The organism is Lysinibacillus sp. ZYM-1, from assembly GCF_001308875.1.
Lineage (GTDB): Bacteria > Bacillota > Bacilli > Bacillales_A > Planococcaceae > Lysinibacillus.
In genome coordinates, this window is the sequence record NZ_KQ465109.1 from 171,687 (window position 1) to 229,357 (window position 57,671).

Here is a 57,671-nt window from a genome sequence, read left to right on the forward strand (position 1 = left end):
GTGTGTCAACATCTGGATCTACAGAAAAGGCGACGATGTTATAATCCTCTACTCCTTTTTTCTGAAGCTTTTCTTGTACTTGTGCCATGTTTAAGGACATTGGTGGGCAAATCGATACACAATTCGTAAAAATATACATGCCGATCCACGGCTTACCTTTTAAACTTTCAAGCGAAACAGTCTCTCCTCGTTGATTCACATGTTCAAAATCGGGTATTTCCAAACTATAATCTGCTTTAAATTTTGAATTCCCACATGCACCTAGCACAGTTGCACAGGCTAAAAGTAATACTAGCCCAATTAGTTTATGTTTCATGTCAACACTCTCCCTAACCTACACTACCCTCATCCTAACTTAGGCTGTAAGCGTTGACAAGAACTTCTAAGTGACAGCTTTCGTACATATTTGTGAAATAAATTTCATTTTAAGGAAACAAGTGCCGCATGAATCGCATCTAGCTTCACTTCGACGCGGTGCAATAAATAAAAGGACACTAAAATCGGAAAACTGATATCCGATATCATGTTTAACCACTGTTCCATTACTTACCCTCCTCTCACTACATAAAAATGGCCTTTGCAGTACTCTTTGCAAAGACCATTTTTGCATTATGCTGTTGCTACATCGAATTCTGTTACTTGTCTGTCTACAATACGTGCTCCTTTAATAGCTGATATTGCTCCAGCTGGTCCAGAAAATACATTTTTAGCCACAATAGTTTCCATGACCTGTTGAATTTCAGCTGCTGTTAAATTTGGCTTTGGTGCATCAATCGTAAGTGTTGATGTTTTACCTTCTGTTGTAACAAATTGTAACTCTAAAACTTGTGTCATCTGATGATCCCTCCTTAAGATAAATCGCTTGTTTCTTGCTTTTCGATACTGGCCAGTGTTTGTGATGAAAGACTAGCCATCGCATGCGCAACAGCTACTAAATCGTCCACGTTCGGTGTCTGATTGACATTACGATACGATTTTGTTGTGTATTTAGGTTCATTTTGTTCATTGTAGCCTTCCACATAATTGAGACGCAGTGTAGCCTGTAAAAAATTAACCTTCGCCATCAGCTTCACCTCCCTTCATACACTATATAAAGATGAATTACTAAAAAAGGGACATTATAGGATGAATTTTTTTTCAGAAGCTTTTATAATAGAGTCAGAGAAGGCAAAGAGGTGAACGATTTGTTACAAGGTTGGTTTTTATGGTTTATTTTATTTTGGGTGGTCGTCCTCATTTCATTGATGGCGATTGGTGGCTTTTTCATGTTCCGCAAGTTTTTAAAAGCACTCCCAAAGCAGGATGGAAAGTCTGATTTAGATTGGCAGGAATTTTATTTAGATAAAACAATTCATTTATGGGGACAAGCTGAAAAAGAGTTACTCTATGAGCTTGTGAGCCCTGTCCCAGAGCTCTTTAGACAAGTAGCAAAGGAGAAAATTGCAGGGAAAATTGGCGAGCTTGCTCTAGAGGAAAAAGCACCTGCCATTAACAATGACCTCATTATTCGTGGCTATATCCAAGCAACACCAAAACGCGATCACAAATTTTTACGCAAAAAATTAGAGCAAATGCATATTGACATCGCCCCCTATGAACATTTATTTGAATAAAGAAAGCAACGCTGCACAAGTTTCTGTGTGGCGTTTTTTTAGGTTATTGTGAGGAGTAATATTTTCGAGGTGCTATCCACATTCGGAGCAGCTCTATCCACCACTTTTGCGATTTTATCCGTCACTTTGTGGGTTTTATCCACCACTTTTGTATTTCTATCCTGAACTACCCCATAAAAAAACTACACTAGTATCAACACTAGTGTAGTTGTGGAATTGTTTTTTTGATTTTTTTAAACTGGATCAGCATGGCGATTCGCCAAGGTACTAACATGGCAAAGGCTAAGATCCAGAACATGCCTGCTAATTCACCGACATCGATAGAACTACTTAAAATCATTTTGGCAATCACTCGGAATACTAATAAACCAATTAATATAAAAACGAATGCTTTTGAACGTTTTAAATAAATATCTCGACCCTTCACTTCAAACTTGGAAGTGGCAATTAAAATTGTCGAGAACACCATTCCTACAGCCACTGCTTCTAATATTTGCATTGGCGGCACTCGAAATTGTTCAAATAAAAACATAAGTGCACCAGAAGACATCGCGATTGGCGGAATAATAATTTTCTTCTCATTTGTTGGCATTTTGGAAGCTCTCATACGTATAACCATGACAAAGCTACCCATTAGAATGGCCATGATGGTCGAACCAATAACATAATAGTGAGAAGGGATATTGCTCAACATTAAAAATCCTCCTCTAATATCAAATCAGCAATTTTGTCCAAGTAATTGATCGGCTACAGCTCTTAATCGCTCTGGCTCAAAGGGCTTGGTAATAAAATCTTTTGCCCCACTTTCAATCGCTTCTACGATTAATTTTTGTTGGCCTAATGCTGTTACCATAATAATTTTTGCATTTGGAAACTCTGGGATAATTTTTTTTACTGCTGCAATACCAGTCATAACGGGCATTGTTACATCCATTGTTACTAAGTCTGGTTGTAACTCTCGATACATCGCCACAGCTTCTTTACCATTTGCTGCCTTACCGACTACCTCATAACCCCATTCTGAAAACATATTACTGATTGCAACACGCATAAATAGCGTATCATCCACTACTAAAACTGTAGGCACATGTTCATCTCCCTCCACGTTAAAGTACGGTATGCCTTTATAGTTTAACAAATTAAAAGCCTGTAAATCCACCGAAAATAGGCTGTAAAATACGTGTAATATACGTTAATCCATCAAAGAATAACAAGATACCCACGGCAATCATTACATAACCGCCGATTTTTACAATTTTTTGGCTGTGTGTACGAATCCAAGACATACGTGAAATAAAGAACGATAACACAAAGAATGGAATCGCGAACCCTAAATAATATGCGAACATATAGCTAAAGCCCGCACCAGGATTAGTACTAGCCAACATTATAATAGACGCTAAAATTGGCCCTGTACACGGTGTCCATCCTGCCGCAAAGGCAATACCAATTAAGACAGACCCCAAATAGCCAGATGGTCGATTTTTAAATTGAAACTTTCGATCCTTCATTAGGAAATCAACTTGTAGTAATCCTACAATCATTAAACCAAATACGACGATTAAAATGGCACCAATCTGACGTAGTAAAGTTTGATAATTAAGGAAAAATTCTGCCGCAAATGAAGCACTTAGTCCAATAATGATAAAGATAATAGAAAACCCTAGTAAAAAGAATAGTGTGTGGAAAATGGCACGCTTTTGAAGCATCCCTTTTTCTGATTTTAGCTCATCTAATGTCATACCAGTTATGTACGATAAAAATGCTGGATACAATGGGAGGGTACATGGCGAAATAAAACTTAAAAACCCTGCACCAAAAGCTAAAAATACGTTAATGTCTGTCCCCATATTTTTTGATCGCTCCTTACAGTTACTGCATCCATCGTACCAAAAAACAGGATAAATTGCGCCCTTCTTGATTGTGAACGTTTCATGGCAAAATGATGAGATTTCTGAAAAGTCCTTCCAATCATTCAAAACATGGTATAAGCTACTTCTGCATTATGCCCTCCTGTTGATTTTCTGTCAACAAAATTCGCCATTATTCTACATTTGAATGGAATGGCCAAAGTTATCGTCAGAAATTATTTTTTCTCATAACAGTTTAAACAAAGGCACACTACATCATGTAGGATGACAGAATCTTTACTATTTTAATTCCGAGTATTTGTGAGTAAATATCGAATCTTCATGTATAATATTCATAACAAATGAGCATTTGATTGAAAAAAGAGGTGTAGTTCCTTGGAATTAAGAAAAATTAAACCCAAAAAAATCTATGAAGAAGTGTCCGAAATTTTGCATGAAAAAATAAGATCGGGTGTCCTAAAACCCGGTGATCGACTAGACTCGGTAGAACAGCTTGCTGAACAATTGCAAGTTAGCCGTTCTGCTGTGCGAGAGGCTCTTTCTGCTTTAAATGCAATGGGACTGATTGAAATTAAACAAGGCTCTGGAACCTTTGTAAAAAGTGTTCCATCCAACCGACTTGATTTTCCATTATCTACAGCCATGTTATCGAATAAGCATGGTATTGCCCATTTATTAGAAGTGCGCAAAATCATTGAGGTAGGAGCAGCTGCAAGCGCCGCTGTCCACCGAACAGAACGGGATATTCAAGCAATGTTACAAATTTTAGAGGACATGCAGCAAGCACATGGAGATGGTGAACTTGGTGAAAAAGTAGATTATCAATTTCATGTGGCCATTGCAACTGCCTCCCAAAACCCCCTACTTACTACAATCCTAGATCAAATTTCTGGTCTGATGATTGACACGATGAAAGAAACACGCCGCATTTGGTTGTATTCCAAAAAAACAACAAGCGAACAACTCTATGATGAACATATGCAAATCTTCCTAGCTATTCAACAACAAAATGAAGAATTAGCCAAACATGCGATGGCCGCTCATTTAAATAATGTTGAAAAAGTGCTATTGCAGTATTTTGAAACAACAGAATCCAACCCACAATAAAATAGCCTAGTTCTCTACTAGGTTGTTTGTTTTTTTCTGAAAATTCCATCAAAAAACTTTCATTCTTTGAAAATATTGTAGTATGATAAAGGCAAAGATAAGTCATCAGATGACCAGTTGTTTAAAAAGGAGCGATGAACATGAAAGTAACACTCTTTGCCACTTGCTTAGTGGATATGTTTCAGGGAGATGTAGGAAAAGCAGTTGTCGAAGTGTTAGAAAGGCTTGGCTGTGAAATTGATTTTCCTGAGCAACAAATTTGCTGTGGGCAGCCTGCCTACAATAGTGGCTATGTAAAAGAATCAAAAAATGCGATGAAAAAAATGATCACTGCCTTTGAACATGCTGAATACATCGTTTCTCCCTCTGGTTCTTGTGCCTATATGTTTAAGGAATACCCAGAGGTTTTTAAGGGGGATTCTCTATGGGAGCCAAAAGCAATTGCATTGGCAGCAAAAACCTATGAATTCACAGAATTTATTGTCAATGTATTAAAGATTGAGGATGTTGGCGCACAATTGGAGGGCAAAGCTACTTACCATACATCCTGCCATATGACACGCCTACTTGGTGTGACAGAGGCTCCATATAAATTATTACAGAACGTCAAAGGTTTGCAGTATGTGGACCTCCCTGGAAAAGATCGATGCTGCGGGTTTGGCGGTACATTCTCTGTCAAAATGGGCAATATATCTAGAGAAATGGTCAATGAAAAGGTACACAATGTAGAGGATACAGGGGCGGATATTTTAATTGGAGCAGATGCTGGCTGTTTAATCAATATTGGTGGTCGCATTCATCGCCAAGGTAAGCCGATTAAAGTGATGCATATTGCAGAGGTCTTAAACTGCCAATAAGAGGGGGAACAATAATGTCTATGAAAACTAGCAACGATCGCTTTCATGATCGTGTCACAAAAGAGCTAGAAAATCAATTTATGCGTGGTGCTGTTTCTAGTGCCCAGGATCGCTTTCAAACACGTCGTCTACAACAAGCACAGGAACTTGGACATTGGGAAGAATGGCGTTCACATGGCGAGGAAATACGTAAGCATGTTTTAGAAAACCTAGATTATTACCTATACCAATTAAGTGAAAATGTTGCCAAGAGAGGCGGGCATGTTTTTTTTGCTCAAACGGCACAAGAAGCAACAGCTTACATTCAAGGTATTGCGAAAAAGAAAAATGCGGCTAAAATTGTGAAGTCAAAATCGATGGTGACCGAAGAGATTAACCTCAATGCTGCTTTAGAGGAACTTGGCTGTGAAGTGATAGAAACCGATTTAGGTGAATACATTTTGCAAGTCGCAGATCACGAACCTCCATCACATATTGTGGCACCTGCGCTGCATAAAAATAAAGAGCAAATTCGAGATGTTTTTAAAGATAAACAAGGCTACACCCAAACAGAAAAACCCGAGGAGCTTGCCCTTTATGTGCGTGAAAAACTGCGCCATGAATATTTAACTGCCGATATCGGTATAACAGGCTGTAATTTTGCGATCGCTGAAAGTGGGTCCATTACACTTGTCACAAATGAAGGGAATGCTGATTTAGTTACTGCCCTACCAAAAACACAAGTCACTGTTATGGGTATGGAAAGAATTGTTCCTACTTTTGAAGAAATGGAGGTTCTTGTTAGCCTCTTAACACGCAGTGCTGTGGGTCAAAAGCTGACAAGCTACATTACCACACTTACAGGAATTAAAGACGAGGGTGATACAGATGGGCCTGAGGAATTCCATTTAGTCATTGTGGATAATGGCCGCTCTTCCATTCTTGGTGGTGAATTCCAACCTATTTTACAATGCATTCGCTGTGCGGCCTGTGTCAATGCCTGCCCTGTGTATCGTCATGTGGGGGGGCATACGTATGGCTCTATTTACTCAGGTCCTGTTGGTGTTGTGCTCTCTCCATTACTAGGAGGCTATGATGATTTTAAAGAGCTTCCCTATGCCTCAACATTATGCGGTGCCTGCACAGATGCTTGCCCAGTAAAAATTCCTTTACACCAGCTTATTCATCGACACCGTCAAGTCATTGTTGAACAGGAAGGGAAAGCACCCGTTTCAGAAAAGCTATTAATGAAGGCATTTGGCTTAGGGGCTTCTTCCCCTACTTTGTATAAAATGGCAACAAAGATGGCAGCTCCTGCTATGTCTCCATTTACGAAAAATCATACAATTTCTAATGGTCCTGGCCCTTTAAAAGCATGGACAGAAGCGCGAGATTTTCCTGCACCCAATAAAAACAGTTTTAGAGATTGGATGAAGAACCGAACAAAAGGAGATGAGCAAACATGACAGGTACCATTCAACATCGCGATACTTTTTTAGAAAACATTGCACAACAATTAGGACGTTCACCTATTACAGAACTTCCGCACCCGACTTGGCAGTATCAACCACAAAATCGTGTACTGAAAGATGCTACAAAGGATGAATTACTAGAAGTTTTCATTAAGCAATGTGCCAATATCCATACGAATATCGTTATTTCTGATCGTACCAAGCTTGCTCATGATCTACAATCTGTTGTCGATCATTATGGTGGAAAGTCCGTTATCACGTGGAAAGATGATCGATTTCAAGTTTATGGTCTATCTGAATTAATGACAGAAAAATGGCCACAAGCCAATATTCAACTTTATGAATGGAATACACAGCAACCAGAGGAAAATATTCGACAAGCTGAAAAAGCAAATATTGGTATAACCATTAGTGAGATGACTCTAGCTGAATCAGGGACGGCTGTGCTTTTTAGCAGTAAAAATCAAGGAAGGAGTGTTAGCTTCTTACCCGAAAAATCGATTATTTTAATTCCTAAAAGTACGATTGTTCCGCGTATGACCCAAGCAGCACGTTGGATTCGTGAAAAAATCCGGAATGGTGAGAAAATCCCTTCTTGTATTAATTTCATTACGGGACCAAGTAATTCAGCAGATATCGAGATGATTTTAATCGTTGGCGTACATGGTCCTATTCAAGCGACCTATATAGTCATTGAGGATTGCTAAACTTCCACTACGGGCGAATGCTTTCCGCGCTGGGGTTGAGCTGCTTTCCTCGCTTCGTTGCTGCCGCTTCGCTTTCGCACAGAAAGCAGAAATGATAGAGAAAGAAAATGAACAAAAGTCATCGAGAGTCAACTTCTCGGCTTTTGTCTATAGTCTTAGGCATACACTTGAATGCATGCCTTTTGTTTATGTTGTTGAATGAGGTACACTTTCTGTCATGTCTTTTTTTTCATAATACTCTGGATGCGCTTCTTTTAGGATGGATGAACGTAACATCACGAGTGCAATGGTAATAATAATCACGCTTGTTACAGGTAAAATAATCGTGGCTGGTATTGCATCATATAATATGCCATAAACTACCATACCAATGGGCATCATGGACATTGCCATTGTTTCCATCAGTCCAAAGACGCGTCCGCGGAATTCTTCTGAGATGATTTTTTGCATATACACCCCAATTGGCATATTAATACCTATTTCAAAAATGGCGAAAATAAAGTAAATGATTAGATAAAAACTAACAATTGCAATATAAGAAAAATTCGTGACTAGTGGAATGACCGCCAAGGCCAAACTACCTGCCAATAGCAATAAGCTTATTTTTGAGAAACGTAATGGCACTTTGACTTCTGGTCTTGTCGCAAAATAAATGGAAGCCACAAGCATACCCGCTGCTCCTGATGCCTGAATAAAACCAAAATGCGTAGATTTTACTTGCAGCAATTCAATGATAATGTACGTCCCACCAACAGCGATGGCAGAAAAGAATAGATTAATCCATAATGCCACCCACATGATTGTTTTTATGACTTTACGCTGTTTTATATAATAGAAGCCACTTTTAAGCCCTTCCCACACCTTTTCCTTCTTCACATCTTCGCCTCTTGTACTATATAGTTTAAAATCCATCGTTGCCTCTAAACAAAATGCAATGGCATACGCCACGATATTAACCATTAAAAATACGTCCATATTGAAGAATCCATACATCATGCCGCCAATGACTGGTCCCCCAATGGCAGCCACCGACATCGATAATTGATTAAATGACATCGCGCGCTGTAAACGTTCTGGATTAACAAGCGTAGCAATTGCAGATGAAAACGTGACCCCGGAAAATGCGGAACATATCGTATTAAAAACTGTAGCTATGTAAATAGCATAAACGGATATCCCTACTGTTTCTGTATATAACAGTAATCCCCCTACGGTCAAAATGGTTCCTGCTTGCGCAAGTAAAATCGTCCGTTTTTTTGAAAAATTATCTGCTACATAACCTGCCAAAGGTGCTACGAGAGCACGAGGTAACACAGAACAAATCATATTGGTCGCAAAGCTCATGGCGGACCCTGTCATGGCTAATATATACAAGCTGAATCCAAATGCCATCACATTCGCCCCTAACATGGCAATCATTTTACTCGCTGTAAAAGTCCATAAATGATAGGTCGCCTTTTTTAATTTCTCCACTTCATTCATCCCAAAACCCCTCCATTTTTAACTAGATTAAAAAGTTTAATATTATTAAACAAAATATACCATGACTCCCTCTTTTCATGCAAGAAAAAGTTTAATATAATTAAACAAAAGGAGGCGAGGCAGTGGACTCTTTAGGCGCACGAATTCGCAAATTAAGGAAAGAACGAAAATTAACATTAGAGGCACTTGCTGGTGATCGTCTAACAAAGGGAATGTTAAGTCAAATTGAAAATGAAAAGGCCAAGCCATCAATGGATAGCCTTGACTATATTGCTGAACGGTTAGGTGTAAAGGCTAGTGAATTATTGGAAGAAGTAACACCGTCATCCATTCGTTCACTTTTAGAGCAGGTAGAAATTTTATTTGCAGAGGTAAAATGGGGAGACATAGTTCGTCACCAAGAAATTGTTGATTTAATAAAGCCATCTGTAGAGAGCCTTCCTGATAGTTATGAAGCTGGTCGCTTGTTGTATATTTACGCTGTCACGCAGTATGAAGCGGGAATAAGCTCATGGGAATCTCCCCTCCTGCAAGCGCGCACTGTCTTTAAAGAAATTAATTTACTCACCCATTGGTTCAAAACATACATCCTGCAAATTTCCATATTAGCGGGAAAACGTCACTATGACTTGGCCTATGCCTGTATTTTGCAAGCACAAGAAATTGTTGAACAAGAGGACTATCAGCTCGATTCGCGTGAAGCTTTATCAATGACTTATTATACGAGCATTTTACAGCTTGCCATTGGAGAACATGAAGATGGGAAAAAATTAATAAACGAGACGATTACCAATGCTCATAAAAACCAACTGTTCTATCAAATTGATGATATGTATCGTATTGGGGCCTATTGTGCCATGATTGACCATGACTTTGAACAAGCTGAGCATATGTTTATGAAGCTAGAGCAATATCAGGCATTTGCTGAACGCGTTCAAGTAGATGCTTTCATTTTTATTTTACGAGCACATTATTATAACAATTACAAGCTTAATTATGAACAGGCTCTGATAGAAATAGAGAGATATTATGAGCTCATACATGAAGATTTAGAAATTTTGGATCCAAACTATTATTATGCTGAAAAAGGAAAATCCTTATATTTGCTCGGGCGTTATGAGGAGGCGAAGGCTACATTTGAACATTTTACAAAAATACCAATTTTTATCAGCCATCCGTACGATATCTTAGGCTTAAATGAATGTTTTTCCTATAAAGCTCTTTGCTTTGCACATTTCGGGGAACTTACAACCGCTTATGACATTGCGAAAATGGCATACAACGATTCACTGGATTTAGTTGATTTACCTTATAAACGCAAAATCGAGGAAGTCTATTTGACGATTAAGGCACAAATTGATTCTAACTCCTAATATCAAAGGGATTGCACAAAGTTGTGCAATCCCTTGTTTTTACTTCTGATGATCTTGTTTAATTTGCTTATGAATTTTTCGCAACGCCTTTTTGGATCCACGTTCAATATCATGCTGAAGCTTTCGGTCTTGATAGTCAACAAACAATGTCTCAAGATCATATCCTTCAGGGTATAACTCTGTTGCTGGTAATTCTAATATTATTCGTTTGGCATTGATCTCTAGCATTTGCCCCTTATAAAACACTGTCACATTATAGAACTGATTCATTTCTTTATAAACAAGCCCGACATCATCATAATCCAATAATTTCACTCTGTCCCCTTTAGCAAAATCATTTGTCCCTGACTTGCTAGTTTTCTCAACTTTAGGTTTACGAATTTTACTTTCCTGAACACGTATCATTTGATAATCCTTGTACTTCATATAATCTTTCGCTCGTTGTAAAACCTCTTCACGGACATTCATTTTTTTAGAAATCCATAGAGCATTACTCTCTCCGGATGTGCCAATCATTAATTGATATAAAGGCTCTAATGTTTCACTATTAAATCGCATAGCCGCATTCATAAAATCTGGATGCATCTCTGAAAATCGTTTAATTTCTCCGTAATGTGTTGTCGCTACTGTGATACAGCCCATTTGATAGAACTCTTCCAGAATTGCAATAGCCAGTGCAGCGCCCTCATTCGGCTCGGTACCACTGCCGATTTCATCAAATAATAATAGTGTATGGTTATTGGATGCTCTCATAATGTCGGAGAGATTTTTCATATGGGATGAAAACGTACTTAGCGCATTTTCCATACTTTGATTGTCACCTATATCGACAAAGATATGATCGAATATAGCCAATTCAGTGCCCTCATCTGCCACGATATGAAAGCCTGACATTGTCGCCAATGTTAATAAGCCAATTGTTTTCAGCACAACCGTTTTCCCGCCAGCATTTGGTCCAGTAATAATTAAACTCCTGTAATCTTTCCCAATCGTAAATTGAAGTGGCACAGCATTTCCTGGTAATAAAGGATGTCTACCATTGATTACTTGGATGTAGCCATAATCATTTAGGCGTGGCTCCATGCCGCCAATTTGTCTACTAAATTTTGCTTTAGCAAAGACCATATCATACTGGCTAATCAACTCCATGTTAATATTGATGGCCTGAAGATGTTCCATTAAGAGCCCTGATAAAGATGCTAAAATTTGATACTCCTCCACCGCTTCTTCAGCCTTTAAGGTAGCTAATTCTACATTTAATTTAGCAACAACACTTGGCTCCATAAAAACGGTTGCACCCCTTGAGGAAATTTCTACTACCGTTCCCTGTATATGATTTTTATAGGAAGCCTTAATGGGAATTGTATAGCGATCATCCTTTTGACTAATAAAGAATTCCTGAATGTAGGCTTTGTTGGCACTGTTGTTCAAAAATTTTGTTAAACGTTCTTTTATTTTCTCTTCTGTCGTTTCCATATGATGACGAATACGCTTTAATTCGCGACTAGCAGCCGAGTCGACACGATTGGCCTTTATTGCAAAGTTAATTTCCTCTTCCACGCCTTTAAATTCTGCCATTGAATTAGCGTAAGATGAAAGCACTGGTGCAAAAAATTCCTTATTTAACATGAACTTTTTGATGTTACGACAACCTCTTAAAAAGTCTGACATACTAATTAGCTCACTAGGATCTAAGATCATGCCTTTTGTAAGTTTAGTCATAATATGCTCAATATTGGATACACCTAAAAACGGTACATGCCCCTCTGCATCTAATATCGCACGTGCCTCTGTCGTTTCATTCAGGCGAGTTTTCACAACTGCTAAGCTTGAGCTTGGCATTAATTTATCTAATAGCTGTTTCCCCAATCCACTAACACAATAGGATTTAACAATTTCTTTTAATTCTTGGTATTGTAATTTTTCTAGAGTAGTAAAATTCATTTGTTCATGCTCCTCATTCTGATATTTATCATGCATGAAGATACCTACCCAATATTAGATAGCAATGATGTTTTAAACAAAATAAAAAAGCTGTGAGGAATCCCCACAGCTCTATCTTCAAAAGGCGAGTGTCAAAAGTATTACAAATAAAACCTCATTTTCTGAAGTTTCATCCATAGATGCACCGCTTGATAAAGTATTGTAGGTATCTACATAGGTTTTTGAAATAAATCCATGACAAAATAAGGGGTGTGTTGATAACATAAGTCCCCTGTCGCCATATCATTTATTTCATTTAATTTTTACCTAGTTAGAACCTACCGCACTCACAAAAAGCACCTCGCATTAGTTTTCATTGTTATCTAATTATTGACATCATCTTACTATATGCTGACTAAATTGTAAAGGTGCCAAATATGATCGATACCTTTACGCCCCCATGTCATATTATTTTTATGCAAAATAACAAGCTATCCAGCAGCTAATTCCTATTAGCAAGAATAGCATTTTAGTTTATCTAAAGGGCATTTTATCAAATACTAATGCGATTAAACCCCAAAAGATGGAGCCACTTGAACCCACTCCCTTTCCTCATGTACCTTCGCGTTGTCCCTAATACTAATGGCAATAAAGCCAAGTCCTAAAATAAATAGTACAACTCGCTCCAAAATTAAGCCCCTCTTTTTCCTAATTTACCGGCATATCTTACAAAATCAGCATAAATCTTCAACAAAAAAACCTGTAGAAAAATCTACAAGTCTTTTAAGAAACTGATTTATGATGGGCTTTTCTTGTTTCAATGATTTTGGAACCCGAGAATAGTAGTAAAGCCGCCCAAATAATGCTGAATGCTAAAAGCTCTATCTGACTAAATGGTTCCTTATACAGTACGATACCTAAAATCAACACAATAGTTGGTGAAACATATTGAATAAAGCCTAATAAATACAATGGAATATTTTGTGCACCTTTTGCAAATAAGATTAGTGGCACAGCTGTTACTAAACCACTGAAAATCATCAAAATATCTGTTTTTACGTCAACATGTAAGAACGAGGCTTGATGGGTTGCAAATAAATAAACATAATAGCCTAAAGCAAATGGTAAGATCAATAATGTTTCAATGGCTAATCCTCTTGTGGCATCCAATTTAATTTTCTTTTTCAATACGCCGTAAATAGCAAATGATATTGCAATCAACAGTGCTACCCATGGCACAGATCCATAGTTAATCGTTAAAATAATAACGGCCACAAAAGCAATTCCTGTCGCGACCCATTGTGCACGACTCAGTGATTCCTTAAAGAAAATCACGCCGAAGATAACAGACAATAGCGGATTTATATAGTAGCCTAAGCTTGTTTCAATTAAATGGTTATGCGTTACTGCCCATATATACAAGTACCAGTTCATTGAAATGACGAAGGATGCACCCGCAAGCTGCCAGAAGTGCTTTTGATGTGACCATAAATATTTCAAATCTGCAATGAGATCCTTCCGCATTCTAAATACGATGACAGCCAGTACAGTAAAGACAAATGACCAAATCACTCGGGATAATAAAATCTCCATACTTGGTACATGTTCAAGTAGTTTCCAATATAGAGGAAAGGCACCCCAAAAGGCATAGGCAAAAAATGCCGCCAAAACCCCTTTTTTCTCATTTGACATTGCTATTAACGCTCCTACTCTTAGTGAAATCAATTGCGATCTCACATAATCTTAAACTAGTTAAAGAATAGACTCATTATAGGGCTTTGAGTGGCAGCTGTAAATGCCAAATTTCTAGACATCTTGTTCACCGTCCATCTTTCTGCTCAGATTCTAGCTCAGAGATATATTTACGCACTGTACTATAGCTAATATCTGGATTGATTTGCCGTTTGATGCGGATATGGATTTCCTTTATACCAACCCCTTGCTCACGCATATTTCTGATCATCGACTTCAGAGGACCTGTAAGTGATTCCCTCGACAATGCCGTGTATTTACTTAGTTCAATAAGTAGCTCCGTATTTTGTTGGCGGAGTACCTTCATTTCCTCTACCACACAATTATATTCCGTCACTTTTTTTAGAAGGACTGTGTTTTGTTGCTTTAATTTTTGCATGTCTTCTGTAAGCACTACATTTTGTTTTTTTAACATTTTTCGTTCTTGTTCAATACCATTTTTCTTGTTATCTAAATCTGTATGCCGAACTTTGTACATCTTTTCCTTATGCAATAACTCTAAATAGCGGCTTTGTGGAATAAGCATTAAAGTTTCAGTCGTGTTTAGAGCAAGCGTCCCATCTTCGAAAGACTCATACGAAAATGTAGAGGATTTTATTTTATTTGTCATTACTTCACTCCTCCACGAATCATTTCATGTAATCGTATTGCTTTGTATAACATCTATCCTCTTCCTTTTTCATTTGATAATCATTCTCATTTGTATTTATCATAATCAGTATTTCACTTTTTGTCAAAGATCATTTGTCTCATACAATATAAAAAAGCTTCTTGCAAAAATTACTGCAAGAAGCTTTTAGACTTACATTTTTTTCAATTTCTCATATTCCAATTGCAAACGTTCGATACGTTTACGACCTTCTTCACGATTTCTAGCTGTCTCAGCTTGAATTTGCTTCGTTTCTTGAATACCAGTCATAATCGTTTGCCATGTTGTTTCAATTGTTTCAATTTTAATGCTTGGGCTGCCAGCTTGACGTGCAATATTCACACTGTTTTTACTAATATTTTCAGCATTACGCACAAGCATTTCGTTTGTACGACGGTCCAGCTCAACCATAGAATCGGAAATCAGCTTTTGGCGTTTCAATGTGACTGCATGAATCAACCCTTGTTTAAAAATTGGAATCGTTGTTACAAAGGCAGAGTTAATCTTTCCAATTAAATGGTTATTCCCCTGCTGCATTAAGCGAATTTGAGGTGCTGATTGGAATGATACTTGCTGCGCCATTTCTAAATCATAGCGGCGTTGCTCTAATAATTCCACTGCTCGTAGCATTGTTTCATATTCCATTGCCGCTAATTGATCGCCTGTTTGAGCTTTTTGTTCAAGAGCTGGTAATGATGAGCGAACATCTTCTATCTTTACTTCAATCGCAGCAACAAATTTGCTTAAAGACTGGAAGTAATTTAAGTTTTGGTCATATAGATTTTCAAGGTCGATGGTATTACGCTTCATTTCACCTTCATATTTTTGAATTTCGCGGTAAATGACATCGACTTCCTTGTTCATGCTGTCATATTTAGATAAGAATCTTTCCAATTGCTCTTTTCCTTTATTAAAGAGCTTGGAGATGAAACCACCTTTTTTCTCCTCCGAGAAATCTTGCGGATCAAATTTATCCATAATTTTATTCAGATTATTTAATAGGACACTTGATTCTTCTAGCTTACTGGCTTTCATAGTGGCTAGCATTTTATCTGAAAACATGGAGATGCCACTTGCTGTTTCTTTACCAAGCTCTAGCATGGCAATTTGATCTTTGACATCAATTCGTTGTGCAAGTGCATGAACCTCTGGATCTTTCTTTAACATCAGCTGATTTTGTGCAATTTGTGATAACTCTTGCTCCGACACAAGTACGGGCTTTTGTTCAGGTTCTTGTTGCGAAAGTGGATTCGGCTGTAATAAAGGATTTTCGGTAGCGAATGGATCCTTGGATTTTAAAAGATCATTGTTGAATTCAGACATACGTATTACCCCCTGCGATTTATCTCTACTATTTTACTTACGTTTACCCTGTAAAAAAGTTTCATTCTGTTAGAAAGACAAATTCAATTTCGTGTTCTCTTTTTAAATTATAGCTTTTTTCTAAACAAAATTCGACTAATTCCGTAAATTCCTTTACATTGTTTGCTAGCATTGGCATTAAACAACAAAAAAAGCAGCTACATGATGGATGTAGCTGCTCATACCTTAAGTTGTTACCTTTAATACTGTTTTAATTTTTTGAATCACACCGCCTGAGCTATATGTCAGCACACTGCGTTTATAGAACGATAAACTAAATAGATACACGACAACAATCGTTGCTATTAAAATACCTAATGAAAGTAGTGGCACAATGCCTCCGATATCTGTAGCACCAATACGCATTGGCATGATCATACCTGACGTTAGTGGGATATAAGAGAATATTTTAATGATAATCGTATCTGGATTACCCATCCCTGTTAGCATTACGTAGAAACCAATAATCGTAATAATCATGGCAGGCATTAATACTTGACCCGCTTCTTCTACTTTTGATACTAATGAGCCGAATAATGCTCCAATGATAAGATAAAGGATAACCGTTAACAATAAGAAAACTATGGCATAGATGACATAACTAACTGATAGTTCCTTAACAATGTCAGCCGCCATATCCCATACAATTCCGCCTTTGATAAATTTCGCATAGAACAAGAATACTGCACCTAAAATGCCCATCTGTGTTAACGCCAATAATAATACGCCTGCGATTTTTGCTTTAAAATGAGTAGTTGGTTTGACACTTACTAAAAGCATTTCCATTGCTCTTGAACCTTTTTCAGAGGCAATTTCAGTCGTAATCATCGATAGGAATGTAGAGATAAAGAAATAAATTAAAATCCCAACTGCATAGGAAACAACTAACCCTGATTGCTTTTCTTCTTCACTCTTTCCACCTGTTGATTCCTCGTTTAAGTTTTTAGTCGAAATCGTCGTTTGAGCAGCCATAATATGTGCAGCCTGTTCAGGTGATAACGATAATTGCTGTACCGCATAATGCTGACCAGCATACTGTAATAAGGATGATAATGTCGATTGATCGTTTAATTTCAGTGGCGTAAACGTTGCAATTTCCGCTTGTAGCTGACCATCCTGATCATTAATTGTCACAATGGCTTCTAATTTACCGTCTTTTACTTTTTTTTCAAGTGCCGATTTATCTTTTTCATCTTGGATAAATGCCATATCCCCATTGGATACAAAAATACCACTTAAATCAGCAGACGTTTCATTGACAATGGCAATTTGCTGCGCTTCATCATCACCCGTAAAAAGCTCTTTAATTTCAGACCAGAAAACAGCCACAGACATGACCAGAACATATAAACATGTCATTAAAATAAAGGATTTTGATTTAATTTTTGATTTATATAATTGTTTCATTAATAAATTAAACTTCGACAACATTGCCACCTACCTTATCTTTAAAGATTTCATCTAATGATAAATAATCCAAGCTGAATTTCTCAATATACTTCCCATTGGAAAGTTGCTCAAAAATACTTTGCGCAAAGCTTTCATCTGCTAACGTAAGAACCGTTTGCTCCTTCTCTACACGTACATCTTTGACGCCTTCTAACCCCAATAGCTGTGTTGTTGACCAATCTGTCCGAACTGCCAGCTTTGTTTTGCCATATTGTTTCTTTAAATCTAGTAAGCTACCAGAAAATAAAGAAACACCTCTTTTTAATAAGCATAAATGATCACAAAGCTCCTCAACATTATCCATTTGATGGCTAGAGAACAGAATTGTTGTGCCCTGTTCCTTTAAAAGTAGAATGGCATCCTTCAGTAAGTCCTTATTAACGGGGTCCAATCCACTGAATGGTTCATCCAAAATCAAAAATGCAGGTTGATGGATAAAGCTTGCAATCAGCTGTACCTTTTGTTGATTCCCTTTTGACAACGTTTCGGCCTTGTCTTTCCGCTTTTCTTCCAGCTCAAAACGTTGAATCCAAAAATCAATTTCTTTTTTCAGCTCCGCTCTTTTCATACCACGTAACTCACCAAAAAAGTACAGTTGTTCCTCTACCTTCATCGTTGGGAAAATACCACGTTCCTCTGGTAAATAACCTAGAACATCTCGGTTAATAGCATTAACCGGCTGACCATTCCATGTAATTGTACCTGCCGTTGTCTCCTGTAAATCTAAAATCATTCGGAAAGTGGTAGTTTTCCCCGCACCATTTTGACCAATAAGACCAAAAATTTCACCCTTTTCAATCGTAAAATTCAAATCATCCACAGCCGTAAAATCTTTGTACTTCTTCGTGACATGCTGTAACTGTAAAGTCATATTGTTATCCTCCTTATCCTTCGAATATATGTAAATTTTCTTTCAATCTTTTTTTACGGTTTTCATTTTTAATAATAGAGATACAAGCCATTATGGATACAATAAAATTCATACATCCTACACTGGCGTTTAATAATCTTACAGATGGTCCCCAAGTTCCTATCGAAAGATTATAAAGACCAGCCATTATATTTAATAGCAACAACAGTATAAAAATACGATTCATCGATTTTAAATAGCTAATTTTAGATGTAGTATCCGAAAATAATTCAAATGGTCCTTCTGATTTTGGTTTTCGGTAATACGCCCAGCCACCAAATCTGTAAACACATTCTATATTCATCGTATCTAGAAACTCAAAATAATCCTTTGATTTCCTTTTCACAAATTCATTTCGATAAATATATTGACCAGGTGTCCCTTTTTCAAACACAAAATAACCTACTACATTCTTTTTTAAATTCCACCCCCGATCCGCCATTTCATTGACCCACCGTTCTTCTTTTTCATAATCAATAAAAAAACGATACACTCTTTTTTTCATTTGATCTCACTCCTAAAATGAAGTTAAGCTTCCTTTTTCATTATTTTCTGATTTCCCGGAAAATAATGACCGCTCCATTAATCCGAAAATACATTTAATTCTCTCTTTAATCGATTGCGGACACGCATAAGCTTATATAATGGGAGAGAGAATAATATAACAACAACTAGGTTCAACATATTCAGTGTGAAACCTACCCAGTCCGTCGTTTGTTCGGAAAAGTCTCCAATCAAACCGATTATGCCGATGAATAAATTAAGTAGAATAAGAGAAAGCAAGAAAGTCATCTTTTTTGACAGGTTTCCAATTTTTGTTTTTTTATCAGTATACAGCTCAAATGGCCCTTCTTTTGCTGCTTTTCTAAAAAAAACAAAATTACCAGAGCGGTCAACTTGTTCAATGCCAGAAGATTTGAGAAATTCGAGATAATCCTCTTCATAGTGCTTATCAAATCGCTCCATTTCATCATGGCGATAAATATAGCTTGCCGGTTCACCACGTTCAAACGTAAATCGAATCCAAGTGAATTTTTTCAAATGCCAGCCCTGACAAGCCATGTCATTAACCCAATTCTCAATTGCATACGGATTAATCATCAATCGATATCTATGCATATTATTCAACTCCCTTCGTTATACGGATGCCATTGTCAAAAAGTTCCCTTAATCTCAAAATTTCAAATTCAACGACAGATTTTCCAGTTTCGGTAATAATATATTCTTTTTTTCTGCCATCGTCATCAAGAGCCTCAATCCATCCTCGTTCTAGCAAAGTCTTAATGGCACCATAAATGGTTCCTGCGCCTAAGCGTACTCGCCCATTGCTCATTTCATCTACTAATTGCATGATGCCATAACCATGTCTAGCCTCATACAAAGCTAATAAAATATAATAAACGCCTTCTGTTAACGGCGGATGCTCCTGTGTCATACAATCCCCCTTTATATCGTCCATCAATATATCGTCAGCCGATACATTTAAAATATATCAGCAGTCGATATAGTTGTCAATGCTCTTGTTACCTATTATTCCCTTTAATCGAATGATTATGTTGCAGAGAATCATGCACTATGCTAGCATGTAAGTAATTACTTGCATGAAAGGAAGTTTATTTTTGACAACAAAGGGAACCGCAGAACGAATCATCGAAGCTGCTCTACAATTGATTAGTGAAAAGGGCTATACTGCTGCCACAACGAAAACTATTGCTGAATTAGCCGGCGTCAATGAAGTTACCCTTTTCCGCCATTTTGGCAACAAGCGTGGCCTCTTGAAAGCCATAGTTGAACAATTTTCGTACTATCCCGTTTTACAACAGGAGATCAATCAAAATGTGACGTGGGACTTAGAAAAAGATTTATATAACTTCTCTTTAAAGCATTTTGAATTTTTAATGTCGATTAAAGACTTGGTGATGATTGGCTTTAAGGAGTCCATTCAGTTTCCTGAAATAAGTGAGGAAATTGCGAATATTCCTCTTCTGATCAAAAAGGAACTCTGCCAGTACTTTCAAGAAATGCAACACCGAGGGAAAATTAGAGAGGTTAATGTTGAAGCTACAGCGTTATCGCTTATTGCCCTTAATTTTGGTCATTTTATGTCACGTGCACGCCTTGGTACCATGGTGTCTGACATACCAACCGAAGAACTATTACAGACAAGTGTTGCTATTTTTTCTAGGGGACTCGTTTCCTAGAAAAAATTTCTCCTTTCAATGCAAGTAAGTACTTACTTTATTAAAGAGGTGATTAGAAATGAGAGGTTTACAAACTTTATTGCGAGTTCGTGAAACATATATTGGCATTGTTGCTGCCATTGCCTTTCAATTAATTTTCTTTACAATCTGGATGACAGCCTATGACGGTGTCAATGAACGAGCAGATCAATTATCTATCGGCTTTATTTCGGAAGACACGGGAATGGGGCAACAAATTGCGAAGGATATGAAGGACAACATTCCATTTACGTTAAAAGAATATTCGTCTATGAAGCAAGCAGAACAAGCACTCAATGAACGTCAAATTAATATGATTATGCAAATACCAGCTAATTTTACTAATCAACTTCAGACTGGAAAAGAAGCTGAAATCATTTACGCGATTAATCAGGCCAATGCAAGTGTTGCGAAAAACATGATGGAAGGTGTAGCAAAGCAATTAACAGAAGAAATAAATCAAATGCTCTACCCATTACAACAAAATCAGGCGATTGAGGTTTTTTCCCAGCAATTTGCCCAGCTTCCATTTGAGCAAAATACCTCACAGCAAATAAACGCTTCTGTCAAAACAACCGTGATGACAGTTAAAGATCACGCAGTCGATGCTACCATTATTAAAACGAATGATGTGAAGGGATTTGCGGCAAATTTTGTCCCACTTATGGTCATCATCTCCTCCTTTGTAGGTGCGATGGTGATGATTATGCAACACCATCAAGCCGCCCAAATGGTGCAAAGTAGTCTTTCCAAGTGGCAATTGTTTTTAGCACGACAGCTGCTCAATGTTGGAGTCGCCCTTACTCTACCATTTCTTACAATCGGTTTAATGCATCTATTTAATATTTCAAGCAATGAAAGCTTTCTATCTATCTATTTCTTCCAATCCGTGATGTTCCTAGCTTTCCTTTGCCTTGCACAAGTTTTCGTTATTCTCTTTGGAAATACGGGCATGGTCTTCAACATTTGTGCCCTATCGCTCCAATTAGTAACCTCAGGTGTGCTCGTTCCCAAAACCATGCTATCTGAAGGTTACAAGCAAGTAGCTGCCATGCTACCCGCTACTTACGGTGCTGATGGCTATTACACCATTATTTTTGGAGGAAGTGCCGATAATTTACTACAAAATAGTAGCTCCTTAGGCATCATTATCCTTGTCACTATGGCAATCGCTACAGTGGTCATGGCAATGAAGCCCACACCCGCTCTATCATCTAGTTAGTGGTAATTATATAGCCCCTCGCTCTGTTCTTTTGGTAGATGGACGGGGTGGGGGCTATCCAGCAGTTTGAGCGTTTTATCCATCGATTTCTGCTCTATCCGTCACTTAAGGCGTTTTATCCGTCACTTTCACCTCTCTATCCGTCACTTTTGCCGCTCCATCCGCCACTTCAAACGTTCTATCCATCACCTCGAACATTTTTCAAAATCGCAGCTAATTGCTGATTTAAAATACTCACGCTGTCGCTAAAATCACCTCGATACCATTGGATGATGAGCCCGATAATCGCGTTTGCTTGATAGGCACTATAATAATCAATCGAAATCTGTTCAGCCATTTGATGTTCGTGATGCGTTGTGATATCCCGCTTTAACAATGCGTAAATCCCATCAAACAGCATGTAGTAATACGTCAATGGGACGTTTTTAGAAAATACAATACGATAAAACATTTTAAAGCGTTCAATATGGTGGAAAATACGAATAGTGTTCGGATCTAGTTGATGAGTATCCAACGTTGTCACAGCACGATAAGGCTCTTCATAGGACTGATATAAATCCTCCATAATCTCTTGAAAGTATTCTTCAAAGAGCCCCTCTTTTTGCTCGTAATGCAAATAAAAAGTTCCCCTATTCACCTTAGCCTCTCTACATATTTCAGCAATGGATATTTGCTCCAATGGCTTTTGACTAAGCAGCGTCAATAAGGCTGCATGCAAGGCTTGCTTTGTTTTAATAATTCGTAAGTCTGTCGTGCGCAATTTTTTCAGCTCCTTATAAACAGTTTTTCCAAAAGTGTTGATTACTCAACACATCCAGATATTTTGCATATTGAAATCGCTTTCAAATTTATTATATGATTTTAATGAACAGATGTTCAATATCTAACTAAAATAGTATGAGGAGGTCTTTGAGATGAGATTAGAAGGTAAAGTAGCTATTGTGACAGGTGCAGCTTCAGGCATGGGGAAAGCTATTGCAGAAGGTTATGCAAAAGAAGGTGCTAAGGTTGTCGTTTCAGACTTAAATTTAGAGGGTGCCCAAGCTGTTGTAGAAGGCATTCAAGCGGCTGGAGGTACAGCGTTTGCTATTCAAACAAATGTCGCATCAACAGAAGACTTGCAACGTTTATTTGATGAAACAAAAAGTAACTATGGACAATTAGATATTTTAGTCAATAATGCAGGTATCATGGATGGCATGGAACCAGTTGGTGAAATTTCCGATGAACGTTGGGATAAAGTATTTGCAGTTAATACTACAGCAGTAATGCGTTCAATGCGTATGGCAACAGAAATTTTCCTGGCACAAGGGCATGGTGTCTTTGTTAATAATATTTCTGCTGGTGGCTTATATGGTGCACGAGCTGGAGCTGCGTATACAGCTTCGAAACATGCTGTTGTTGGGTTAACAAAGAATACAGCCTTTATGTATGCCGATAAAAATATTCGCTGTAATGGTATTGCACCAGGGGCAGTTATGACGAATATTGCCTCCTCCATGACAAATATGAGCCAAACAGGTGCAGCACGACAAGCACTTGGTTTATCGATTAATCCACGTGCTGGTCAACCAGAAGAAATCGCTCAATTAGCTATTTTCCTTGGCTCTGACGAAGCAAGTTTTGTGAACGGGCAAGTCATTGCTGTGGATGGTGGCTGGACAGCTTATTAAAATAGAAATAGCACGCACTGTGATTAATATCTGTGCGTGCTATCTTTTAATTACAGTACTTTTTTAGATGGAAGTAGGGTGCCAAGAAATGCTCCAAGAACCGCTGGCAATATCCATCCTAACCCTATATCATAAAAAGGCAAAATTGTTGAATAAAGCTTCTCCAAAGCATCTAACACACTTAACTTCGCTTCAGGTACACTTTCAACTAAGGCTTTATAGCCGTCTATCAAGCTAATGAAAAATGTGAAAATCATCGCGATGGCATACACCGTTTGCTTATTGCGAAAGAACGATGAGCAAAGGGCTAGTAAAATTAATACAATCGCCAGTGGATATAAGAACATAAGAACAGGGATGGCAAATTGTATGATATTGTTTAATCCGAAGTTAGCAATCACAAAGGACACAACACACATTAAGAACACAAACCATTTATAGCTAACCTTTGGAAACACTTCGTGGAAAAATTCACTACATGAAGTGATTAAGCCGATACTTGTCTTTAAACAAGCGAGAACAATAATAACGGCCAATAAAATGGCGCCAAATGAACCAAAATAGTGGTCTGCCACTGCGGCAAAAATTAAACCACCATTATCAAAAGTGCCAACAGCTGTAGTACTGGAAGCTCCCATATACGTAATCAGACCATAGATAAGCATCATTAGTGCCATTGCAAAAATGCCTGATGTCCATGTCGCCTTTGCTATTTCCTTCCGATCTGATATGCCTGCACTTTTAATGGCATGAATGACAACGATCCCGAAGGCAAGTGAAGCTAACGCATCCATCGTATTATAGCCCTCTTTAAAGCCTGTTATGAAGGCCGCATCTATATAATCGCCCATTGGTTGCTGGAAATCCCCCATCGGCTTTACGATACTTGTAATAATTAAAATGAATAACATCATTAAAAAGGCTGGTGTTAAATATTTACCAATGTAATCCATAATTTTCGCTGGATTTAAGGAGAAATAAAAAACGATAGCGAAAAAAACAAAGCTAAAAACGGCAAGTAGTAAGGTAACATGTTGTGCTTGGATATATGGTTCAAAGCCCACTACAAATGGTACGGTTGCTGTACGTGGAATGGCAAAAAATGGACCAATCGTTAAGTAAAGGACTAATGAAAAGACAATACCAAAGACAGGATGAACACGACTCGCTAAATCGCGTAAGCCGTTACTACCTGATAAACCAATCGCTAAAATCCCAAGGAATGGTAGTCCGATTGCTGTGACTAAAAATCCGATTAATCCAAACCAAAAATTGGTCCCTGCTAGTTGACCCATCTGGATTGGAAAGATAAGGTTCCCTGCTCCAAAATACAGCCCGAATAACATTGTGCCGATGACTGCATAGGTTGAGAAAGGTATTTTTTGTTGCATAATTGATGTGCTCCTTAGAAGTTTTTGACTATAGCAAATTATTTTAATCGAATGATTTTTCATTACAATTCAATCATGTTATCAAGCATTTATTATAATTACAATAGTTTTTTCAAATAACATTATGAATGCTACAAAGTAGAGCATAAAAAAAAGAGCTGTCCGCTGACAGCTCCTTCTTAGTTTGCAACTGACCACTCAATATGATCCAAAAATTTATACACATCTTCATATACTTTTTCACGTTCTTTATCTAACGTAATAATATGACCAGAATTTTCGTACCAAATGATTTCTTTGTCATCAGTTTCTACAGTATTTAAAATGAAAGGTGCGCTTTCTTGATAAAGCTCATCGTCTAATGAACCTTGTAATACTAATGTTGGAGCTTTAATTGTTGCTAATTCATCACGTGTTTCAGTCGTTAAACGTGTTACGCCATCTAAAGAATCTTTCGGAGTAATACGTAACTCATGTAATTCTGAAATAATTTGATCTTTTGATTTATTTTCAAAATGTTTATATAAACGAGCATAGTGGTACAAACGTGTAAATAAGCCTTTTGAGTTATCACGTGTAATCGGTGCACACATTGCTACACATGCCTTCACTGGGAACGTCTCTGCAACTTTTAGTGAGAAGACGCCACCTAATGAAATCCCGACAACAGCGATTTCTTCATAGCCTTTGCTTTGTAGGAAATTATATCCTTCTACAACATCGTTCCACCAGTCTTCTGGTTTTGTTTCTAATAATGCTTCTGGTTCTACTCCGTGCCCACTATAAATTGGTGCATGAACGGTATAACCTCGTTGAGATAAAAATTCTCCTAGCTTTTTCACATCTTTTGTGCTACCTGTGAATCCATGCAATAATAGTACGGCTTTTTTGCCTCCCTCAATTGTTAGAGGTTGTGGCTTTGTAAACTTCATTTTAGGATATCCCCTTCACGGAAATTATTAATTGTGTATTTTATGTGTCTATCTTAACACCCTTTATTCATAATGTACAATTTATAGTTTTTATCAAATCAATGTGTTTCATGCATGAATGATGTCAACTTAACACCTGTACTATCACACTTTCTGCTACTTAACTTTTCCATTCTTCTAATTAAAGGCAACGTCCTTTTAAAAATATTTTGCCACCTATACTTCCTGTCTGTTTCTCGTTATAATGCAGTTAACTTAAAAATAACGAGATTAGAGGTGAAAAAATGGAATGGCAACAATTAGAGTATTTTGTAACCGTTGCAAAGTTAGAACATATGACACGTGCTGCTGAAGCATTAGCAATTTCACAGCCAGCGCTGAGCCGTTCAATTTCAAAACTGGAAGAAGAATTAGGTGTACCTCTTTTTGATAGGCAGGGGCGTTCTATCATGCTCAATCGCTATGGTGAATTATTTTTATATCGTGTGCAACGAATGCGTAAAGAATATGAAAAAGCTGTCTTGGAATTACAAGAGCTTAATAATCCGGAGCTAGGGGATGTGTCACTCGGTTTTTTACATACTCTTGGGACTAGCATTGTACCAGACTTGATTCGTGCTTTTCGTCAGAAGCACCCTCATATCCGTTTACATTTCACACAAAATTACTCGCATTCACAGTTAAAACAATTGCTGGCTGGAGAGTTAGACCTGTGCCTACTAGCTGCGATTGATACAGAGCCTCCCGTTAGTTGGAAGGAACTATGGCGCGATGAGCTATTTATTATGGTACCAATTGACCATCCACTTGCCCACCGCAAGAGCATAAAGATGAAAGAATTGGAGCATGAAAACTTTGTGCTAATGAAAAAAGGATACGCGCTCCGTCGCTCTGCAGATCGCTTGTTAAATGCTGCGGGCATAAAGCCTAAAATTTCTTATGAAGGTGACGAGGTATCTACCATTGCAGGTTTTGTTGGTGCAGGACTTGGTGTGTCCTTGCTACCAGATGATGAGGATTTAAATCCGAAAAAAATCGTCAAAATCCATGTTGAGGATATGGTTTGTGAACGCATTATTGGTATGGCATGGATTGACAATCGCTATTTGTCACCATCAGCACGCCAATTCCAACAATTTGTCTTTGATTTTTATGAAAGAAAAATTTCTCCTCCCTCTCAAGAAAGCTAAAGCGGCAGGTTGCGTTATGCAGCCTACCGCTTTTATTATGCTTTGATACATTTCACACGACAGGAATGGATATCCGTTAAATCCCCTGCCATCTTAAAGGAACCTTGCTCAATCAAAGTCATTAAACGGTTGACAATGAATTCATTACTAATATAATCATCCAAGGCGCCACTTATGGTACTAATCATATGCATCAGTAAAAGCCATTCTTCATCGCGTTGTGCATGCATATCCTTTGCACAGTCGAGGATGAGAGAATCCAATGCATCTACCTCTTCATGCACAATGCCCTCTTTCCACAATCGAAGTTTACTTGTATGATCTTTGAGCTCTTCCCATTCTTTGGCAAGTTGCTGACATTCCTGAACAGAAAATCGTTTTGCATTAGAACGAAGCTTCATGAGCATCTCTGAGGAAAGTTCTCCTGTATGACGAATATCTATATGTGGTTGAATTTGCTTTAGACCATCTGTTGCATCAATCCCATATACCATACTACATTTATGAATAAACTCACTCATGACATAGCGCAGACCAATTTGTTCATGAGTGTTTTGACTATACCAAACCCAAACATCTACATCACATGGTAAATCGGCGATTTTCTTCTTCCAACTTTCATACATATCTACATACAATTGCTGATCTTCATTGTCCTTAAAAATATGCGTGTTTAACCATCCTTTGCGCTCTTCTAAGCTATTAAGAGGTCCAATAGAGAAATGATCATAGACACTTAAAGCAGACTCATTTCGCTGCAACTGATGTTGACGTATTGCAAGCTTCATGGAACCTTGGGTTGCTAAGCTAAAGGTAATATGTAAAATAGCCATGTGAATTCCTCCTACTGTTTGCTAATGGCAATTTGTATCCCGATAAATGTAAAGAGGATACCTTGAACCATATTTAATCGCTTAGCAATCGCAGGTTTACCGATAATAATGGATCTAACCTTCCCTGCAAATATACTAAATAATAAAAATAACATGAATGCTTGTACTAAGAATACTATACCCAAAATAAGCATTTGAAACGCAACATGTCCATGTGATGGATTGACGAACTGTGGTAACAACGCAAGGAAAAATAAAGATACTTTTGGATTTAAAATATTCATTAAAATTCCTTTTTTATATAATGTAAGATACGCTTGCATATTTTGCTGTTGCAATGTAAATGGATCTCCTTTAGCATGAAATGATTGCCATGCTAAATATAATAAATAGGCAGCTCCTGCAAATTTGACGATTGTAAATATAATGGTAGATTGATAGATAATTGCAGAGATACCTAACACTGCAGCGCTAATATGAACAAGTAATCCCGTACACAATCCAAGCGATGTGGCGATACCTGCCCTTTTATCTTGTGTAATGCTTTGTGCAAGCACAAACAAATTATCAGGCCCTGGCATAATGGTTAAAATAATCGCTGCTCCTAAAAAAGCGAATATCGTTGAAATCTCCAATAATGTCCCTTCCTTCACCTCTTTTAACAAACTATTTACATTATACTACATGACGTTGTTTTCTTTAGATGTAAGTTTATGACTTTATTAAAAATTTTTCATGAACATTCGTTTCACAATAAATGCTCGTTTAAACAATACTTTTCTCCCTTAATACATTACAATAGAAGAAACTCATGATAAAATAGACGATTTCAATAAGAGGTGATTGTTAGTGGCAGTTAGTGATATTGTTTCGCAGTATGAAGACGAGCACGGTCAGGTTTACTATAAAATGAAATCCCATGACATTCAGGTAAAAGCTTCACAAAATTCAGGCTTAGCACCTGTTATCACCTATTGGATGGATGACAAAGATATTACTGACTCTATTCGAAAGTTACGCTTTAGTCCACGTCCTCCATCTAGCTATATTCAGGATTATGAGGAGTTTCAAGCTATGCTTTATTCGAGGGAACAACGCGCCATTAACCAGCTTTATGAACAAATGAGCATCAAACCAAAAAACATGTCCGCTGTAAAACAAGTGATATGGAGTTTCTTTGTGATTATATTGGCAATGCTCCCTCTTTTCATCGCCATCTGGTGGTTTAAATAATATAATTTATTCCCTTACTATCTTTTTTTCTTAATTTATCAAAACTTTCAAGTAATTTTTCTAATCAGCTTGACAGGCTTTTAGAAGTAGTGCATTCTTTAGTGAATAGTTGAAAAACTTTATGATGAGAAAACGAACGAAGACCAGTAATTAGCAACTACTTGAGAAGAGAGCGATGTCCATCGGCTGCAAGGCATTGTGCAAGAAAGACTAATGAACCTACTTCGTCATTCGTCCTAGCTAAACTAGGCGCAGTCTCCAGCGTTATGAGGTAAGTGGAATGTCGCATGATATTCAATGTAGGTGGTACCACGGAAAGCAAACCTTTTCGTCCTAATTTTTTAGGATGAAAAGGTTTTTATTATGACAACTGGAGGTAGTGTGGTGGAGAAAAAAAGAATTGTCGTCAAGATTGGGAGTAGCTCTTTAACTAATTCAAAAGGCGAAATCGATAAAGTTCGCTTAATGGATCATGTTCAGGCAATCGCGGAGTTGAAGAAAAAAGGACATGAAGTATTACTTGTGTCATCAGGCGCAGTAGCAGCAGGTTTTAAACAACTTGGCTACCCAGCTCGTCCTGTTACGGTGAAGGGTAAGCAGGCTGCAGCAGCTGTCGGGCAAAGCTTACTTATTCAAACGTACAGTGCATTATTTAGTATCTATGATATTATGCCTGCTCAGATTTTACTGACTCGTACTGATTTTTCTAAAAAAGAGTGCTATAAAAATGCCTATGCTACATTTGAGGAATTACTTGAACGCTCGATGCTACCTATTATTAATGAAAATGATACCGTGTCCATAAGTGAGTTAACCTTTGGTGATAATGATATGCTATCCGCTCTTGTTAGTGGTCTTGTTCATGCAGACCAACTTATCATTTTAACGGATATTAATGGCTTATATAACGCTAATCCTAGCAAAAACCCTCACGCTGAGCGCATTGATCGTTTAACGTCCATCACTGATGACCTGTTAAGCTTTGCAGATGGTACAGGGTCAAAGGTTGGTACAGGTGGCATGGCATCGAAGCTATTGGCGGCACGTACAGCCATACATGCAGGTGTCAAAGTTTTTATCGGAACAGGCCATGGTGCTCAAAAGCTTGTCGATATTTTAGCAGGGCGTGGCGATGGAACCTATGTTGGAGATGATGAACTGGCGGTGTTAAAGCATCATAAACAGTGGATTGCACTTACGGAAGTATCTGGTAAAATTTTTATAGATAGTGGTGCTGAACAAGCACTTATGGTCAATGGTAAAAGCTTGTTACCTGCTGGTGTCTTTCAGGTTGAAGGTGATTTTAACAACGGTGATGTTGTAGAAGTCTATAGTGAACAAGGTTTACTAGGTCGTGGTGAAGTGCTGTACTCGTCACAAGAATTAGTTTCCGCTATGGGCAAGCGGACTGATACATTATCGAAATGCCCTATCGAGGTAATTCACAGGAATAAATGGTTGAAAATTCAAACTAATTAAGGAGGAATGAACATGACAAGTGAAATTCAAGAAAAGGGCAAACGTGCCAAGGCTGCTAGTTATATATTAAATATTAAAACGACTTGCGAGAAAAATGATGCTCTCACTAAAATTGCAGAACAGCTATTGATTGATCAACAAGACATCATGGTTGAAAACGCCAAAGACCTTGCAAATGGAGAACAACAAGGCATGACGGCCTCTACATTAGATCGTATCATGCTAAATGAGGAACGTATAGCAGCCATGGCTGATGCCATTCACTTACTTGTATCACTCAAGGACCCAGTTGGTACAGTCGTCGAACGTATAGATAAAGATAATGGCTTACTCATTGAAAAACGCATTGTACCACTTGGCGTCATTGGGATGATTTATGAGGCACGTCCAAATGTTACGATTGATGCCGCGACGCTCTCCCTAAAAACAGGCAATGCAGTGATTTTGCGAGGTAGCTCATCCGCTAAGTTTTCAAATATCGCCCTTGTAGCAAGTATTCATCGAGCACTGGCGAAATCATCCTTACCGACAGATGCTGTACAATTAATCGAGGATACGAGCCGTGAAACAGCTAAAGAATTATTTCATTTAAATGACTACTTGGATGTGTTAATACCTCGTGGTGGTAAGGCTCTTATTGACTTAGTCGTTCAAGAAGCATCTGTCCCTGTATTAGAAACGGGTGCAGGCAACTGTCATATTTATGTGGACCAAATGGCGGATTACATAAAAGCAGAAAAAATTTGTTTGAATGCCAAAACACAGCGTCCGTCTGTTTGTAATGCTGCAGAAAGCTTACTAATTCACCCTGTTTGGTTTAAAACATATGGCACTCAGCTGTTATCATCACTCCATAAAGCAGGTGTTACCATCATTGGTGACGAGCTTGTATGCCAAGCATTTCCGACAGCCTCTCTAGCGACAGAGGATGACTACGCAACAGAGTACCTCGATTTAAAAATAAGCGTTAAATTAGTAGAAAATGTTTATGAGGCAATCGATCATATTCATCATTTTGGGACAAATCATTCTGAAGCCATTATTACGGAAGATCGATTGGTGGCCGAAACGTTTCTAAACAGTGTCGATGCAGCTGCGGTTTATCATAATGCCTCTACCCGCTTCACGGATGGTTTTGAATTTGGCTATGGAGCAGAAATTGGCATTAGTACGCAAAAGCTACATGCGAGGGGTCCAATGGGCTTACCTGCATTAACATCAACAAAATTTTTCATTCATGGCAATGGACAAATTCGTGAATAGTGACAAGCAATGGCAAAAAGAAAGCTGGTGGGCATTATGCGCCTAGCTTTCTTTCCAGATTTTGCATACATGGCGGATTCAGTAAAAAATAGAAAGAAGGTTTCGCATGAACATTTCAGCCATTATTAAACTGACCGTATCGATGGCGCTTTTTGGTTCCATCGGCTTTTTTACCGTTCATACTGGTGTTCCTGCTACAGAGCTCGTCTTTATTAGATGTATTTGCGCAACCCTTTTTCTAGGAGGAATGTGGCTGATCACAGGTGGACATAAAACAGAGGTTTGGGAGAAGAAGGAGATTTTCCAAACAATTATTTGTGGCGTCTTCATCGTATTAAACTGGGTATTTTTATTTAAAGCCTTCGAAGAAATGTCGATCTCGATTGCAATTTCTATTTATAACTTAGCACCTATTTTTGTCCTAATTTTAGGTGCCCTCTTTTTAAAAGAAAAAATGACCATTCAGGCACTCGTGGCTACCATTACTTGCTTTATCGGTAGTATTTTTATCATAGGTCTCCAAAACTTTGTGTCTTTCTCAGAGTTTATGCAATCAGGATTTATTTGGGCCTTACTATCAGCAGTGTTTTATGCCCTTACTATGCTGACAAGCAAGACCATTACAAAGCTTAGTTCCTACGCTTTAACCTATATTCAAACAACAGTTGGCATCTTGATGCTATTGCCCTTCGTTGATTTCTCACTCTTTGAAGGTTTAACTACAACCAATTGGTTCTATATTTTAGGCACAGGTTTTATTCATACTGGATTTGTTTACTATTTATTTTTTGATAGTATTCGCAGTCTTTCTACGATTCTAGTGTCAGTATTAGTTTTCGTCGACCCTGTTGTCGCGATTTTACTTGATATGCTGCTGCTTGATTTTATGCCAAACTTTATGCAAACATTGGGTATTCTATTAATTTTCGGTGGTATTTTCTATACGATCTATACGCCGAAGAAAAAACGGCTTTCCCAGGAGGTATCATAATGGGCAAACTCTTTACAATAGGCGAACTTTTAATTGATTTTACGCCAACACAGCAGCATGGTGCCCTAGCCAATATTGAACACTTTACAAAACATGCTGGTGGCGCGCCTGCGAATGTCGCAGTAGTATGTGCCAAGCTTGGTCAACAAGCGGCAATCCTAACACAAGTAGGTCAGGATGCATTTGGTGATTTTCTCAAGAAAACTTTGCAGCAAGCAGGTGTAGATACACAATATATTCGTGAAACCACTGAGGGAGAAACAAGCCTTGCTTTTGTAGCGCTCTCTGAAACAGGAGAGCGTGATTTTCAATTTTATCGTCGTCATGCTGCAGACTTATTGTACAAACAAGAATATCTCCCCCCACAGCTATTAACCGACAAGGATATCATTCATTTTTGTTCTGTTAATCTTGTGGAAAGCCCGATGAAGTATGCCCATCTAGCTTTTATTGAGCAGGCACATCAAGCAGGGAGCATCGTCTCTTTTGATCCGAATGTGCGCATGCCTTTATGGCAGGATGAGTCCATATGTCGAGAAACGATTCTAGCCTTTTTACCAAAAGCTCATATTGTTAAGCTTTCTAAGGAGGAATTGTTATTTTTAACAGCCATTGAAGAAGAATTGACAGCCGTACAGACGTTATTCCAGGGACATATCGCGACGATTATCATTACACATGGAGCAGAAGGCGCTACATTATATACAAAGAAACATCATATCAAGGTAGCTGCTGACAAAGTACAAACAGTCGATACTACAGGGGCTGGGGATGCTTTTATTGGGGCCATTTTACGTCAATTCCTCCAACATCAACTAGCCGTTAACAACATAGTAACTTATTGTGAACAGCATGCGGTTTCCCTTTTAACATTCGCTAACCGCTACGCAGGCCTGTCGACGACGAAACATGGGGCAATCCCCTCCTATTTTGCACAAAATGAACTACCATAAATCTATCCAAACATTAAAAACTAGTATTGATAGAGGAGGACTACCATGGTATCAATCACAAAAAAACGGACAGCCGCTTTTTTAATGGATGCAGCTATTTCAACGGCCTTTACATTGGGTGTTGAATATTTCCTGCGAAAAAAAGTAAAAAACGAGGCTGTTCACGCACTGGTTACACCAACAGTTGTGTTATGGACATTAGAATATGCTCAGCTTCGAAAAAAAGGACAAACCCTTGGTTACAAAGCGATGGGGCTTACATTGGAAAATGAAGATGGACGTCCATTATCTGACGGCCAAATCGTAAAACGTATGGTGTATCGCGATACACTGAGTATGTTTGACTATCTTAAAAGTCGTCAAGCCTTTGTACAACAACATGGACAACGCCTTCCGCATGATAACTTTGCTGGCACCGTTGTCAAAGAAAAATAAGGCTGTCCAAACTACCCTGAACTTAGCCCCACATGAGATAGCCGTTCAACAATTAACAGCAGCCATTGGCAATGAAGTACCAAGGACCATATGCGCCATAATCATACTATCACTACATTATAGTCAAAAATGAAAAAGGCTCCTCCAAATTTAGGAGGAGCCTTTTAATCTTTAGGTGTACATCGCTGAATTTTCTTCGGTAAAATCGCTTGTTCCGAAGGGTCCCTACCAATATTTTTTCATTAAAATATGTGGAATGCCGCAATCCATAAATTCTTCGCCTTCACGCTTATAGCCTAATTTTTCATAAAAACCCTCTGCATACGATTGAGCATTTAATTTAGCTTTTGTGAGCCCATTGTTTCGGGCAATTTCTTCTAAGCCAATAATAATTTCTTTACCAAGTCCAAACTTACGGTACTCTTCCAATATACAAATGCGCTCAAGTTTGCCATAGCCCTCGACAACTCGAAGTCTGCCTGTTCCTACTGGCTGCTCCTTATGATACACAAGAATATGATCACATGGTGCATCTAGTGCATCAAATTCATCAAACTCTTCTACCTCAGGTACTTGTTGCTCTTCAATAAAAACTTTACGTCTAAAATCAAACGCTGTTTGTAATTCTGTTTCAGTTGTTACTTTTTTTATGCTCATGAAAACTCCTCCTAATTTCTCCTAAATCGTCATCTTCTTGTGCAATTTTCGTTCGAAGATGATAGTATTAGTATAGAACGATTTTTATTGCAAATACAATAAAAATCTCAGGAGGATAGTAAATGAAAGAAATCTTACGTGAAATAGGTGCGATAGCACGGGCATTAGACTCGATTAGTAATATCGAATTTAAAGAATTGGATTTGACGAAGGGACAATATTTATATGTCATCCGTATTTGTGAAAATCCTGGTATCATCCAAGAAAAAGTGGCAGAGCTATTGAAGGTGGATCGCACAACTGCTTCTCGGGCCATTCAAAAATTAGAGACAAAAGGTTTTATTGAAAAACGTAGTGAGCAAGGGAATAAGAAAAATAAATTACTTTTTCCAACAACCAAAAGCTTAGACATCTATCCATTTTTAAAACGTGAGGGCCAATACTCCAATGAACGAGCACTTGATGGATTTTCTAGCGAAGAAATCGACAGCATTCACTATTTACTCACGCGAGTCTTGCAAAACATTGAAATCGACTGGGAAACTGTGAAAAAGGGACATAAGCGACAATATTAAAGGCGATTCCTAGTGTTTCCACATCGCTGGAATCGCCTCGTATTAAACATTGGCTGTAAATACTCTTTTTAAAACAGCTACCATAAACTCAAGATCTTCATCGGTACAGCAAAGTGGCGGACTTAACGTAATGATATTATCGTAGCCCTCCACTGTATCGCCATTTTTCCCAACAATTAAGCCATTCGCTTTACAATCAGCTATGATGTTGGCCACACGCTCTGCTTTTGCAGGTCTTTGCGATGCTTTATCTTCAACAAGCTCAATGCCAACTAGCAACCCAAGTCCTCGAATATCACCAACAAAGGGTAACTCTAATAAGTCTTGTAAATCATGGAGTAATTGAATGCCCAAATCTTTCGCACGTTGTACAAGTCCCTCTTCCTCAATGATCTTAATATTTTCTAATGCCACTGCACAGGCTGCGGGGTTGCCACCAAACGTATTGATATGACGAAAATGACTATAGCCGTCTGTCACTTTAAATTTTTCATAAATATCTTTTCTGACAGCTGTAATTGATAATGGTAGATAGGCACTTGTGAGTCCTTTTGCCATTGTGATGACATCTGGACGTATGCCGAAATGCTGATGACCAAATAATTTGCCTGTCCGCCCGAAGCCGCAAATAACTTCATCAATAATCAGCAATACTCCATATTTTTTACAAATGCGCTCGACTTCTTGAACATACGTTTGATGTGGAATCAAGACACCACCACCTGTTATCAGTGGCTCCATAATAACTGCTGCGATTGTTTCTTTTTGCTCCCAAATAATTTTTTCCTCGATTTCACGCGCTCTTGCTATATTATACGTTTCAATCGATTGACCTTTTGGACGACGATAAGGATCAGGTGGGGAAACGTGCAGGAAGCCAGGTGTCAATGGTTCATATTTATATTTACGTGATGCTTGTCCTGTAGCAGCCAGTGCCCCAAGCGAACTACCATGGTAGGCACGATAACGAGCAATCATTTTATAGCGAGTCCCTTCCCCGTTTTGTTGATGGAATTGACGTATTAACTTGAAGGCTACTTCATTTGCATCAGAACCACTATTCGAATAAAACATCATATAGTCATCCTCTAGTAAGCTGTTGATCTTTTCAGCTAGTCTAATAGCAGGCTCATGACTTTGTGTTAAAGGTGCATAGCATAGCTTCTTCAATTGCTCATAAGCAACCTTGGCAAGGCGCTCACGCCCATAGCCTACATTGACGGCCCATAAGCCTGACATGCCATCTAAAAATCGATTGCCTAAACTGTCTGTAATCCATGCCCCTTCTCCCTGTTCAATAATGGCTGGTGTATTTTCGTTATAAACGGACATGTGATGCCAAACATTTTCACGATCTTTTTGCTGTAAGGTATGTGTGAACTGATCGTTTCGTTCCATATCATGACCTCCAATCGTGTATCATAGGTGCCTTTTTTGTCTATAATCAATTTCCCCTATTGCGCTAGTTCATATTGAAATTTTCTGATTTCTCAAACATAATAAAAAATAGACATTGTACATTCGAAGGGCAGGTGCTAATTTATGTCGAAACATCCTCTACTCGTACGTGATGTCCTTAAGCGCGAACATTTTGAATCGGCGAAGCTTATTGCAGGACACCATGGCCTTGAGCGCCAAGTTCTGTGGACACATATTTTAGAAATCAAAGATTTTGATACATTAATCAATGGTGGTGAACTCATCTTAACCACTGGTGTCGGTTTACAGTTAGAGCGTGAAACACAAATCGCCTACTTACAGAACCTTATCCGCAACGAAGCTGCCGGGCTTTGCATTGAAATTGGAGACTATTTTGATCATGTTCCCGTTGAATTGATTGCCATGGCGAATGCTCATCATTTTCCAATCATTGTCTTTGAGGAGATTGTTCGCTTTATCGATATCACACAAGATTTGCATACGTACATAATTAACCAACACCAACAGGCACTTACACAGCTTGATGCGCTTTCCAAAACATTTATGGAATTATCGTTAATGCCAAATGGTATTTTAAAAATTTTACAAGTCCTTCATCAAGACACCGAGGCACCATTTTTATTTGTCTCAGAAGATACGAAAAGCTTTTATTATCCAGTCGAAGCAAAAAAATATTTACGTGTCATGGAAGAACATTGTCAGCAGTTAGAACTACAAGAGCCCTTGCATCATTTATCCATCGATAAGGGTCATTTTGTCATTATTCCAGTGAATGGACTTGGACAAGTTTGGGGCTATTTATGTATGCATTCTGGACTGCCAAAGCCAAGTGATTATACATTGTTAAACCTTGAACGTGCTACAATGTCGATTGCCCATATTTTAATGAGAAATCGCATGCTACAGGAGCGTCAGCAAAGCCGTGAGGATGAATTTATTCTTGCCCTCATTCAAGGCCAGCCAGTGGATATCCAGTACTACCAAAGCTATTTACCCATTGAAAGTCGGAATTTATTTTATCGGGTAGTCGTGTTCAATCTACATGACGAAGCTAATGCAGTACCCGAGGAGGAGTGGCAGGAAATACAGTTACAAAATGCCATGTATGTTCGCTCTATATTAAAGAAGCTTGGATTCTTTCCTACTGTTTCAGTTCGTCAACATGAAATTATTATTTTAGCCTTTTATATTGCTGCCGATTATATGAAGGATAATCGTGATTCCTTCGATCAAGCAATAGCACAAATTGTTGCCAGAAAAGCATCTCAGTTTTTTGAACAGCTCACCCTTACTTGTGGAATTAGCAATGTTTATCAAACGATTGAAAGTGTCCATCTTGGCTATAAAGAGGCTAAATCGGCCATCCAAATGCAGCATCATCAATTGGCTAGCTCCATTTATTATAAGGATTTAGGTGTTTATCGATTATTATTACAACAGGAGCAGACTGCCCTGTTACAATTTGTGAGAGATTATTTACAAGAAATATTAGTGCTGGATCAAAAAAATAACCATGATTTGTTTCAAACTTTAGCTGTTTATTTAGCTTGTAATGGGGCTAAAAATGATACGGCAGAACAACTGTTTATCGTCCGTCAAACACTCTACAAACGAATTGAACGGCTAGAAAGTCTTTTTGGTGCTGATTTTTTACAAGCGCCACATCGACTAAACATTGAAATGGCAGTCAAGGCCTATGAACTTTTGCAAAAAACAGCACCTGATTTGTTACGATTTTGAACGTGGGTCCATAAAATCACGTAATGCATTACTGAGCATATATAAGCCAAGAACAAGAATCGTAATGGCTCCTCCAGGCGCATACGTATACCAAGGGGCACCGATTAAATAAGCCTGGGAATCTTTTAACATCCTGCCCCAGCTAGGGTTTGGTGGCTGCACGCCAAGCCCTAAATAGCTTAGTGCTGCCTCTGCTAGCATTGCAGTTGCAAATGTGACAGTCGCAGCAACAATAATTTGCGATGAAATGTTGGGCAAAATATGGCGGAACATAATGCTATGAGGCTTGACACCAATTAATTTCGCTGCCAGCACATATTCTGAGTCACGTTGTTGGACAAAGCCGCTTCGCGCAATTCTGGCAATAGCAGGGATGGCGATAATGCCCAATGCTAAGGCCGTATTGACAATCCCAGGGCCAAATACAGCTACAAGCATTAACGCTAATATTATGCCTGGAAATGCCATTAAAGCGTCCATCGTTCGCATAAATATTTCATCAATCCAGCCACCAACATAGCCTGCAATCCCTCCTATCGTGATGCCAAACAATGTCCCAATTCCTACGGTTAATAGTCCAACGGCAAAAGCAGTTTGTGTCCCCTTCATAATTCGGCTAAAAATATCACGTCCAAATTCATCTGTTCCAAAAAGATAAGCACCACCTGGTCCACGCAATTTCTCAGGTATATTCATGGCGTTGACATCATGCGGTGTATAAAAAAAGCTTACCAACATGACGAGCAAAAAGCCGACAATGACGAGGAGACCAATGGATAAATTCAATTTTTTAGTATAACGCTGTAGTTGTTTCATTGTATCCACCTCTTAACGTAATCGGATTCTAGGATCTAATACAGAATATAAAATATCGACAATAAAATTAATCATCACCACGGCTACCGTAATATACATGACGATCCCCTGTACAAGTGGAAAATCACGGTTACTAATAGCCGTTATGAGAAGTTGTCCGACACCTGGCAATGAAAATACTTGCTCCACGATAATCGTCCCAGCAACAACCTCCGCCATAATCAGACCAAAAACTGTTAAAATCGGAATCATTGAATTTTTCAATACATGCTTATACATAACATTTTGTTCAGACATTCCTTTACTACGAATTGTGCGTACATAGTCGAGCTGAACCTGCTCTAGAATAGCTGTACGGACATAGCGAAAGTTAATAGCAATTTGTGGTATCGCAATTGTTAAGGCTGGGAGAAGGAGCGTACTGAGCGCTCCCGCAACACTTTGAGTCCACGGAATATAACCACTAATTTTAAAGAAGCTGAACTGTAAGCCAACGTAAAGAATGAGCATCATCCCTAGCCAAAAGGATGGTACAGCCATGCCAATTTGTGTCACAGTGGATAATGACACATCGCTTATTTTATTTTGTCTTCTTGCAGCAAACATCCCCAATGGTAAGGAAATGAGTAAAACTATGAGTAGAGTAATCCCTGCCAATGACATGGTGACAGGAAGTCGATCAAACAATAAATCTTTTACAGGCATTGAAAAACGAATGGAATCGCCTAGTTGACCTGTCAATAAGCCCTTCATCCAATCCACATATTGTGCATAAAGAGGACGATCTAAGCCGAGCTCAGAACGTAAATTTTCAATTTGTGTGGGATCCGCTTCTGTCCCCAACATTGTTCGCACCGGATCCCCAGGTAATATTTGAAAAACACCAAATGTAATCATGGATACTAGAAGGATGGTTGTTATTAACAGGATGATTCGACGTAAGATATACATCATGAGCACTCATCCCTTTCTAGTTTGAAAATTTAACCTCTGACATATCATGGAACCAGAATGGATAGCTCTTGAGCCCCGTCACTTGTTTGTCAGAACCCCAAACAATTTGGTAATCCGCAATATAAACTGCAGTAGCTTGCTCAGCCAAGATTTCCTGTGCACGATGGTAGTAATCTATTTGTTTGGCTTGATCTGTTTCTTTTAGCACATCAGCCATAATTTTGTCGTATTCTTCATTTTTAAATAAGAAGAAGTTTTCACCATCATTTGTAGAAATGTAATCATTTAAAACTTCATAGGCAGATGCACGACCCGTTAAATCAATCGTTGTCATTTCATAGTCACGACCAAAATAAACGCGATCTAGCCAGATTCCCCACTCCACAACTTCAATCTCTACATCAATACCAATTTCTTGTAAATTCGCCACTGCAATTTGGGCAATATTCGAATAAATATCATTGTGTGAAGACACAGTTATTTTTGTTTTGAAGCCATCCGGATAACCGGCCTCTGCTAATAATGCTTTGGCCTTTTCTACATCGCGTTCATACATGCTTTCTAAGCCCTTCTTTTGGAAATCGCCCATCGCTGGACTCATATTAGAACCAAGTGGGACAGCATAACCTGCAAATACGGAATCAATAATATCGGATTTACTAATCGCGTAGTTAATAGCTTGTCGAACTTTCACATTATCGAATGGTGCTTTTGTTTCATTAAATGTGATGATTAAGGAAGAGTTATTATTTTGATGCGATAAATTGTAGCTGCTCTCAACCTCACCCACACGATGCCAAGGAACACTTGTTAAATCAACCTCGTTTGCCATCAGGCTCATAATTGCTGCCTGATCGTCCGATTGGAAATTGAAGGTAACTTTATTCAAGTAAGGTAAACCTTCTTGCCAATACTGCTCATTTTTCTTCAGTTCTAAATTGGTACCTGGCGCATATTTCACAAAGGCAAATGGCCCTGTACCAATTGGATTCTCATTATGTTTTCCATCATTACTTTTAGGAATAATAGCTGACTGTCTTGCTGTTAATGAATACAGGAAATTAGAATTAGGCTCCTTTAACTGAATGACAAATGTACTGGCATCTGATGCCTCAGTTGATGCCACATTATCGAAGTTATTCGACATTTTTTCCCCACCGTTTTTCCCCATTAAACGGTCAAAGGAATATTGAATATCGTCCATCGTTAAGTCATCACCATTATGGAATTTCACACCTTGGCGAATTTTAAATGTATATGTTAAACCATCCTCAGAAATTTCATAGCTCTCTGCTAGCCCTTCTTTTAAAGAGCCATCTGTTTCTGGTGCCATCAGCCCTTCAAATAGATTCATAATCATTTGATATGAAATGGAAGCCGTTGCTTTATGTGGATCTAAAAAATCTGGATCATCATTCACACGTACAACAATTTCCTGCGGTACATCTGCTGTTGTTTGTCCATTGGAACTATTGGAGCTCGTCGGAACTTTCTCTCCATTACTTGAACAAGCGCTTATGATGAATGCCATCATGAACGTTAAGAGCATTAACCCACCGTTTCTCAATTTCATTGCCGTTCCCCCTTTTCCTAAGTGCTTATCTTTTGAATGCTTGTATAGCTTTCCACACCTGCCAATTTATCTGCCCCTTGAATACCAGCAAGAATGGCTTCCTCCATCACCTTCGTCGCTAAATGGCCCAAATAATCTAACGCAAATGTTTGCTCTCCCGTACCTAGCACAAAAATGGTATCCCCATCAAGCATGGTATGGACAGGATAAATTGTTCGGGCAAGGGCATTTTGCGTAAGCTGGGCAATCTTTTTAGCTTCTGCCTTCGTTAACTTCGCATTCAGCGCAACAACGCCAATGGTTGTATTGGTACCAGCAAGTGCCTCTGATTGTGCATACTGTTCGAGGTAGGCACAGCAGTCCACCCACTGTCTTGTTTGGGCATTTCTTGCTCCTGCTAAAATTTGCCGTGTAGTAGGGTTCTTGACATCTCCCACTGCATTAACAGCTACAATGGCCCCAGCTATAAGCCCCTCTTTACCCGCAAAAGATGCACTGCCAAGCCCACCTTTCATCGCAAATTCAGGCCCTGCTAGCTTGCCTACCGTTGCACCATAGCCAGCACCAACATTGCCATTCTGAAATGGACCAATTTGCGCTGCTTGTGCCGCTTCATAGCCCATTTGTGCTGTTGGTCGAGCTTGAGGATCTCCGATAAATAAGTCAAAAAGTACGGCACTTGGTACAATGGGTATTTTTGCAACCCCTGCATCAACCCCAATTCCTTGCTCCTCTAAAAATTGCATCACTCCTGTGGCAGCATCTAATCCAAAGGCGCTGCCCCCTGAAAGACAAATACCGTGCACGCGATCAATTTCATTAATGGGATCTAACGCATCAGTTTCACGAGTACCTGGTGCAGATCCTCGGACATCTACCCCACAGACTGCTCCGCCTTCCATTAATAACGCCGTACAGCCTGTAATCCCCTCTTTGTTTTCACGATGACCCACCTTGATCCCTGGAACATCGGTTATATTGCCAAACATACCAACACCTCAATCCTAAATAAATTAAATATTCTGATTATTAATTATATAAAAAGCAAGCAACTCGCTGATTAGCATTTTCCTCCTGAAGCTTAGGCCTCTCCTGCTGACATCTTTCCATGACATATGGACAACGTGTATGAAAAACACAACCAACAGGTGGATTCATCGGACTAGGTAGTTCACCTTGTAAAAGTACCTCTTGTTTTGGCTCTTCAAAATTGACGACAGGTATGGCAGATAGTAAGGCTTGCGTGTAAGGATGCAATGGATTAGCGTATAGCTCCTTTTTCGTTCCAACTTCCACAACCCGCCCTAAGTACAGCACCGCCACACGATCACTTATATGCTTCACAACACTTAAATCATGGGAGATGAATAAATAAGTTAATTGAAATTCATCCTGTAAATCCATCATTAAGTTAAGGACTTGTGATTGAACCGATACATCCAATGCCGATACTGGCTCATCTGCAATAATGAACTCTGGATGAATGGCTAAAGCCCTTGCAATCCCAATCCGTTGTCGCTGACCACCAGAAAATTCATGTGGAAATTTATGCATCGCATCCTCAGGGAGTCCAACCTTTTGTAACAGCTCCTTCACACGCTCTTTTCGCTGTTCCTTCGTCAGAGTTAATTGCAACTTCATCGGCTCTTCAATAATTGTTCCAATACGCATTCGCGGATTTAGTGAGGCAAAGGGATCTTGAAAGATCATTTGCATTTGATTGCGATAAGATTGTAGCTTGTTGCCTTTTAAATGTTGGATCGGTTGTCCCTTATACAATACTTCCCCGGCTGTTGGTTCAACGAGCTTCAAAATTGTTCGCCCAAATGTAGATTTTCCTGAGCCAGATTCTCCTACAATCCCAAGCGTCTCTCCCCGATAGATTTCAATGGAAATATCATCCACCGCTTTGACCATCTTTTTCTCTTCTTTCATTGACTTGCGCTTCACAGGAAAGTAGGCTTTTAAATCTTTAATTTCCAGCAAAACTTCTTTCTCCTTCATGAGCCAGCTCTCCTTTCTCTGTGAATAAATGACAGCGTACTCTATGTGTCTCTTGAATAAGGTGTATGGCAGGGATATCCTGATGGCATCGTGCCATAGCATGCGGGCAGCGTGGAGCAAAGCGACAACCTTCTGGTAATGCATAGGCTGGCGGAACGGTGCCTGGAATCGACGGCAGCCTTTTCACTTCTGTTTCAAGACTCGGCATTGTTTTTAAAAGTGCTGTTGTATAAGGGTGCTGAGGATTTAAAAAAAGCTCTCTTACGGGGGCTTCCTCCACAATTTGCCCTGCATACATGACCATCACACGGTCTGCTGTTTCTGCGACAACACTCATATCATGAGTAATGAATAGAATGGCTGTTTGATGCTCTTCCTTCATTTTCATCATCAGCTTTAAAATTTGTGCCTGTACTGTTACATCCAATGCTGTGGTCGGCTCATCCGCAATTAATAACTGAGGATTATTAGACATTGCGATGGCAATCATGACACGTTGTCGCATCCCTCCTGATAATTGGTGAGGATATTCAGTGATCACCTTCTCCGCATTGGCAATCCCTACTTCTTTTAATAACTGTAATGCTTTATGCCCAGCCTCTTTTTTTGAAACCTTTTGATGTCTGCGAATACCTTCTATCATTTGATTACCGATGGTAAATACCGGATCTAAAGAGGTCATAGGCTCTTGAAAAATCATACTAATTTCATTGCCTCGAATATGGCTCATCTCTTTATTTTTATAGGTTAATAGATTTTTGCCGTTTAAGGCTATGGTCCCTGAAGTAATTTCTCCCGGAGGTATTGGTAGTAAACGCATAATCGCTAGTGATGTAATACTTTTGCCACTGCCTGATTCTCCTACCAGTGCAACAGTTTCTCCTTTATGAATGGTAAAATTCACATCATCAACTACTTTTGCCTCTTTGCCATTCTTCAAATGGAATCGAATCGATAATTGATTGACCTCTAAGAGCACTTGTTTATCTTTTGGCTGTTCCATAGGCGTCCCTCCCGTCAGTGTTGAATAGGTGGTGCATAGCGTATGGCGATATTTTTCATTTGCGTATAATTTCGCAGAGCAACAAAGCCCTTCTCTCGACCAATCCCACTTTTTTTATAACCGCCGAATGGCATTTGAATGCCACCAGCTGCCCCGTAATTATTGACAAATACTTGTCCTGCCTGCACCCGACTGGCTACATAATGAGCTGTATCTATATTCTGTGACCAAACACCTGCTACTAGGCCATAATCTGTACCATTGGCTAAAGTAATGGCTTCTTCCACGCTTGAAAACGTCAAAACTGTCAACACTGGTCCAAAAATTTCTTCCTGTGCTAATGGATCATTCGGCTGTACACCATCAAGTATGGTTGGCTGCACATAAAAGCCATTTTCATATCCTTCAATCGTTAATGGCTCCCCGCCAGTAATGACATAGCCATCCTTCTTGGCTTGCCGTAATAATGTGGTAATTTTAGTATGCTGGCGTTCATTTAACAACGGCCCCATATCCATGTCCGCCTCACCTGGCCCCACTTGTATCGCTTGGAATTTTTGCACTAATTGTGGGAGGAAAGTATCTTTTATCGTTTCCTCAATGAGTAGTCGGGCCCCCGCAGAGCAAGTTTGCCCAGCATTTTGAATAATGGCCCGAACAACCCCTTCTAGTGCCAGCTCCATGTTGGCATCTGCAAAAACGATATTAGGTGATTTTCCGCCAAGCTCTAATGTTACAGGGACAACATTTTCCGCGGCTGCCTTCATAACTGCAACCCCTGTAGGAACTGATCCCGTAAATGTAATATGATTAATATCAGGGTGTGTTGTTAAATACGGACCAACATCTCGTCCTAAGCCAGTAATATGTTGGAATATCCCTTTTGGTAGTTTTTCAGCAAACCACTCCGTGATGGCATGTGTCGTAAAAGGGGTATCTTCCGCACTCTTCACAATGACTGCATTGCCAGTAGCGATAGCCGCAGCAACACTTCTCGCTGTAATTTGAATCGGATAATTCCATGGCACAATATGTACCGTAATGCCAACAGGCTCTAACACGACAGCATTTAATAATCCATCCTCAATTGGAATTGTATCCCCCATCACTTTATCAGCAGCTCCACCATAAAATTCAAAATAACGAGCCGCCGCTTCAATATCAGCCCTAGCCTGTGTTAAAGGCTTTCCTACATCCCGGCATTCTAGTAAACTCCATTCCTCGGCATGCTGGCGAATATAATGAGCGAAATCGATTAATAATTGCCCTCGTTCATAAGCCTTCCATTGTCGCCACTCGTCACTTTCAAAGGCCATACGTGCTGCACGCACTGCTTCTTCTACTTGTGCTTGACTAGCATTGCTAATTTGCGCAATGACTTTCCCCGTTGAAGGATTTCCCACATCTAGTAATGCTTCTGCATCACCATAAATCCATTCCCCATTAATCAACATAGGAATTTTCTTCATCATACCCCTCCTATAATCCACGCCCACCATCTACATGTAAGGTCGTTCCAGTGACCATGCTAGCTGCATCTGACAATAAATAACTGACTGCTCCTGCTATATCAGATGGCTTCACCAATCGTCCTAGTGGGACAGATTGCACAAACACACTTTGCTTTGTTTGCTCTACATCAGCACCCTGTGCAGCAAATTGACCAAGCATTTGTGTGTCAGCAGGACCAGGGTGAATCGTATTAACACGAATTTGGTTCGGTGCAAGTTCAATCGCAAGCCCTCTCGTAAAGCTTTCTGCTGCACCCTTCGATGCAATATAGGCCTGTAAGCCCGGTCTAGGTCGTACTGCTGAAATAGAGGCAATCGTAATAATTGAGCCCTTTTGCTGTTTTTTCATAAAAGGGACAACTGCTTTTGCTGTTATAAATAAGCTTTTCACATTGACATCCATTAATCGATTCCACTCGTCCATCGTTACCTGTTCAATTGGTGTAGCGGCCTGTGCAATCCCGAGTGCATTGACAAGTCCATCAATTCTGCCATACTTTTCAAAAACCTGTTGGCAGATGTCATTAACACGCTCTTCCTGCAACACATTGACTTCAAAGCATTGCAGGGCTTCATGTGTTAAACCTGACAGTGTCGTTACGGATAAATCAAGTCCTACGACCAGATTACCCTGCTTTAGCTGCTCTTCAATAATGGCTTTTCCCATACCGCCACCTGCGCCCGTCACAACGATCACCTTTTGCTCAGTTGTCATACTAAACACCCCCAGCTGTTAATGTCATATGAATAATTTCCTGACAAATCGCATCCCCCATTTGTGCTGTTGTCGCTTGTCCACCAATATCTGCTGTTTTTACGACGCCTTCCTGTAACACTTTCGTAATGGCTTGAACAATCAGATCTTCTAAATCTGTTCTTCCTTGATGTCCTAGAAGTAATGCGAGCGACCATATTTGAGCGATTGGATTTGCAATACCCTTGCCTGCTATATCTGGTGCTGAACCATGTACAGGCTCAAACATGGAAGGAAAATCCTTCTCAGGATTTAAATTTGCAGAGGGGGACAGACCAAGTCCTCCTACTATGGCAGAGCCTAAATCAGACAAAATATCCCCAAATAGATTTGAAGCAACAACGACTTCAAAATCCTGCGGTCTTTCTACAAAATAAGCGACTAATGCATCGATATAAATGGATTCAAGCTGTAGTTCTGGAGCGCTTTGAGTGACTGTTTTTCTTGTATGCTCATCCCAAAATTTCATGGCATGAATAATCGCATTAGATTTTGTTGCACTCGTCAACTTGGTTTTCTCATGTTGCTTAGCATATTCGCAGGCTGCTCGGACAATTTTTTCAATTCCAATGCGCGTCATAATCGTATTTTGAATCGTCATTTCTTGTGGCTGTTGTTGATACATTCGACCCCCACTATCCGAATATTCACCCTCAGCATTTTCGCGGAAGATGACAAAATCAACCTCTTTCCCGTTAGCCAAGGGAGATACAATACCTGGTAGTGATCGAATGGGACGGAAATTCACATACTGCTGGAAATTTTTCCGAATCGGCATAATGAGTTCCCATACTGTGACATCATCTGGTACGCGAGCATCGCCAATAGCGCCAAATAATATTGCGTCATATTTTTGTAGTGTATCCAGTGCATCCTCAGGCATCATACGGCCGTGCGCTAAATAGTAATCTGAGCTCCACGGAAAAACGGTCGTTGTAATTTGTAAGGAAGAATCCCGTTCTTGCACACATTTTAAAACCTTTAATGCTTCCTGCATAACTTCTTTCCCAATGCCATCTCCTGGTATAACTGCCATTTTTATCGCTGTCATTGTGTATCACCGGCCAAAAATTTTAATGCCGCTAAACGATAAATCGCGGTTGTTTCTGCTAATTCTTCAATATCTACATATTCATTGATTTGATGGGGGATTTCACGATCTCCTGCGCCAACCGTCACAATTGGAATACCATGGACATGAAGGAACGTACCATCTGTCGCACCAGGAACCCCATTATATTTTGGCTCTTTCTCTGTCACCTCTGCCACTGCCTCATAAATGGCTTGTACAACAGGGTCCTCCTTAGCCGTCGCTGTAGCTGGTCGGTTATCAAGAACCGTTAGTTCCACTTTAAAATCCGGATCATCCGCCTGTAAGCGTTTAATAATCGCTTCGATTTTCCCCAGTAGTTCATCATGATCCTGCGCAGGAACAGTACGAATATCCAGCGTCGTCATACAATGATCAGGAATGACATTGATTTGTGCGTCTCCCTTAACAGGCGCGCGTAATATTGTAGGCGTAATAGAGGGCCAATTCAGCATCGGATCACGTCCTAAACGTGCCTGCTCCTCTTTTTCTAGTTTCTCTAGTTCTACGATAAAACGTGCCATCCGCCAGTTTGGATTAATACCGCTCCACGAAATTGCTCCATGTGCCATCTTACCGAAAATATCAACCTGTAAACGAATCGCCCCACGCTGTGCAATACATACATTGTTTTCCTGTGGTTCACAGATAATGGCTCCATCCACGCCATCTGCCCAGCCATTTTTAATAAAATGTTTAATGCCAAGCATTAGACCCTCTTCATCACAAGGAATACATAAAATAATCTTGCCCGTAAACTCCTCCTGATCCAGTAGCAATGATTGACAAGCTGTAATCATACAAGCTAGATTACCTTTTGTATCATTCGTTCCTCTGCCATACATACGCCCATCGACAATCTTAGCCCCAAATGGATCATATGCCCAAGCATCCCGATTGCCTTCTGTCACTACATCTGTATGTCCTTCGAAAAGTAATGTTTTCCCAGGTTTGCCCGAATCAATAATGCCAATTACATTCGGTCTCCCTGGCACAACCTCCTCTATATGCGTCTCGATACCAATATCTCGTAAATACGCCGCAACTACATGTGCCACCTCTTGTTCATTACCATTCGGATCATTCTCACGGTAAACGCTTTCAATTCGCACCAGCTTTTGTGTTAACGCAATGACCGCCTCTCGATCACGCACATACGATTTCGTTGTTTTTAAACTAGTTACTGTCATGCAAAGGACCTCCTATTTTAGTGAATATTCAGAATTTATGTTATTTTAACATTGTCCTTCCTCTATGAAACTAGACAATATGTAAATGATTCAAAGAATGGCCTTAACTTTTTGTTTAGCTCAAAATCGCTAAAAAACAACATTTTCTTCTACGTTATACCGATTTTCGATAGATTTCCGAATGGATAGTATGGAGATTTTCAATTTGGGGGATTTTTTTGATCGGGTTGATTTTTTGTTGGGCGGTTTAGTACTTTGGAGTGGCTTCCTTCCATTTAAGACAGAAGAACACATTCTAAACTTCGAGCAAAGCCCTACCCTTCAAACGAAAAAAACCAGCGGCTGCTGGTTTTTTCTAACTTATTGTTGGCGAGATTCGGTCATTTGCTTCCAAACCGAGCCTTTTGCTTCTTCACCTTGCTCGATACGAGCAATGGCCATTTTCACTTGTAGCTTTACTTCGAACTCTTTATCAGCTTCGGCCGCTTTTAATACTGGTAATGATTGTTCTGTGCCGACCTCATATAAATACATCGCTGCACGCCAGCGAACCAATTTGTTTTTATCCTGTAAGGCTTGCTGCATGGCCTCTTCAAATTCTACAAAGCCAAGGTCGCTCATGCAGTCGCCTGCTGTTCGGCGCACGGCAGCACTTTTATCCTGGAGGGCTCTTTCTAAATAAGGAACAACAGCAACATCTTCAATCATCCCTAAATACACGGTTGCTAGACGACGAATGGACATTTGCTCATCCTGTAGGGCTAAATCTAGTAGTGGTAAATCATCCAACTCCGGATCAGCCATTTGGTCTAGCAGCTGGAAGCGTTTCTCCCATTCTGGTTGCTGGAATTGCTCCACTGTTATTTTGAGCTTGTCTGATTTAACGATAGCCTTTTCATCATCATTATTGATGGCAGCGACAATTTCCGCTAGACGTTCTGCAGAATATGTGACATCAATCTCCTGTTTGACCGCTGCTGCAATTTCTTCTAGTTCGCCATAGCGCACACCATAATCAATCCATTTGCGTTGGAAAATATAGTTTTCATCCACTGCTGACTCAATGATTTGATTAAAAGCATCGACAAAACGATCACCGCAGCTCACACGATGTTCACGCTGGTTATCAAACACCTTTACTTGTAGGGGTACTTGCTTATAAAACTGGACATGGACATAAACTTCGCCGTAAAAATCATTGGCTACCAGTGTTTCATCTTGTGTTTGGACATCTTCACCTAATACTTGACGAATGTTTGCTAAAATACCTTCCCATGCATACTTGGCATTACGCTCAACCGCAAAGAAATCAGCTACATGATAAACGCCTTTTATTCCTTCAATGGCTAAAATAGCTGCTGCCTCGCCAGTTGCTTCATCTTTATTGTCCTTTGTAAAATTATAGCTTTTCCCGAATGGTAGCTCTGTATCAACAACAATCTTCATAGAATTGGGACTTGGCGTCGGTTCAATTGTAATAATCTTCATGTCTATCGCTCCTTATCCGTTAACAATTTCATCTAAATAAGACCATCTTTCAATTAGATGCTCATACTGTGCATTTAACACATCAAGCTTAGCTGTTAGTTCCTGTAGTTTTGTAAAATCTGAACCAGCATTCGCGATTCCCTCTTCGGTCTCCATAATAGCTGCTTCTGTTTTTTCAATATCAGCTGCAATCGTTTCCCATTCTTTTTGCTCTTTAAACGATAGCTTTTTCTTGTCGGATTTTGGTTTTTCAGTCTTCGGTTTTTCAGCTTTCGGTGCCTCTACTTTAGCAGTTGCCGTATGCTCACGATTCTCCAAATACTCACTATAAAGATCCAGTGTTTCCTCTACCTGCCCTTTTCCATCCAGGATCCATAGTTTTTTCGCAATACGATCTAGGAAGAAACGGTCGTGGGAAATTGTGATCACTACGCCAGGGAAATGCTCAATGAAATCCTCTAGCACACCCAATGTTTCAATATCTAAATCATTGGTTGGCTCGTCCAATAATAAAACATTGGGTTGCTCCATTAATAAACGTAATAGATGGAGTCGCTTGCGCTCACCACCTGATAATTTACCAATTGGTGTACCATGCCCATGTAGTGGGAATAAAAAACGCTCTAGCATTTGAGCCGCTGAATAGCGAACGCCCTCTGCATCTGTTATATCATTCGAAGCCTCACGTATATATTCAATCATACGCTCATTTTCATTCATTTTCGGCAATGTTTGCTTGAAATGAGCCAGTTTCACTGTTGAGCCGACAAGAATTTCACCTTGATCTGGTGTTAGCTCTCCTGCTAGCATGTTCAATAAGGTTGATTTTCCTGCACCATTCGCACCGATAATGCCAATTCGGTCACCTTGTTGTAATAAAAATGAAAAATCTTCAAGAATCTTTTGCTGTCCAAAGGCTTTCGAAATATTTTCTGCCTCCAACACTTTCCGCCCGAGACGTGTTGTAGCGAGACCCATCTCCAATGAAACGTCCTCTGATTTACGCTCTAGGTTTTCTTCCAACTTTTCAAAGCGTTGAATACGTGCTTTTTGCTTGGTTGAGCGCGCCTTCGCACCGCGACGAATCCATTTCAACTCTGAACGATAACGGTTGCGATCCTTCTGTGCAGAGGCAGCTTTCATTTCCTCACGAATAGCACGTGCCTCCAAGTAATCCCCATAATTTCCTGTGTGACGATACAAGGTTTGATCGGCAAGCTCGTAAATATGTGTTGATAATTCATCTAAGAAATAACGATCGTGGGTAATGAAAATAACTGCACCCTTTAGTCGTAATACCATTTCTTGAAGCCACTCTGTTGCTTGCACATCTAAATGGTTGGTCGGCTCATCCAATAAGTAAAGATCAGCTGGTTCAATTAATACTTTAGCTAATGCTACTCGTTTTTGCTGACCACCTGATAGCGTTAGTACTTCTTTATCAAATGTTTCAAGTCCGAGTTTTGTTAAGGCTGTCTTCGCAAGCGCGTTGACATCCCATGCTTGCTCTTCATCCATACGTTGTTGCAAGCTAAATAAAGTCTTTTGTAAACTTTCAGATGTTGGATTGACTGCTAATGCAGCAACCGTTTCCTCATATTGACGATTTAGTTGTAAAATCGGTGAGTCACCAGCAAAGACAGCCTGTAAAACCGTTTCTCCTGATTGAAATGATGGCTCCTGTGGTAAATAGGCGATACGGTATTTGTTCGGGCGGTCCATTGTTAAGGTATCCGCTTCGATGTCACCTGCTAAAATCGATAACAAGGTCGATTTCCCCGTACCATTAATACCGATTAAACCTGCTCGCTCACCCTCATAAATGGTAAATTCAATATTTTGAAAAAGCGTTTTATCGCCCACAGTTTTTGTTAAATTTTGTATAATTAAATGACTCATTCCACTATCCATCTCTTTCATGTTAGGTATTGTTCATGCCCACACTACTTTTATGTAGACGATTATTGATATCCATTATTCATCATAACATCATTTGACAGGTAAACAAAGAACAACAAACTGTCATTGGTTTGTCCCAAGTTTGCTCCCGTTCTCCTGTAAATACGTGTGCATTATCTGACAAAGTATAATGATTCCTTGCTCTAGGTCCTGTGGTTCTGGATAGGAATAACTAATTCTCATATGGTGATATTGTGGTTCTCCCGGATAACAAGCAGAGCTGGGTAAAAAAGTAATATGGGCTTGCTGTGCTTTAAACAACAGTTCATCTGTATTGCCATTACTAGGCAAAGACACCCAAATATTTAACCCTCCTTTTGGTTCCATCCACGTAACGCCTTGTGGTGCATATTTGTTCAATAAAGCAATCGTCTGATCTCTTCTTACTTCAAGCGCAATGCGTAATTTTTCTAAATGGACATGCATGCGGTCTGATCGTAAAAAAGGAATCAGTGCCTTTTGTGTTAATAGTGGATTGCCCGAATCGGCAAAGGATTTGGCTGATAAGAGCCGTTGATGGACAGTGCCATTCGAAATGATGGCTCCAATTCTACAACTAGGGGCTAACGATTTGCTAAATCCTTTTAAATATATAACATGACCACTTTCATCTAACGCTTTAAGAGTAGGTGGTGGTGGATTATCGTCAAAATAAATTTCATTCCATGAATCATCCTCTACAATAAGAAAGCCGTATTGTTGGGCAAGGTCTAGTAACTCTCTTCTTCTAGCTTCGCTTAAAACAGTTCCTGTAGGATTCTGAAATGTTGGATTTGTATAGATCAGCTTTGGTTGTTTGCTTAAACATAATGTTGCTAGAATAGTTGTCTGCATACCTTCTTCATCTACTGGAATGGGAATAATATGGGCTCCGCGATTTCTAAAGACATCGATTGCTGCTGCATAGGTAGGAGCTTCGGTAATGACAATGTCTCCTGGTCCAATAAATGTTCTAGCCACTACATCAATACCTTGTTGCACACCATTTGTCACAATAATTTCTTGAGGTGTTGTTTCAATGTCACCATATTGTTGAACATAGTCCCGAATTGCCTTTCGTACATCTTCATCACCTTGTACAGCCCCATAACGCACAACAATCTGAGGTTCTGCGAGTAAAATTGCCACGATTTCATTCGTCAAATAAACTGAGGGTAATAACCCCGGATGGATGGTCGCACTTGAAAATTTTATCGCATACTCTGTTCCTTTATTTAATATGGATTGTGAACGTTGAATATAGTCGGGGATCGCTAATTGCCAATTATAATTACATTGGCTCACATGCATGCTCCCCTGTTCATTTTTTCGAACGAATGCCCCCTTACCATGCACCACTTGAATATACCCATTTCTTTCTAACAATGCATAAGCCTTGCTGATCGTTACAGGGCTCACTTGATTTTCTTTAGAAAAGCTCCGTATAGAAGGTAATTGACTCCCCTCCTGTAAAAAACCCGATCGTATTTTTTCTGCCATAATATTTGAAATCTGATGGATTAAGGTTTGATCTGATTGACGATTTAGCTTTATTTTCATTTACCCTCCAACTGTTATAGTCATAATTTGACTGTTATATATATCACTATATAGTGTAGAGGCAGAAATAGCTAAATTTGATATGAAGGGAAATGATGATCCATGACGAACATGAAGCAAGATCAGGAAAATATTGAAACGATTTTAACGGATGTTGTGCACCATGCTGCCAAGTTTTTTACCAGTCTTGAAGAAAGAGCCGTAACAAGTCAAGCTTATAACGTACCTGCTTCAATACTTTCTGAAGTAGGACATGGCGCTCAGTCGACACTTCAATACTTTTCACAGCATTATGCTGCAGGCTTAAGCGCCAGTGCAGGTTCAAGATATTTAGGGTTTGTTACAGGTGGGGCTACGCCTGCTTCGATTGTTGGAGATTGGTTAGTCAGTATTTACGATCAAAATCTATCCAATACGCAAGATTCTGTAGCAGGCTCAATGGAATTAGCGACGATTGATATGTTAAAAGATTTATTGCTAGTGAGTGAGGATTATCAGGGAACATTTGTCAGCGGGGCTACGATGGCTAATTTCGTAGGACTTGCACAAGCAAGAGAGTGGGTGGCGCAATACTATGGGAAAAGTACTGCGATGGATGGGTTATTTGATATCCCACCGATAAAAATCGTCAGTGGTACGCCGCATTCGAGTATTGCCAAAGCAACTTCTATGCTTGGCATTGGGAGAAAGTCTATTCATCTTATTCCATGTCAGGAACAGCGGGAAGCGATCGATATTGCAAAATTACAACAGTTTCTTGAAGACAATCAACAAGAACCTTGTGTTGTCGTAGCAAATGCGGGAACCGTCAATACGGTTGATTTTGATGATTTACTAGCAATTGGCAAGCTCAAAAAGCGCTATAATTTCTGGCTTCATGTAGATGCGGCTTTTGGAGGCTTTGCTGCGTGTTCACCCAAGTACTATCACTTAGTCGAAGGCATTAACCATGCTGATTCTATTACGATTGATGCACATAAATGGCTGAATGTCCCTTATGATGCGGCTATGCAATTTACCCGACATCAATCGTTACAAGTAGCCGTATTTCAAAACAATGCTGCCTACCTTGATAGCTCGCTTGAAAATCCGAATTTTAGTGATCTTACCCCTGAAAATTCACGACGCTTCCGTGCGTTGCCAGCTTGGTTTTCCCTTCAAGCTTATGGTAAAAAGGGCTATCAACAGTTAATCGAACAAAATGTACTGCTAGCTCAGCAGCTTGGACAAAAAATAGAGCAAAGTGACCAATTTACTTTGCTAGCCCCTGTTCGTTTAAATGTTGTGTGCTTTGCCATAAATCATGAAGCACTGACAGCCGAAATGAACAAACAATTTTTGACGACATTAAATCAACAAGGCAAGGTGTTCATGACACCAACTGTTTACCAAGGTGTGCCAGCTATGCGTGCGGCTTTCAGCAATTGGCGTACAACCACAGAAGATCTAACTATTATTTGGGAAGCACTAACGACAGCCATACAATCCTTTTTCCACGAGTCCCTCTAATCTATGATATCCAAATGAATAACAAGGGCGAATGTACAAATATATTTGTCCAAATTTATTACGAATTACTGCCTATGAAATCGCCCAATATGCGAGTACTGCAGATTTCTCAAATTACAATAAAATGATTATGTCAAACAAATATGCAAATAAAGCACACGAACCGCCTTCAATTGAAAGGCGGTTCGTGTGCTTTATTGACCAATTTCGTGTTGTAATTGCTTTAAAAAGCTTTCCATAAATTGATGACGTTCAAGTGCCATCTGCTTGCCCTTCTCAGTTACCATTAGATCCTTTAGCAACAACAGCTTTTCATAAAAATGAGTGACAGACGACGTATTTTTTTGACGATATTCCGACTCTGACATATTGATGCGTGCTTCTTCATCCTTATCGTAAAGCTTACGGCCTTTCGCACCACCATAAGCAAATGTTCGGGCGATGCCAATCGCTCCAATCGCATCTAAACGGTCTGCATCACGTACGATTTTGGCTTCCATAGATGTTGCTTCTAGCTCATTCCCACCATTAAATGACACTTGTGCAATACAATCTCGAATATGTTGCTTTTTTTCCTCGCTAACAGGTAGCTCTGCGATGAGTTGTTCTTCCTGTTCCTTACTATCGGTATACTTTTTATCGCTAACATCATGCAACAGCACCGCAATTTTAACTACCTCGGCATCTGCTGTTGGCTCTGTATGTAAGATAGCTAGCGCATTTTGGTAGACACGTTCAATATGTTGAAAATCATGGCTAGCGTCAAACTTTGCATAAATTCCACTTACTTTACTCATTAAATAATCCATAGTTCAAGCTCATTCCTTTCCTACACGATTATACTTTATTTATAGTCATCACGAAAAATAAAAAATCAGCACCCTTTCAATTGACTAATTTTTCAGAATATTATAAGATAAACGTACAGAACAAACTGTTTGTTCTGTACCTCATATTTTTCAGTTATGTACAACAGCTATGTGTTCGACAGTTATAACATCAACTTCAGCGGGCTTACAATTGAATAGTATGTTTGAAAGATGACGTAAGTAAAGAAAACCAATCATCAAACAAATAAAAGTGAACACTTTCCCTTAGAAATTCTTTGTTTAACCCGCATAGCCAAATGTACAGCCGAAAACTGTGAACATCAAGTTAGTTTGTTTTTACGACCAAAAGGTTATCATCAAATTGTAGCCTCTGTGTAACTGTTTTTTCGTTATTGGTTGTTACCTTCTTCAAGTATGGATGAACGTAGCTCCTCCCAATAATAAAAATCGTACACGATGATGGCGAACAGCTAATGATACCACGTTCTATGAGTCGTACGAACACCATGAAGATTCATGTAAGCCATAAATGTATGAAGCTATAAAGGAAGTAGGAACGATTGTGATAAAATGTAATACCTTCCCGCTGAAGGACAAATAAAAGCTGCCCATCTTACAGTCAAGTAGATGATGGCAGCTTTTACTGTTTTATTTGCTATTTAGTTGTAGATCTTACAAAACGCCCTTAATGACCTCATCAATTTCTTGTAATAGCGCTT

The 57,671-nt window shown here is 39.2% G+C and carries 58 protein-coding genes (2 of these 58 cut by a window edge); 19 read left to right on the forward strand and 39 right to left on the reverse strand.

What is annotated here, in order from left to right; translation table 11 throughout:
* The 4 genes from AO843_RS04915 to AO843_RS04925 all read right to left on the reverse strand — a co-directional run.
* Positions 1-316, reverse strand: the 5' portion of a protein-coding gene (locus tag AO843_RS04915; protein ID WP_054610041.1) for an SCO family protein. It extends 293 nt beyond the left edge of the window; only the first 316 of its 609 coding nucleotides appear in the window; its start codon is at positions 314-316; its stop codon lies beyond the left edge, outside the window.
* A 104-nt stretch (positions 317-420) separates the two neighbouring features.
* The gene (locus AO843_RS23920; protein ID WP_082389391.1) at positions 421-543 is read right to left on the reverse strand and encodes a YvrJ family protein; all 123 of its coding nucleotides are present in this window, start codon (positions 541-543) and stop codon (positions 421-423) included.
* A 66-nt stretch (positions 544-609) separates the two neighbouring features.
* Positions 610-834 (reverse strand): DUF2922 domain-containing protein, encoded by a 225-nt coding sequence (locus AO843_RS04920; protein WP_054610042.1) that lies wholly within the window; start codon positions 832-834, stop codon positions 610-612.
* A gap of 14 nt (positions 835-848) precedes the next feature.
* Complete coding sequence (locus AO843_RS04925) at positions 849-1,064, reverse strand: DUF1659 domain-containing protein (protein ID WP_054610043.1); 216 nt, start codon at positions 1,062-1,064, stop codon at positions 849-851.
* Between the two features lie 120 nt (positions 1,065-1,184).
* On the opposite strand from AO843_RS04925, the gene AO843_RS04930 reads away from it, so the two are divergent.
* On the forward strand, positions 1,185-1,613 hold the full coding sequence (locus AO843_RS04930) for a DUF2621 domain-containing protein (RefSeq protein WP_054610044.1): 429 nt from the start codon (positions 1,185-1,187) through the stop codon (positions 1,611-1,613).
* 199 nt (positions 1,614-1,812) lie between these two features.
* On the opposite strand, the gene AO843_RS04935 is transcribed toward AO843_RS04930, so the two are convergent.
* Genes AO843_RS04935 through AO843_RS04945 form a run of 3 tightly spaced genes read right to left on the reverse strand, consistent with a single transcriptional unit; the run spans position 1,813 to position 3,463 of the window.
* Entirely contained in the window at positions 1,813-2,307 is a 495-nt protein-coding gene (locus AO843_RS04935) for a CcdC family protein (protein ID WP_054610045.1), read from the reverse strand.
* A 24-nt stretch (positions 2,308-2,331) separates the two neighbouring features.
* Positions 2,332-2,718: a response regulator gene (locus AO843_RS04940; protein ID WP_008175626.1), complete on the reverse strand. Its 387-nt coding sequence runs from the start codon at positions 2,716-2,718 to the stop codon at positions 2,332-2,334.
* Positions 2,719-2,752: 34 nt separating this feature from the next.
* Entirely contained in the window at positions 2,753-3,463 is a 711-nt protein-coding gene (locus AO843_RS04945; RefSeq protein WP_054610046.1) for a cytochrome c biogenesis CcdA family protein, read from the reverse strand.
* A 396-nt stretch (positions 3,464-3,859) separates the two neighbouring features.
* Between AO843_RS04945 and AO843_RS04950 the strand changes: the two genes are divergently transcribed.
* The 4 genes from AO843_RS04950 to AO843_RS04965 all read left to right on the forward strand — a co-directional run bounded on the left by AO843_RS04950 (position 3,860) and on the right by AO843_RS04965 (position 7,606).
* A complete protein-coding gene (locus AO843_RS04950; protein ID WP_054610047.1) occupies positions 3,860-4,591 on the forward strand; it encodes a FadR/GntR family transcriptional regulator in 732 nt (243 codons plus the stop codon).
* Positions 4,592-4,731: 140 nt separating this feature from the next.
* Positions 4,732-5,448: a (Fe-S)-binding protein gene (locus AO843_RS04955; RefSeq protein WP_054610048.1), complete on the forward strand. Its 717-nt coding sequence runs from the start codon at positions 4,732-4,734 to the stop codon at positions 5,446-5,448.
* Positions 5,449-5,462: 14 nt separating this feature from the next.
* Positions 5,463-6,893, forward strand: coding sequence for a LutB/LldF family L-lactate oxidation iron-sulfur protein (locus AO843_RS04960; RefSeq protein WP_054610049.1), 1,431 nt, complete (start codon positions 5,463-5,465; stop codon positions 6,891-6,893).
* Positions 6,890-7,606, forward strand: coding sequence for a LutC/YkgG family protein (locus tag AO843_RS04965; RefSeq protein ID WP_054610050.1), 717 nt, complete (start codon positions 6,890-6,892; stop codon positions 7,604-7,606). Before AO843_RS04960 ends, AO843_RS04965 begins: the two co-directional genes overlap by 4 nt.
* A gap of 186 nt (positions 7,607-7,792) precedes the next feature.
* Here the strand turns inward: AO843_RS04965 and AO843_RS04970 are convergent, their stop codons facing one another.
* Positions 7,793-9,088, reverse strand: coding sequence for an MFS transporter (locus AO843_RS04970; protein ID WP_054610051.1), 1,296 nt, complete (start codon positions 9,086-9,088; stop codon positions 7,793-7,795).
* A 122-nt stretch (positions 9,089-9,210) separates the two neighbouring features.
* On the opposite strand from AO843_RS04970, the gene AO843_RS04975 reads away from it, so the two are divergent.
* A complete protein-coding gene (locus AO843_RS04975; protein WP_054610052.1) occupies positions 9,211-10,461 on the forward strand; it encodes a helix-turn-helix domain-containing protein in 1,251 nt (416 codons plus the stop codon).
* A gap of 39 nt (positions 10,462-10,500) precedes the next feature.
* Here AO843_RS04975 and AO843_RS04980 read toward each other — a convergent pair whose 3' ends face one another.
* The 9 genes from AO843_RS04980 to AO843_RS05020 all read right to left on the reverse strand — a co-directional run bounded on the left by AO843_RS04980 (position 10,501) and on the right by AO843_RS05020 (position 19,941).
* Positions 10,501-12,405 (reverse strand): endonuclease MutS2, encoded by a 1,905-nt coding sequence (locus AO843_RS04980; protein ID WP_054610109.1) that lies wholly within the window; start codon positions 12,403-12,405, stop codon positions 10,501-10,503.
* A 762-nt stretch (positions 12,406-13,167) separates the two neighbouring features.
* A complete protein-coding gene (rarD, locus tag AO843_RS04985; protein WP_054610053.1) occupies positions 13,168-14,076 on the reverse strand; it encodes an EamA family transporter RarD in 909 nt (302 codons plus the stop codon).
* A gap of 127 nt (positions 14,077-14,203) precedes the next feature.
* Positions 14,204-14,746 (reverse strand): hypothetical protein, encoded by a 543-nt coding sequence (locus AO843_RS04990; RefSeq protein ID WP_054610054.1) that lies wholly within the window; start codon positions 14,744-14,746, stop codon positions 14,204-14,206.
* A 192-nt stretch (positions 14,747-14,938) separates the two neighbouring features.
* Positions 14,939-16,108 carry a toxic anion resistance protein gene (locus AO843_RS04995; RefSeq protein ID WP_054610055.1) on the reverse strand — a complete coding sequence of 390 codons (1,170 nt, stop codon included), beginning with the start codon at positions 16,106-16,108 and terminating at the stop codon, positions 14,939-14,941.
* 225 nt (positions 16,109-16,333) lie between these two features.
* Entirely contained in the window at positions 16,334-17,578 is a 1,245-nt protein-coding gene (locus tag AO843_RS05000; protein ID WP_082389392.1) for an ABC transporter permease, read from the reverse strand.
* A complete protein-coding gene (locus tag AO843_RS05005; RefSeq protein ID WP_054610057.1) occupies positions 17,562-18,467 on the reverse strand; it encodes an ABC transporter ATP-binding protein in 906 nt (301 codons plus the stop codon). Before AO843_RS05005 ends, AO843_RS05000 begins: the two co-directional genes overlap by 17 nt.
* A 13-nt stretch (positions 18,468-18,480) precedes the next feature.
* On the reverse strand, positions 18,481-19,011 hold the full coding sequence (locus AO843_RS05010) for a DUF2812 domain-containing protein (RefSeq protein WP_054610058.1): 531 nt from the start codon (positions 19,009-19,011) through the stop codon (positions 18,481-18,483).
* A 77-nt stretch (positions 19,012-19,088) separates the two neighbouring features.
* Complete coding sequence (locus tag AO843_RS05015) at positions 19,089-19,625, reverse strand: DUF2812 domain-containing protein (RefSeq protein ID WP_054610059.1); 537 nt, start codon at positions 19,623-19,625, stop codon at positions 19,089-19,091.
* Position 19,626: 1 nt separating this feature from the next.
* Positions 19,627-19,941 carry a PadR family transcriptional regulator gene (locus AO843_RS05020; protein WP_054610060.1) on the reverse strand — a complete coding sequence of 105 codons (315 nt, stop codon included), beginning with the start codon at positions 19,939-19,941 and terminating at the stop codon, positions 19,627-19,629.
* Positions 19,942-20,107: 166 nt separating this feature from the next.
* On the opposite strand from AO843_RS05020, the gene AO843_RS05025 reads away from it, so the two are divergent.
* Positions 20,108-20,707, forward strand: coding sequence for a TetR/AcrR family transcriptional regulator (locus AO843_RS05025; RefSeq protein ID WP_197278873.1), 600 nt, complete (start codon positions 20,108-20,110; stop codon positions 20,705-20,707).
* Positions 20,708-20,765: 58 nt separating this feature from the next.
* On the forward strand, positions 20,766-21,947 hold the full coding sequence (locus AO843_RS05030; RefSeq protein ID WP_054610062.1) for a YhgE/Pip domain-containing protein: 1,182 nt from the start codon (positions 20,766-20,768) through the stop codon (positions 21,945-21,947).
* Between the two features lie 178 nt (positions 21,948-22,125).
* Here the strand turns inward: AO843_RS05030 and AO843_RS05035 are convergent, their stop codons facing one another.
* Positions 22,126-22,707, reverse strand: a complete 582-nt coding sequence (locus AO843_RS05035; protein WP_054610063.1) for a TetR/AcrR family transcriptional regulator — start codon at positions 22,705-22,707, stop codon at positions 22,126-22,128.
* Positions 22,708-22,861: 154 nt separating this feature from the next.
* Here AO843_RS05035 and AO843_RS05040 point away from each other — a divergent pair, with 154 nt between their 5' ends.
* Positions 22,862-23,620: an SDR family oxidoreductase gene (locus AO843_RS05040; RefSeq protein WP_054610064.1), complete on the forward strand. Its 759-nt coding sequence runs from the start codon at positions 22,862-22,864 to the stop codon at positions 23,618-23,620.
* A 50-nt stretch (positions 23,621-23,670) separates the two neighbouring features.
* Here the strand turns inward: AO843_RS05040 and brnQ are convergent, their stop codons facing one another.
* A complete protein-coding gene (gene brnQ / locus AO843_RS05045; protein ID WP_054610065.1) occupies positions 23,671-25,011 on the reverse strand; it encodes a branched-chain amino acid transport system II carrier protein in 1,341 nt (446 codons plus the stop codon).
* Positions 25,012-25,190: 179 nt separating this feature from the next.
* On the reverse strand, positions 25,191-25,943 hold the full coding sequence (locus AO843_RS05050; RefSeq protein WP_054610066.1) for an alpha/beta hydrolase: 753 nt from the start codon (positions 25,941-25,943) through the stop codon (positions 25,191-25,193).
* Positions 25,944-26,227: 284 nt separating this feature from the next.
* Here AO843_RS05050 and AO843_RS05055 point away from each other — a divergent pair, with 284 nt between their 5' ends.
* Positions 26,228-27,133: a LysR family transcriptional regulator gene (locus AO843_RS05055; RefSeq protein ID WP_054610067.1), complete on the forward strand. Its 906-nt coding sequence runs from the start codon at positions 26,228-26,230 to the stop codon at positions 27,131-27,133.
* 35 nt (positions 27,134-27,168) lie between these two features.
* On the opposite strand, the gene AO843_RS05060 is transcribed toward AO843_RS05055, so the two are convergent.
* Entirely contained in the window at positions 27,169-27,966 is a 798-nt protein-coding gene (locus AO843_RS05060; protein WP_054610068.1) for a DUF1835 domain-containing protein, read from the reverse strand.
* Between the two features lie 11 nt (positions 27,967-27,977).
* The gene (locus tag AO843_RS05065; RefSeq protein ID WP_054610069.1) at positions 27,978-28,601 is read right to left on the reverse strand and encodes a LysE family translocator; all 624 of its coding nucleotides are present in this window, start codon (positions 28,599-28,601) and stop codon (positions 27,978-27,980) included.
* 214 nt (positions 28,602-28,815) lie between these two features.
* Here AO843_RS05065 and AO843_RS05070 point away from each other — a divergent pair, with 214 nt between their 5' ends.
* From AO843_RS05070 to AO843_RS05095, 6 genes are all read left to right on the forward strand, one after another.
* Positions 28,816-29,199, forward strand: coding sequence for a hypothetical protein (locus tag AO843_RS05070; protein WP_054610070.1), 384 nt, complete (start codon positions 28,816-28,818; stop codon positions 29,197-29,199).
* Between the two features lie 384 nt (positions 29,200-29,583).
* A complete protein-coding gene (proB, locus tag AO843_RS05075) occupies positions 29,584-30,678 on the forward strand; it encodes a glutamate 5-kinase (protein ID WP_054610071.1) in 1,095 nt (364 codons plus the stop codon).
* Positions 30,679-30,690: 12 nt separating this feature from the next.
* Positions 30,691-31,941, forward strand: coding sequence for a glutamate-5-semialdehyde dehydrogenase (locus AO843_RS05080; RefSeq protein WP_054610072.1), 1,251 nt, complete (start codon positions 30,691-30,693; stop codon positions 31,939-31,941).
* Positions 31,942-32,047: 106 nt separating this feature from the next.
* Entirely contained in the window at positions 32,048-32,932 is an 885-nt protein-coding gene (locus AO843_RS05085; protein ID WP_054610073.1) for a DMT family transporter, read from the forward strand.
* Entirely contained in the window at positions 32,932-33,885 is a 954-nt protein-coding gene (locus AO843_RS05090; protein WP_054610074.1) for a carbohydrate kinase family protein, read from the forward strand. Before AO843_RS05085 ends, AO843_RS05090 begins: the two co-directional genes overlap by 1 nt.
* A 45-nt stretch (positions 33,886-33,930) precedes the next feature.
* Positions 33,931-34,320, forward strand: coding sequence for an RDD family protein (locus AO843_RS05095; RefSeq protein WP_054610075.1), 390 nt, complete (start codon positions 33,931-33,933; stop codon positions 34,318-34,320).
* Positions 34,321-34,545: 225 nt separating this feature from the next.
* On the opposite strand, the gene AO843_RS05100 is transcribed toward AO843_RS05095, so the two are convergent.
* Complete coding sequence (locus AO843_RS05100; RefSeq protein ID WP_054610076.1) at positions 34,546-34,977, reverse strand: GNAT family N-acetyltransferase; 432 nt, start codon at positions 34,975-34,977, stop codon at positions 34,546-34,548.
* Between the two features lie 122 nt (positions 34,978-35,099).
* Here AO843_RS05100 and AO843_RS05105 point away from each other — a divergent pair, with 122 nt between their 5' ends.
* A complete protein-coding gene (locus AO843_RS05105) occupies positions 35,100-35,552 on the forward strand; it encodes a MarR family winged helix-turn-helix transcriptional regulator (protein ID WP_054610077.1) in 453 nt (150 codons plus the stop codon).
* Positions 35,553-35,594: 42 nt separating this feature from the next.
* On the opposite strand, the gene AO843_RS05110 is transcribed toward AO843_RS05105, so the two are convergent.
* A complete protein-coding gene (locus AO843_RS05110; RefSeq protein ID WP_054610078.1) occupies positions 35,595-36,950 on the reverse strand; it encodes an aspartate aminotransferase family protein in 1,356 nt (451 codons plus the stop codon).
* Between the two features lie 144 nt (positions 36,951-37,094).
* Between AO843_RS05110 and AO843_RS05115 the strand changes: the two genes are divergently transcribed.
* Positions 37,095-38,732, forward strand: a complete 1,638-nt coding sequence (locus tag AO843_RS05115) for a PucR family transcriptional regulator (protein ID WP_054610079.1) — start codon at positions 37,095-37,097, stop codon at positions 38,730-38,732.
* Here the strand turns inward: AO843_RS05115 and AO843_RS05120 are convergent.
* The 13 genes from AO843_RS05120 to AO843_RS05180 all read right to left on the reverse strand — a co-directional run bounded on the left by AO843_RS05120 (position 38,721) and on the right by AO843_RS05180 (position 54,613).
* A complete protein-coding gene (locus tag AO843_RS05120; RefSeq protein WP_054610080.1) occupies positions 38,721-39,548 on the reverse strand; it encodes an ABC transporter permease in 828 nt (275 codons plus the stop codon). The genes AO843_RS05115 and AO843_RS05120 overlap by 12 nt on opposite strands.
* A 12-nt stretch (positions 39,549-39,560) precedes the next feature.
* Positions 39,561-40,502, reverse strand: a complete 942-nt coding sequence (locus AO843_RS05125) for an ABC transporter permease (protein ID WP_054610081.1) — start codon at positions 40,500-40,502, stop codon at positions 39,561-39,563.
* A gap of 16 nt (positions 40,503-40,518) precedes the next feature.
* Positions 40,519-42,075 carry an ABC transporter substrate-binding protein gene (locus tag AO843_RS05130; RefSeq protein WP_054610082.1) on the reverse strand — a complete coding sequence of 519 codons (1,557 nt, stop codon included), beginning with the start codon at positions 42,073-42,075 and terminating at the stop codon, positions 40,519-40,521.
* Between the two features lie 17 nt (positions 42,076-42,092).
* Positions 42,093-43,064 (reverse strand): P1 family peptidase, encoded by a 972-nt coding sequence (locus tag AO843_RS05135; RefSeq protein ID WP_054610083.1) that lies wholly within the window; start codon positions 43,062-43,064, stop codon positions 42,093-42,095.
* Positions 43,065-43,104: 40 nt separating this feature from the next.
* Positions 43,105-44,079, reverse strand: coding sequence for an ABC transporter ATP-binding protein (locus AO843_RS05140; protein ID WP_054610084.1), 975 nt, complete (start codon positions 44,077-44,079; stop codon positions 43,105-43,107).
* Positions 44,048-45,082: an ABC transporter ATP-binding protein gene (locus AO843_RS05145; protein WP_054610085.1), complete on the reverse strand. Its 1,035-nt coding sequence runs from the start codon at positions 45,080-45,082 to the stop codon at positions 44,048-44,050. The genes AO843_RS05140 and AO843_RS05145 overlap by 32 nt, the downstream gene beginning before the upstream one ends.
* 14 nt (positions 45,083-45,096) lie before the next feature.
* A complete protein-coding gene (locus AO843_RS05150; RefSeq protein WP_054610086.1) occupies positions 45,097-46,551 on the reverse strand; it encodes an aldehyde dehydrogenase family protein in 1,455 nt (484 codons plus the stop codon).
* 10 nt (positions 46,552-46,561) lie between these two features.
* The gene (locus tag AO843_RS05155) at positions 46,562-47,308 is read right to left on the reverse strand and encodes an SDR family NAD(P)-dependent oxidoreductase (RefSeq protein WP_054610087.1); all 747 of its coding nucleotides are present in this window, start codon (positions 47,306-47,308) and stop codon (positions 46,562-46,564) included.
* A 1-nt stretch (position 47,309) separates the two neighbouring features.
* Positions 47,310-48,398, reverse strand: coding sequence for a tartrate dehydrogenase (locus AO843_RS05160; protein ID WP_054610088.1), 1,089 nt, complete (start codon positions 48,396-48,398; stop codon positions 47,310-47,312).
* Positions 48,395-49,627 carry a M20 family metallopeptidase gene (locus AO843_RS05165; protein ID WP_054610089.1) on the reverse strand — a complete coding sequence of 411 codons (1,233 nt, stop codon included), beginning with the start codon at positions 49,625-49,627 and terminating at the stop codon, positions 48,395-48,397. The genes AO843_RS05160 and AO843_RS05165 overlap by 4 nt, the downstream gene beginning before the upstream one ends.
* A 360-nt stretch (positions 49,628-49,987) precedes the next feature.
* A complete protein-coding gene (locus AO843_RS05170) occupies positions 49,988-51,115 on the reverse strand; it encodes a conserved virulence factor C family protein (protein WP_054610090.1) in 1,128 nt (375 codons plus the stop codon).
* A gap of 12 nt (positions 51,116-51,127) precedes the next feature.
* Positions 51,128-53,014 carry an ABC-F family ATP-binding cassette domain-containing protein gene (locus AO843_RS05175; protein WP_054610091.1) on the reverse strand — a complete coding sequence of 629 codons (1,887 nt, stop codon included), beginning with the start codon at positions 53,012-53,014 and terminating at the stop codon, positions 51,128-51,130.
* A gap of 123 nt (positions 53,015-53,137) precedes the next feature.
* Entirely contained in the window at positions 53,138-54,613 is a 1,476-nt protein-coding gene (locus AO843_RS05180) for a MocR-like pyridoxine biosynthesis transcription factor PdxR (RefSeq protein WP_054610092.1), read from the reverse strand.
* 102 nt (positions 54,614-54,715) lie between these two features.
* Between AO843_RS05180 and AO843_RS05185 the strand changes: the two genes are divergently transcribed.
* Positions 54,716-56,122, forward strand: a complete 1,407-nt coding sequence (locus AO843_RS05185) for a pyridoxal phosphate-dependent decarboxylase family protein (RefSeq protein WP_054610093.1) — start codon at positions 54,716-54,718, stop codon at positions 56,120-56,122.
* Between the two features lie 194 nt (positions 56,123-56,316).
* On the opposite strand, the gene AO843_RS05190 is transcribed toward AO843_RS05185, so the two are convergent.
* Both AO843_RS05190 and AO843_RS05195 read right to left on the reverse strand, forming a co-directional pair.
* On the reverse strand, positions 56,317-56,931 hold the full coding sequence (locus AO843_RS05190) for an HD domain-containing protein (protein ID WP_082389393.1): 615 nt from the start codon (positions 56,929-56,931) through the stop codon (positions 56,317-56,319).
* Positions 56,932-57,624: 693 nt separating this feature from the next.
* Positions 57,625-57,671, reverse strand: partial view of an S-methyl thiohydantoin desulfurase domain-containing protein gene (locus tag AO843_RS05195; RefSeq protein ID WP_054610094.1) — the 3' end only. The gene runs 997 nt beyond the window's last position; 47 of the gene's 1,044 nt are visible here — the last part of the coding sequence; the start codon falls outside the window, past its right edge; the stop codon is at positions 57,625-57,627.

Bases quoted from the DNA above. Each gene is read 5' to 3' on its own strand.
- AO843_RS23920 (WP_082389391.1), bottom strand. From the start codon at position 543: ATGGAACAGTGGTTAAACATGATATCGGATATCAGTTTTCCGATTTTA.
- AO843_RS04920 (WP_054610042.1), bottom strand. From the start codon at position 834: ATGACACAAGTTTTAGAGTTACAATTTGTTACAACAGAAGGTAAAACA.
- AO843_RS04925 (WP_054610043.1), bottom strand. From the start codon at position 1,064: ATGGCGAAGGTTAATTTTTTACAGGCTACACTGCGTCTCAATTATGTG.
- AO843_RS04935 (WP_054610045.1), bottom strand. From the start codon at position 2,307: ATGTTGAGCAATATCCCTTCTCACTATTATGTTATTGGTTCGACCATC.
- AO843_RS04945 (WP_054610046.1), bottom strand. From the start codon at position 3,463: ATGGGGACAGACATTAACGTATTTTTAGCTTTTGGTGCAGGGTTTTTA.
- AO843_RS04955 (WP_054610048.1), top strand. From the start codon at position 4,732: ATGAAAGTAACACTCTTTGCCACTTGCTTAGTGGATATGTTTCAGGGA.
- AO843_RS04960 (WP_054610049.1), top strand. From the start codon at position 5,463: ATGTCTATGAAAACTAGCAACGATCGCTTTCATGATCGTGTCACAAAA.
- AO843_RS04965 (WP_054610050.1), top strand. From the start codon at position 6,890: ATGACAGGTACCATTCAACATCGCGATACTTTTTTAGAAAACATTGCA.
- AO843_RS04970 (WP_054610051.1), bottom strand. From the start codon at position 9,088: ATGAATGAAGTGGAGAAATTAAAAAAGGCGACCTATCATTTATGGACT.
- AO843_RS04980 (WP_054610109.1), bottom strand. From the start codon at position 12,405: ATGAATTTTACTACTCTAGAAAAATTACAATACCAAGAATTAAAAGAA.
- rarD (WP_054610053.1), bottom strand. From the start codon at position 14,076: ATGTCAAATGAGAAAAAAGGGGTTTTGGCGGCATTTTTTGCCTATGCC.
- AO843_RS04990 (WP_054610054.1), bottom strand. From the start codon at position 14,746: ATGACAAATAAAATAAAATCCTCTACATTTTCGTATGAGTCTTTCGAA.
- AO843_RS04995 (WP_054610055.1), bottom strand. From the start codon at position 16,108: ATGTCTGAATTCAACAATGATCTTTTAAAATCCAAGGATCCATTCGCT.
- AO843_RS05000 (WP_082389392.1), bottom strand. From the start codon at position 17,578: ATGTTGTCGAAGTTTAATTTATTAATGAAACAATTATATAAATCAAAA.
- AO843_RS05005 (WP_054610057.1), bottom strand. From the start codon at position 18,467: ATGACTTTACAGTTACAGCATGTCACGAAGAAGTACAAAGATTTTACG.
- AO843_RS05010 (WP_054610058.1), bottom strand. From the start codon at position 19,011: ATGAAAAAAAGAGTGTATCGTTTTTTTATTGATTATGAAAAAGAAGAA.
- AO843_RS05015 (WP_054610059.1), bottom strand. From the start codon at position 19,625: ATGCATAGATATCGATTGATGATTAATCCGTATGCAATTGAGAATTGG.
- AO843_RS05020 (WP_054610060.1), bottom strand. From the start codon at position 19,941: ATGACACAGGAGCATCCGCCGTTAACAGAAGGCGTTTATTATATTTTA.
- AO843_RS05025 (WP_197278873.1), top strand. From the start codon at position 20,108: ATGAAAGGAAGTTTATTTTTGACAACAAAGGGAACCGCAGAACGAATC.
- AO843_RS05030 (WP_054610062.1), top strand. From the start codon at position 20,766: ATGAGAGGTTTACAAACTTTATTGCGAGTTCGTGAAACATATATTGGC.
- AO843_RS05040 (WP_054610064.1), top strand. From the start codon at position 22,862: ATGAGATTAGAAGGTAAAGTAGCTATTGTGACAGGTGCAGCTTCAGGC.
- brnQ (WP_054610065.1), bottom strand. From the start codon at position 25,011: ATGCAACAAAAAATACCTTTCTCAACCTATGCAGTCATCGGCACAATG.
- AO843_RS05050 (WP_054610066.1), bottom strand. From the start codon at position 25,943: ATGAAGTTTACAAAGCCACAACCTCTAACAATTGAGGGAGGCAAAAAA.
- AO843_RS05055 (WP_054610067.1), top strand. From the start codon at position 26,228: ATGGAATGGCAACAATTAGAGTATTTTGTAACCGTTGCAAAGTTAGAA.
- AO843_RS05060 (WP_054610068.1), bottom strand. From the start codon at position 27,966: ATGGCTATTTTACATATTACCTTTAGCTTAGCAACCCAAGGTTCCATG.
- AO843_RS05080 (WP_054610072.1), top strand. From the start codon at position 30,691: ATGACAAGTGAAATTCAAGAAAAGGGCAAACGTGCCAAGGCTGCTAGT.
- AO843_RS05085 (WP_054610073.1), top strand. From the start codon at position 32,048: ATGAACATTTCAGCCATTATTAAACTGACCGTATCGATGGCGCTTTTT.
- AO843_RS05090 (WP_054610074.1), top strand. From the start codon at position 32,932: ATGGGCAAACTCTTTACAATAGGCGAACTTTTAATTGATTTTACGCCA.
- AO843_RS05095 (WP_054610075.1), top strand. From the start codon at position 33,931: ATGGTATCAATCACAAAAAAACGGACAGCCGCTTTTTTAATGGATGCA.
- AO843_RS05100 (WP_054610076.1), bottom strand. From the start codon at position 34,977: ATGAGCATAAAAAAAGTAACAACTGAAACAGAATTACAAACAGCGTTT.
- AO843_RS05105 (WP_054610077.1), top strand. From the start codon at position 35,100: ATGAAAGAAATCTTACGTGAAATAGGTGCGATAGCACGGGCATTAGAC.
- AO843_RS05110 (WP_054610078.1), bottom strand. From the start codon at position 36,950: ATGGAACGAAACGATCAGTTCACACATACCTTACAGCAAAAAGATCGT.
- AO843_RS05115 (WP_054610079.1), top strand. From the start codon at position 37,095: ATGTCGAAACATCCTCTACTCGTACGTGATGTCCTTAAGCGCGAACAT.
- AO843_RS05120 (WP_054610080.1), bottom strand. From the start codon at position 39,548: ATGAAACAACTACAGCGTTATACTAAAAAATTGAATTTATCCATTGGT.
- AO843_RS05125 (WP_054610081.1), bottom strand. From the start codon at position 40,502: ATGATGTATATCTTACGTCGAATCATCCTGTTAATAACAACCATCCTT.
- AO843_RS05130 (WP_054610082.1), bottom strand. From the start codon at position 42,075: ATGAAATTGAGAAACGGTGGGTTAATGCTCTTAACGTTCATGATGGCA.
- AO843_RS05135 (WP_054610083.1), bottom strand. From the start codon at position 43,064: ATGTTTGGCAATATAACCGATGTTCCAGGGATCAAGGTGGGTCATCGT.
- AO843_RS05140 (WP_054610084.1), bottom strand. From the start codon at position 44,079: ATGAAGGAGAAAGAAGTTTTGCTGGAAATTAAAGATTTAAAAGCCTAC.
- AO843_RS05145 (WP_054610085.1), bottom strand. From the start codon at position 45,082: ATGGAACAGCCAAAAGATAAACAAGTGCTCTTAGAGGTCAATCAATTA.
- AO843_RS05150 (WP_054610086.1), bottom strand. From the start codon at position 46,551: ATGAAGAAAATTCCTATGTTGATTAATGGGGAATGGATTTATGGTGAT.
- AO843_RS05155 (WP_054610087.1), bottom strand. From the start codon at position 47,308: ATGACAACTGAGCAAAAGGTGATCGTTGTGACGGGCGCAGGTGGCGGT.
- AO843_RS05160 (WP_054610088.1), bottom strand. From the start codon at position 48,398: ATGACAGCGATAAAAATGGCAGTTATACCAGGAGATGGCATTGGGAAA.
- AO843_RS05165 (WP_054610089.1), bottom strand. From the start codon at position 49,627: ATGACAGTAACTAGTTTAAAAACAACGAAATCGTATGTGCGTGATCGA.
- AO843_RS05170 (WP_054610090.1), bottom strand. From the start codon at position 51,115: ATGAAGATTATTACAATTGAACCGACGCCAAGTCCCAATTCTATGAAG.
- AO843_RS05175 (WP_054610091.1), bottom strand. From the start codon at position 53,014: ATGAGTCATTTAATTATACAAAATTTAACAAAAACTGTGGGCGATAAA.
- AO843_RS05180 (WP_054610092.1), bottom strand. From the start codon at position 54,613: ATGAAAATAAAGCTAAATCGTCAATCAGATCAAACCTTAATCCATCAG.
- AO843_RS05185 (WP_054610093.1), top strand. From the start codon at position 54,716: ATGACGAACATGAAGCAAGATCAGGAAAATATTGAAACGATTTTAACG.
- AO843_RS05190 (WP_082389393.1), bottom strand. From the start codon at position 56,931: ATGGATTATTTAATGAGTAAAGTAAGTGGAATTTATGCAAAGTTTGAC.